The 57,671-nt window shown below is 36.6% G+C and carries 49 protein-coding genes (1 of these 49 running past the window's edge); 16 read left to right on the forward strand and 33 right to left on the reverse strand.

All coding sequences use genetic code 11. The features are described 5' to 3' along the window. The first annotated feature begins 53 nt into the window (after positions 1-53). Entirely contained in the window at positions 54-947 is an 894-nt protein-coding gene (locus H344_RS0106700) for an IS1595 family transposase (RefSeq protein ID WP_026809533.1), read from the forward strand. Between the two features lie 143 nt (positions 948-1,090). On the opposite strand, the gene H344_RS0106705 is transcribed toward H344_RS0106700, so the two are convergent. Next, complete coding sequence (locus H344_RS0106705) at positions 1,091-1,999, reverse strand: SMP-30/gluconolactonase/LRE family protein (protein WP_051254160.1); 909 nt, start codon at positions 1,997-1,999, stop codon at positions 1,091-1,093. 207 nt (positions 2,000-2,206) lie between these two features. On the opposite strand from H344_RS0106705, the gene mazG reads away from it, so the two are divergent. The 4 genes from mazG (at position 2,207) to H344_RS0106725 (ending at position 5,496) form a co-directional block, all read left to right on the forward strand. Beyond that, positions 2,207-2,980 (forward strand): nucleoside triphosphate pyrophosphohydrolase, encoded by a 774-nt coding sequence (mazG, locus tag H344_RS0106710; protein WP_026809610.1) that lies wholly within the window; start codon positions 2,207-2,209, stop codon positions 2,978-2,980. 253 nt (positions 2,981-3,233) lie between these two features. Further along, positions 3,234-4,616 (forward strand): MATE family efflux transporter, encoded by a 1,383-nt coding sequence (locus H344_RS0106715; RefSeq protein WP_034256298.1) that lies wholly within the window; start codon positions 3,234-3,236, stop codon positions 4,614-4,616. A gap of 77 nt (positions 4,617-4,693) precedes the next feature. Then, positions 4,694-4,921: a hypothetical protein gene (locus H344_RS0106720; RefSeq protein WP_026809612.1), complete on the forward strand. Its 228-nt coding sequence runs from the start codon at positions 4,694-4,696 to the stop codon at positions 4,919-4,921. Between the two features lie 5 nt (positions 4,922-4,926). After that, positions 4,927-5,496, forward strand: a complete 570-nt coding sequence (locus H344_RS0106725; RefSeq protein ID WP_026809613.1) for a phosphatase PAP2 family protein — start codon at positions 4,927-4,929, stop codon at positions 5,494-5,496. Between the two features lie 100 nt (positions 5,497-5,596). Here H344_RS0106725 and H344_RS0106730 read toward each other — a convergent pair whose 3' ends face one another. From H344_RS0106730 to msrA, 10 genes are all read right to left on the reverse strand, one after another. Then, the gene (locus H344_RS0106730; protein ID WP_026809614.1) at positions 5,597-6,283 is read right to left on the reverse strand and encodes a hypothetical protein; all 687 of its coding nucleotides are present in this window, start codon (positions 6,281-6,283) and stop codon (positions 5,597-5,599) included. Next, positions 6,283-7,923 carry an ArnT family glycosyltransferase gene (locus tag H344_RS0106735; RefSeq protein ID WP_051254164.1) on the reverse strand — a complete coding sequence of 547 codons (1,641 nt, stop codon included), beginning with the start codon at positions 7,921-7,923 and terminating at the stop codon, positions 6,283-6,285. Before H344_RS0106735 ends, H344_RS0106730 begins: the two co-directional genes overlap by 1 nt. Beyond that, positions 7,904-8,542, reverse strand: coding sequence for a lipid-A-disaccharide synthase N-terminal domain-containing protein (locus tag H344_RS0106740; protein ID WP_026809616.1), 639 nt, complete (start codon positions 8,540-8,542; stop codon positions 7,904-7,906). Before H344_RS0106740 ends, H344_RS0106735 begins: the two co-directional genes overlap by 20 nt. Further along, a complete protein-coding gene (locus H344_RS0106745) occupies positions 8,543-9,256 on the reverse strand; it encodes a glycosyltransferase family 2 protein (RefSeq protein ID WP_026809617.1) in 714 nt (237 codons plus the stop codon). A 110-nt stretch (positions 9,257-9,366) separates the two neighbouring features. Beyond that, complete coding sequence (gene meaB, locus H344_RS0106750) at positions 9,367-10,407, reverse strand: methylmalonyl Co-A mutase-associated GTPase MeaB (RefSeq protein WP_026809618.1); 1,041 nt, start codon at positions 10,405-10,407, stop codon at positions 9,367-9,369. A 1-nt stretch (position 10,408) separates the two neighbouring features. After that, positions 10,409-10,969, reverse strand: coding sequence for a DUF2911 domain-containing protein (locus tag H344_RS0106755; RefSeq protein ID WP_026809619.1), 561 nt, complete (start codon positions 10,967-10,969; stop codon positions 10,409-10,411). A 30-nt stretch (positions 10,970-10,999) separates the two neighbouring features. Further along, on the reverse strand, positions 11,000-11,908 hold the full coding sequence (locus H344_RS0106760; protein WP_026809620.1) for an aldose epimerase family protein: 909 nt from the start codon (positions 11,906-11,908) through the stop codon (positions 11,000-11,002). A 227-nt stretch (positions 11,909-12,135) separates the two neighbouring features. Further along, a complete protein-coding gene (locus tag H344_RS0106765; protein ID WP_026809621.1) occupies positions 12,136-13,464 on the reverse strand; it encodes a Gfo/Idh/MocA family oxidoreductase in 1,329 nt (442 codons plus the stop codon). Beyond that, positions 13,465-14,856: a 3-keto-disaccharide hydrolase gene (locus tag H344_RS0106770; RefSeq protein WP_026809622.1), complete on the reverse strand. Its 1,392-nt coding sequence runs from the start codon at positions 14,854-14,856 to the stop codon at positions 13,465-13,467. Positions 14,857-14,996: 140 nt separating this feature from the next. Further along, positions 14,997-15,680: a peptide-methionine (S)-S-oxide reductase MsrA gene (gene msrA, locus H344_RS0106775; protein ID WP_240484954.1), complete on the reverse strand. Its 684-nt coding sequence runs from the start codon at positions 15,678-15,680 to the stop codon at positions 14,997-14,999. Between the two features lie 412 nt (positions 15,681-16,092). Between msrA and H344_RS0106780 the strand changes: the two genes are divergently transcribed. Next, entirely contained in the window at positions 16,093-16,329 is a 237-nt protein-coding gene (locus H344_RS0106780) for a hypothetical protein (RefSeq protein WP_026809624.1), read from the forward strand. Positions 16,330-16,394: 65 nt separating this feature from the next. On the opposite strand, the gene H344_RS0106785 is transcribed toward H344_RS0106780, so the two are convergent. The 8 genes from H344_RS0106785 to H344_RS0106820 form a co-directional block, all read right to left on the reverse strand. Further along, a complete protein-coding gene (locus tag H344_RS0106785) occupies positions 16,395-17,624 on the reverse strand; it encodes a sensor histidine kinase (protein WP_026809625.1) in 1,230 nt (409 codons plus the stop codon). A gap of 314 nt (positions 17,625-17,938) precedes the next feature. Next, on the reverse strand, positions 17,939-21,298 hold the full coding sequence (gene secA / locus H344_RS0106790; RefSeq protein ID WP_026809626.1) for a preprotein translocase subunit SecA: 3,360 nt from the start codon (positions 21,296-21,298) through the stop codon (positions 17,939-17,941). Between the two features lie 152 nt (positions 21,299-21,450). Continuing rightward, entirely contained in the window at positions 21,451-21,675 is a 225-nt protein-coding gene (locus H344_RS0106795) for a DUF2795 domain-containing protein (protein ID WP_013994285.1), read from the reverse strand. Between the two features lie 131 nt (positions 21,676-21,806). Further along, positions 21,807-22,385 (reverse strand): cob(I)yrinic acid a,c-diamide adenosyltransferase, encoded by a 579-nt coding sequence (locus H344_RS0106800; RefSeq protein ID WP_026809627.1) that lies wholly within the window; start codon positions 22,383-22,385, stop codon positions 21,807-21,809. Between the two features lie 117 nt (positions 22,386-22,502). Next, on the reverse strand, positions 22,503-22,664 hold the full coding sequence (locus H344_RS21650) for a hypothetical protein (RefSeq protein WP_157378179.1): 162 nt from the start codon (positions 22,662-22,664) through the stop codon (positions 22,503-22,505). A gap of 45 nt (positions 22,665-22,709) precedes the next feature. After that, the gene (locus H344_RS0106810) at positions 22,710-23,210 is read right to left on the reverse strand and encodes a hypothetical protein (protein ID WP_026809628.1); all 501 of its coding nucleotides are present in this window, start codon (positions 23,208-23,210) and stop codon (positions 22,710-22,712) included. A gap of 60 nt (positions 23,211-23,270) precedes the next feature. Then, the gene (locus tag H344_RS0106815) at positions 23,271-25,139 is read right to left on the reverse strand and encodes an ABC-F family ATP-binding cassette domain-containing protein (RefSeq protein ID WP_026809629.1); all 1,869 of its coding nucleotides are present in this window, start codon (positions 25,137-25,139) and stop codon (positions 23,271-23,273) included. 8 nt (positions 25,140-25,147) lie between these two features. Next, entirely contained in the window at positions 25,148-26,371 is a 1,224-nt protein-coding gene (locus H344_RS0106820; RefSeq protein ID WP_240484955.1) for a lipoprotein N-acyltransferase Lnb domain-containing protein, read from the reverse strand. A 181-nt stretch (positions 26,372-26,552) separates the two neighbouring features. Between H344_RS0106820 and H344_RS0106825 the strand changes: the two genes are divergently transcribed. Next, positions 26,553-27,317: a CDP-alcohol phosphatidyltransferase family protein gene (locus H344_RS0106825; RefSeq protein ID WP_026809631.1), complete on the forward strand. Its 765-nt coding sequence runs from the start codon at positions 26,553-26,555 to the stop codon at positions 27,315-27,317. A gap of 116 nt (positions 27,318-27,433) precedes the next feature. On the opposite strand, the gene lptB is transcribed toward H344_RS0106825, so the two are convergent. The 4 genes from lptB to H344_RS0106845 all read right to left on the reverse strand — a co-directional run bounded on the left by lptB (position 27,434) and on the right by H344_RS0106845 (position 30,378). Beyond that, entirely contained in the window at positions 27,434-28,174 is a 741-nt protein-coding gene (lptB, locus tag H344_RS0106830) for an LPS export ABC transporter ATP-binding protein (protein WP_026809632.1), read from the reverse strand. Positions 28,175-28,239: 65 nt separating this feature from the next. Further along, positions 28,240-28,590, reverse strand: a complete 351-nt coding sequence (locus tag H344_RS0106835; RefSeq protein ID WP_026809633.1) for a carboxymuconolactone decarboxylase family protein — start codon at positions 28,588-28,590, stop codon at positions 28,240-28,242. Continuing rightward, entirely contained in the window at positions 28,574-29,413 is an 840-nt protein-coding gene (gene tatC / locus H344_RS0106840) for a twin-arginine translocase subunit TatC (protein ID WP_026809634.1), read from the reverse strand. The genes H344_RS0106835 and tatC overlap by 17 nt, the downstream gene beginning before the upstream one ends. Then, positions 29,413-30,378 (reverse strand): KpsF/GutQ family sugar-phosphate isomerase, encoded by a 966-nt coding sequence (locus tag H344_RS0106845; protein WP_026809635.1) that lies wholly within the window; start codon positions 30,376-30,378, stop codon positions 29,413-29,415. Before H344_RS0106845 ends, tatC begins: the two co-directional genes overlap by 1 nt. Positions 30,379-30,565: 187 nt before the next feature. On the opposite strand from H344_RS0106845, the gene recQ reads away from it, so the two are divergent. Next, complete coding sequence (recQ, locus tag H344_RS0106850; RefSeq protein ID WP_394330140.1) at positions 30,566-32,782, forward strand: DNA helicase RecQ; 2,217 nt, start codon at positions 30,566-30,568, stop codon at positions 32,780-32,782. A 78-nt stretch (positions 32,783-32,860) separates the two neighbouring features. Here recQ and H344_RS0106855 read toward each other — a convergent pair whose 3' ends face one another. From H344_RS0106855 to H344_RS0106900, 9 genes are all read right to left on the reverse strand, one after another. Continuing rightward, a complete protein-coding gene (locus tag H344_RS0106855) occupies positions 32,861-33,916 on the reverse strand; it encodes a S66 peptidase family protein (protein ID WP_026809637.1) in 1,056 nt (351 codons plus the stop codon). Positions 33,917-34,014: 98 nt separating this feature from the next. After that, positions 34,015-35,346: a carboxypeptidase-like regulatory domain-containing protein gene (locus H344_RS0106860; RefSeq protein ID WP_026809638.1), complete on the reverse strand. Its 1,332-nt coding sequence runs from the start codon at positions 35,344-35,346 to the stop codon at positions 34,015-34,017. A 460-nt stretch (positions 35,347-35,806) separates the two neighbouring features. Beyond that, positions 35,807-37,351 carry a carbon-nitrogen hydrolase family protein gene (locus H344_RS0106865; RefSeq protein ID WP_026809639.1) on the reverse strand — a complete coding sequence of 515 codons (1,545 nt, stop codon included), beginning with the start codon at positions 37,349-37,351 and terminating at the stop codon, positions 35,807-35,809. A gap of 24 nt (positions 37,352-37,375) precedes the next feature. Next, the gene (gene rluF, locus H344_RS0106870; protein WP_026809640.1) at positions 37,376-38,110 is read right to left on the reverse strand and encodes a 23S rRNA pseudouridine(2604) synthase RluF; all 735 of its coding nucleotides are present in this window, start codon (positions 38,108-38,110) and stop codon (positions 37,376-37,378) included. A 131-nt stretch (positions 38,111-38,241) separates the two neighbouring features. Beyond that, a complete protein-coding gene (locus H344_RS0106875; RefSeq protein ID WP_026809641.1) occupies positions 38,242-40,347 on the reverse strand; it encodes a glycoside hydrolase family 20 zincin-like fold domain-containing protein in 2,106 nt (701 codons plus the stop codon). 166 nt (positions 40,348-40,513) lie between these two features. After that, positions 40,514-40,966 carry a DUF1569 domain-containing protein gene (locus H344_RS0106880; protein ID WP_026809642.1) on the reverse strand — a complete coding sequence of 151 codons (453 nt, stop codon included), beginning with the start codon at positions 40,964-40,966 and terminating at the stop codon, positions 40,514-40,516. A 298-nt stretch (positions 40,967-41,264) separates the two neighbouring features. Continuing rightward, entirely contained in the window at positions 41,265-42,377 is a 1,113-nt protein-coding gene (locus H344_RS0106890) for a Gfo/Idh/MocA family protein (protein ID WP_026809643.1), read from the reverse strand. A gap of 11 nt (positions 42,378-42,388) precedes the next feature. Beyond that, complete coding sequence (locus tag H344_RS0106895; RefSeq protein ID WP_026809644.1) at positions 42,389-43,756, reverse strand: aldehyde dehydrogenase; 1,368 nt, start codon at positions 43,754-43,756, stop codon at positions 42,389-42,391. Between the two features lie 25 nt (positions 43,757-43,781). Further along, on the reverse strand, positions 43,782-46,238 hold the full coding sequence (locus H344_RS0106900; protein WP_026809645.1) for a M14 family metallopeptidase: 2,457 nt from the start codon (positions 46,236-46,238) through the stop codon (positions 43,782-43,784). Positions 46,239-46,448: 210 nt separating this feature from the next. Here H344_RS0106900 and bshC point away from each other — a divergent pair, with 210 nt between their 5' ends. Together bshC and H344_RS0106910 are read left to right on the forward strand one after the other, a co-directional pair. Further along, entirely contained in the window at positions 46,449-48,050 is a 1,602-nt protein-coding gene (bshC, locus tag H344_RS0106905; protein ID WP_026809646.1) for a bacillithiol biosynthesis cysteine-adding enzyme BshC, read from the forward strand. A 79-nt stretch (positions 48,051-48,129) separates the two neighbouring features. Next, positions 48,130-49,500, forward strand: coding sequence for a pyridoxal phosphate-dependent decarboxylase family protein (locus tag H344_RS0106910; RefSeq protein WP_026809647.1), 1,371 nt, complete (start codon positions 48,130-48,132; stop codon positions 49,498-49,500). 23 nt (positions 49,501-49,523) lie between these two features. Here H344_RS0106910 and H344_RS0106915 read toward each other — a convergent pair whose 3' ends face one another. Continuing rightward, the gene (locus H344_RS0106915; protein ID WP_026809648.1) at positions 49,524-50,069 is read right to left on the reverse strand and encodes a pyridoxamine 5'-phosphate oxidase family protein; all 546 of its coding nucleotides are present in this window, start codon (positions 50,067-50,069) and stop codon (positions 49,524-49,526) included. Positions 50,070-50,334: 265 nt separating this feature from the next. Here H344_RS0106915 and guaA point away from each other — a divergent pair, with 265 nt between their 5' ends. The 6 genes from guaA to yidC all read left to right on the forward strand — a co-directional run. Beyond that, a complete protein-coding gene (gene guaA, locus H344_RS0106920) occupies positions 50,335-51,867 on the forward strand; it encodes a glutamine-hydrolyzing GMP synthase (RefSeq protein WP_026809649.1) in 1,533 nt (510 codons plus the stop codon). Between the two features lie 83 nt (positions 51,868-51,950). Continuing rightward, complete coding sequence (locus H344_RS0106925; RefSeq protein WP_240484956.1) at positions 51,951-54,137, forward strand: LysM peptidoglycan-binding domain-containing protein; 2,187 nt, start codon at positions 51,951-51,953, stop codon at positions 54,135-54,137. 2 nt (positions 54,138-54,139) lie between these two features. Then, the gene (locus H344_RS0106930; RefSeq protein ID WP_026809651.1) at positions 54,140-54,544 is read left to right on the forward strand and encodes an OsmC family protein; all 405 of its coding nucleotides are present in this window, start codon (positions 54,140-54,142) and stop codon (positions 54,542-54,544) included. A gap of 544 nt (positions 54,545-55,088) precedes the next feature. Then, positions 55,089-55,325 carry a DUF3820 family protein gene (locus H344_RS0106935; protein WP_026809652.1) on the forward strand — a complete coding sequence of 79 codons (237 nt, stop codon included), beginning with the start codon at positions 55,089-55,091 and terminating at the stop codon, positions 55,323-55,325. Between the two features lie 60 nt (positions 55,326-55,385). Next, the gene (locus tag H344_RS0106940) at positions 55,386-57,020 is read left to right on the forward strand and encodes a CTP synthase (RefSeq protein WP_026809653.1); all 1,635 of its coding nucleotides are present in this window, start codon (positions 55,386-55,388) and stop codon (positions 57,018-57,020) included. 126 nt (positions 57,021-57,146) lie between these two features. After that, a protein-coding gene (yidC, locus tag H344_RS0106945; RefSeq protein WP_026809654.1) for a membrane protein insertase YidC crosses the window boundary here: on the forward strand, positions 57,147-57,671 show its 5' portion. 1,332 nt of this gene lie beyond the right edge of the window; 525 of the gene's 1,857 nt are visible here — the first part of the coding sequence; its start codon is at positions 57,147-57,149; its stop codon lies off the right edge, out of view.

Below are 57,671 nucleotides of genomic sequence, written 5' to 3' on the forward strand. Positions count from 1 at the left end.
ATAGAGGTCAGTATTTAAATACGTATCTTTATTTATAGTAAAGATATAATATTATGGATGTTTTCAAGGGTCAAAATCTTCTAGAGTTCTCTGATCGGTTCAAAACCGATGATGATTGCAAGGAATACTTAGCTTCGATAAAGGCTAAAAGTGCTTATAAATGTACTCGTTGCAACCATACCGCCTGTCAAATCCGCAAGGACTTCGGCAGACAGTGCAATATCTGTGGCCATATCGAATCCGCTACCGCCGATACACTTTTCCATAAGGTCAAGTTCGGTGTCAGAAAAGCGTTTTTCATCTGTTTCGAGATGGCAACCACCACCAAGAGCCTATCGGCAAGTTATATGTCGGTTCGCTACGGTGTTACGGAAAAGACCGCCAGGCTTTTTATGCACAAGGTCAGGGAAGCAATGACCTCCAGCGGCAACGATCCCATGGACGGAGAAGTACACGTTGACGAGTTTGTCCTTGGCGGAAGGGACGAAGGCAAAACGGGAAGGAGCTATGATGGCAAGAAAAAGAAGGCCGTGACAGCCGTACAGCTTACCCAGGATGGCAAGGTAAAGAGAATGTATGCAATGAAGATCGATGATTTCTCCGCACGGTCCCTACAATACATCTTTGTGAACCACATCAGTCGGGAAGCGCAGGTAACAACCGATAAGTGGAGGGGCTACAGGCCCATAGCCAAAGCATATGACATCACCCAGATAGAAAGCAACAAGGGGCTGAACTTTAAAGCACTCCACACAATGATCCACCAAGTGAAATCTTGGATAAGGACAACCTATTCCTGGGTGAGCGATGATAATCTGAACAGGTACTTCAATGAATTCTGTTTTCGGATCAACCGATCACAGAGCAAGGCAACCATATTCAACAACCTTATCACCAAGATGGTGCAGGGAGAGAAAATATATCAATCACAATTAATAAGTAACTAACTACTGACCTCTAAAAGATTAATTTAGAATAATAGTATTTGCTAGCCAACAAATTTCGACCGAGAACGTAGGGGGTACGCTGTTGGTGCTAATCAGGGTAATTTTGGTGAAACTTACTAGTAGTAAATAGTTCTTGACTCATTTTAACGAACTCCTTTAACGTTCATTTCTAGAGTGTAAACAGAATTCATCGCTGTGATAAATAATGTTTTTTGTTCTTTTCCTCCAAATGTAACATTGGCGGTCCAATTTTGATCTATAGGAATATGATGAATTTTCTCACCTTCTTTATTAAAAATAATTACTCCTTTTCCGGTAAGGTAAACGTTCCCCTTGTTATCTAGCGTCATTCCATCTGATCCCAAATTGGTGAATAGGGTTTTATCGCTCAAACTCCCATCAGTATTTACCCTATAAGAATAGGTTTTGTTATCGCCAACATCCGCCACATAAAGTGTCTTACCATCGGCGCTTCCTATTATCCCGTTTGGTTGTTGTAAGTTATCAGCAACTACTGTTATATTCTTCTTGTTAGGAGATAAGTAATACACCTGTTGTTTTTCTAATTCCATTTCGGTTCTCGTCCAATAATCACGTTGATAATAAGGATCGGTAAAATAGATACCTCCCTTTTTATCTACCCAGAGATCATTGGGACCATTTAATTTTTTGCCTTTATAATCATCTATTAAAACGGTAACTTTTTTATTAGGATCTATTTGCCATAGCTGATTCTTATCATCGGCACAGGCTAGGAGATTCCCCTCGTTATCAAAATATAGGCCGTTAGACCTTCCCGACGGCTCCATAAATACGGAAACAGAATTGTCAGTGGCAGACCATTTTAAAATACGGTCGTTTGGCTGATCGGTGAAATAGACATCTCCATTGGGAGCCATTGCAGGCCCTTCTGTAAAAGAATAGGTGTTAGCAACTACTTTTAGTTCCGCGCCATCGGCAATTAGTGGGGTTTCTTGAGTTATACAGGAAAAGCTTATCAATAGGGAAAATCCTATAATGAAATTTAAAACTGAATAGGGTGTAGTGGTCATATTATGATTAATATTTAAGGAGTTTATAAGATGAATTTAGACTCAATTTTTAGTAGGATAATTTAATCCAATTGGTAAGGAAGAGAACTTAGTTACTAACCCATTACCTCTCGCTTTACGGTTATTTGACTAAAGTTAGCTAAAAAACTCGGGATTTGGGACGACACATGCCGTGGGGACTTTGTATTTTTGTGCAAAAGCTATTTTATGAATTCCAGAGAAACCCAATTACAGGCCTTTGATCGATTGTTGACAATTATGGATGAGTTGCGAGAGCAATGCCCATGGGACAAAAAGCAGACTATGCAAAGTCTACGACATCTAACTATTGAGGAAACCTACGAATTAGGAGATGCAATTTTAGAAAACGACTTAGAAGAGGTTAAGAAGGAGTTGGGAGATGTGTTATTACATATTGTTTTTTATTCGAAAATTGGTAGTGAAACCAAGGATTTTGATATAGCTGATGTGGCTAATGAGATCTGTGATAAATTGATTAATAGACATCCACATATATATGGAGATATAGAAGTTCAAGATGAAGAGGAGGTGAAGCGGAATTGGGAAAATATTAAGCTTAAAGAAGGGAAGAAAAGTGTCTTAGAAGGAGTTCCTAGAGGATTGCCCGCTTTAGTTAAAGCCAACCGTATTCAAGATAAAGTAGCTGGAGTTGGATTCGATTGGGAGAAGCCAGAACAAGTTTGGGAGAAGGTGAAAGAGGAGTTGAAAGAATTTGAGGAAGAAGTAAACAATAATGATCACGATGCAATGGAAGCCGAATTTGGAGATGTGCTATTCTCTATGGTTAACTATGCCCGATTTTTAAAAATAAACCCCGAGAATGCCTTGGAACGAACTAATAAAAAATTTATAAAAAGGTTCCAGTACTTAGAAGAAAAGGCTAAAGAGCAAGGAAAAGCTTTAAAGGATATGACTTTGAATGAAATGGATGTGTTTTGGGAAGAAGCTAAATCAGTTTAACCTATAAATTCAAATTTCTAATTGTTTAGGTTAAGTCGTTATCAGCACGCTGCCTTAATGGTCTCCTGAGATTACATTGTAAGCCCGCCTATAAAATTATTTTGATTAATATATTCTGGTGTTACCCCTTCTACTGTAGATGGGAGTAGGTTGTAATAGAAATATATTTAGGTGTTTTCAATGCGCTATTGCGAAATTATACACTTGAAAACCGAGGAGGATGCTTTATCTTTGCACCTTAAAAAAATAAATCTTGCTACAGAAATATACAAAGGAGTTTAAGTATAACCTGATGCTTTCCTTTCCAGTTATTTTGGGAATGCTAGGGCATACTTTTGTTCAGTTTGCCGATAATATTATGGTGGGGCAATTGGGAACAGCAGAATTAGCTGCAGTCTCCTTGGGGAATAGCTTTGTTTTTATAGCTATGTCACTAGGAATTGGATTCTCTACTGCTATTACCCCTTTAGTAGCGGAAGCCGATGGGGCTAACAATACAGCAGATGGAAAAAGCGCATTAAAACATGGATTGGTCCTCTGTACCATTATGGGACTTGGTTTATTTGGGGTAATTCTACTAGCTAAACCACTAATGTTTATGATGAAGCAGCCAGTGGAAGTAGTAGAATTGGCAATGCCTTATTTGGATTTAGTTGCCTTTTCTCTTGTGCCTATGATAATTTTCCAAGCGCTTAAACAATTTTCTGAAGGTCTGTCACAAACAACCTATCCCATGTATGCCACGGTAATTGCAAACGTGGTTAATATTGTACTGAACTACTTGCTTATTTTTGGAAGTTTTGGTTTTCCAAAAATGGGGATTGTAGGTGCTGCAATAGGAACCTTAATTTCCCGAGTGGTCATGGTTGTATTTTTGTGGATGCTTATAAAACGAAAAGAGAAGTTTAAAGAGTACGTAACCGGTATTAATTTTAAGGTGATAGAGAAAAAGGTGATGAAAAAAATCATTTCTCTTGGTTTTCCTTCTGCCCTACAAATGTTTTTTGAGGTGGCTATTTTTACTGCAGCTGTTTGGATTAGTGGTGTTCTTGGTAAAAATGCACAAGCAGCTAATCAGATTGCACTAAACTTAAGTAGTATGACCTTTATGGTGGGAATGGGGCTTGGTGTTGCTGCTATGGTAAGGGTAGGGAACCAAAAAGGGTTGGGCACCTTTAAAGAACTTAGACGAATTGCCCAATCCGTTTTTTTGCTCACCTTTTTATTGGAGGTGGTATTTGCTATTTCTTTTATTCTTCTAAAAGACTGGTTGCCTACTATTTATTTGGACGTTGGTGATACAGCTAATTTACAGGATAATACGGAAGTAATAAAGTTGGCAGCACAACTCCTTCTTGTTGCAGCATTTTTTCAGATATCAGACGGAGTGCAAGTAGTTGTTTTAGGAGCTTTGCGAGGTTTACAAGATGTTAAGGTGCCTACTATCATTACTTTTATAGCATATTGGCTAATTGGTTTTCCAACTAGCCTTTATTTAGGGGTTTATACCTCTCTAGGTAGTATGGGAATATGGATTGGATTATTGGTGGGACTCACCGCATCTGCTATAATGTTGTATATTCGATTTAATCATTTGACCAAAAAATTAATAGAGACCAAGGAAGCTTTGGTCTAAAGAAACATATAAAAAACATTGGTGTATTCTTTCCTTAATGAGGAGAGGTTGCATGTAATTTAAAAATAAAAATGCTTATGGAATTCCCTAAATTTTTACTAGGTGATAATACTGATTATCCTACTGCTATTTTTGTAGTTCATACTGAATACCCAAGATTTATCATCAACTTAGAAAATGATGAGGTAGAATGGTTAGAGGACTTCACCAAAGAAGATGAAAAGGAACTAGAAGAAGAATCTGTGAACTTAATTGAAGCTGCAACAGCCTTTTACGATAGGGAAGTTTCTAGATACGAAGAATAGAAAAGATGTTGGAAGAACTAGTGAAGTATGACAAAGAGTTGTTTCTCTTCCTCAATCATTTGGGAAACGCTCAATGGGATGGTTTTTGGCTATTTATAACAAGTAAGTGGAGCGCTATACCCCTTTATATGTTTTTAGCTTATGTTACTTATAAGACCTTTGGTGTAAAACAATTACTCCTAGTTTTGGTCAGTATTGCAGTCCTTATATTGGCCACCGACCAGTTAGCTAACTTCTTTAAATACGGAGTAGGTCGTTTACGACCTTGTTACGATTTGGAAATAGGGGATGCAGTACGTTTGGTAAAGGCTTCTTGCGGTGGGCAATTTGGATATTTTTCCGCCCATGCTGGGAATTCTTTTGCGGTAGCTACTTTCTTTACCCTTTTGCTAGGATCCAAATACAGAGCTCTAGGGATATTTTTGGTGGTTTGGGCCATGGTAGTCGCCTATAGTAGAATCTATATTGGAGTACATTTTCCTTTGGATATCCTTACGGGAGCAACTATCGGGTTAGGAATGGCTAGCCTCTTCTATTACTTATTTGAAAGAATTAGGGTAAGGTATAAGCTCTAATATAAAAATTTCCTTACTGTTTTAGTTAAGCAACATCGATTCTAAAACCATGCGGTTAAGAGTTATAAGAATTCCAGTACCTATTTTTTTATACTTGGTTCTATTCGTCGCTTTCCTTCTTTTTCTTTTTAAAGATCCACTGATTTAGGGGGCCTAGAAATATTAAGAAAAATATTAGTCCAAAGGCAAACTCGTACACTTCCCAAGTCCTATCTGCCGGATTAAGGGCTACAAAAACGGTAGCCAATAAAAAGGCGATGGTATGGTGCCATTTCACTATAGGTACAGCAAAGTTATCGGCTAAATTTTTAAACCAAGTTTGTTTACGATATAGGATAGGGGATACAATAAGGTAAAGAAACATTACCACAAATAACAATTGGCTAAAAATAAGCTTGTTAATTTTCTTTTCTCCCACTACTAGGTTGTGTAAGTTGGTTTCGCCCTGGGCGTTATTTTGTAGGAAAAACTCACTAGATTCTACCTCGAAAATGCGTTGTCCCCAAGAAATTTCTTCTCCAGCTCCAAAAAGGAAGAGAACTACAAAAGCAAAGGTGCCTATTCTCCAAAGTGATTTTTTATAATTCCATAACGAAATTAGGTGATACAAAGACAGCATAGATATTCCGAAAAGCATTATAGCAGTAGCCCACTCTACGGTTCCATCTTCTTGGGCAAACTTAGTGTTGAAATACGTTTCATCTGTTATGCCTAAATAAAGTCCGAATAAAATAATTAGGAGTAAAATAGTGTAAGCTATTTTTTCAAATTTTGTCAAAAGATTCATCATTGTTTTTTTACTATATATAAATTGTTTACCAATCTGTCTTTATGTCCCTTGCTATCTGGATCTGCATACGAATTTAAATCGAATTTCCTCTTTAACTCATAAACATATCCAGTACCAAAGATACGTTTAAATTCAATTTCATCTACTTGAGCAACAAGTACGCCAAAGGTCTCTTCCTCAGGGATTATAATATTATTTTCTGCTTTTAGGTCTGGTAGACTGCTTCCAAAATCCCATATCATTTCCGGAGATACCTCTCCAAAGCTATATATTGTAATCCCCTTATCCAACATGTTAGTCTTTAAGTTTGCTATGGGATAATACGCTGTGTTTTTTTTGACTCCTCCGGCTAAAGGCATGGCCAATAGCTTTATGGAGGCAATTAACCCGATAGACAATAGGAAGCAATGAAAAACTTTCCGTTTTCCAAGAAAAATAAAAGTAAAGATACCTATAGCCATAAGAACTATGGAAGAGATAATATAGTAAACCCAATATCCATCTATGCTATTTAATACAAAATAGATAGCTATGGGGAATGCTATACCAATTACCCCCACAATCCCAAAATGTAGGTTGATAGGGAACCTTTCTTTGGCGCTTAATTTTGTTTTAAAATGAGTGAAAATGTACGAAAAGTAGATCCCTATATTAAGTGCTAATGGAATTAAAACGGGAACGAGGTAGCGCGACTTTTTTTCCGGAATGATGGAAAGTAACACTACAGCGATAATAGTCCATAAAAAGGTGAGTTTATAAACCTGTTTGTATTTAACACGTTTTATTAGGTAGGGGTAAAATAGACTTACCAAAGCAGGGATAGTCCACAATCCGCTTTGTACAAAAAAGCTCCAATAATAATAGAAGGGCCTTACGTTATAGCTATGCCAGTTGGAGGTCTCTTTTTTTGTGATGGCTAGGAAAGCATCTGGGTCTGCAAACCGTACATAGACAAACCACCATAAGCCTACACCAAGAGCTATTACAATTATTAAGAGCGTTGGAAGAACCTTTTTACCTTGCCTAAAGCCTTTGTACTTATATACTATGCCGTATGCTAAAAGGAATGGTAACAGGAGCCCGTAGAAGGAAATAGGACCTTTACTCATTATAGATAGCCCTATAAAGATACCTGCAAGTATACTATTTCTCCATTGATTGTGCAGTCCATTGAAAAATGGATAAAGAAAATAAATTCCCATTAACATAAAACCATGGGTATAGATATCCCAAGGAGCCTCCACGGTGATTCCAATGATATAAAAAGAGGTTAAGAGTACCAAAGCACTTACTAGTGCGTCTAATTTATTGTTCAGTAGTTTAAGGGATAACTTATAAGCGGTGTAGCCCAATAGAATGGCCATTAACATAGTGGGGAAACGAAGCGCTACAACGTTATTTATTCCAAATATCCATCCGAAAATAGCGGTAATCCAACTGGGTAACGGAGGTTTTTCATATCTTGGAAGTTCATTCATAGTCGTTAACAACCAATTCCCATCAATAACCATTTCCCTCGCAGTAATAAAATTTCTGGCCTCCATAATACTTACAGGGATAACCCCTAAATGAAAAAGGAAAATTGCAGATCCAGTTAAGAGAAGGACTAAAACGGGATTATTTTTTATCCAATTCATTGTTTTCATTTTTTAGGATAAATAAATTTCTTAAATATACGACTAGTCCCAAGCTATGTCCTACAAATAGAACAGGGTCTCTTCTAAATATCGCATAGGTTAAGATTAGGGAAGCCCCTATTAGACTAAGTAGCCAAAATCCAAATGGAAGACTAGACGCCTTCTTTTTTTCGGAGTATAACCATTGATATACAAATCTAAAGGTGAAAATTAGTTGAGCTATACTTCCTAATAACAATAGCCATAGTGGAATATTCTCATTTTTAAAGAGACTATCTATATCGTAGGCGTTATTGTTATACCCATAAACAGTAATAATTACTGGAAAAACATATAGAAAAATTCTGAGAAATTTGGGTAGTTTATACCATTCACCCTGCATTTGAATGTTTCTTATATAAATAAAATAAGTAATTGCTTGGCCCAACATTATGGCAAAATCATCACGTAGCCATCCGTAAACGAATAGTAAAAAAGAGGCTAGGAGGCTAAGTTGCCAAAAAAGCCTTGGCGTAATTACCTTTTTATTTTTTTCAGAAATTATCCATTGGACCAGCATCCTGCTGGAAAAAAGAATTTGGGCTAAAAAACCTATCGCATAAACTATCCAATCTGTCATTTACCCAATTTTCTCCACTTGGTAGTTGATATACTTTTTCTTCATCCATAAATAGGCGAAGCAATCTATTAGCGGGCCAATTAGTCGATTCCATAACCCATATTTTGCTGTTCCTGCCATTCGTGGAAAATGACGTATGGGGACTTGTAATATGGTTCCTTCTTGCAAAAGTATCATGGCCGGTAAAAATCGGTGTAGACCATTAAACATGGGTATTCTTTTAGCGTAATCTGTTTTTATCACCTTTAAGGGGCAGCCAGTATCGTCCATACCATCCTTGGTAAAAGTACGTCTAATGCCATTGGCAATTAAAGAAGAAGCATTCTTCACAAAAGAATCTTTTCTGTTCTCCCTAACTCCTGTGACTAAGTCATAAGGACCTATTTTTTCTAATAGTAGGTTAAAATCTTCAGGGGAGGTTTGTAGATCAGAATCTATATACCCTAACAGAGGAGTATCCACATGATCGAACCCAGCTTTAATTGCTGCACTCAATCCCCTGTTTTGTGCAAATTTTAAATATTGAAAATCCGTATTACGATTGCAGATAGCTTCAATAATTTCCTGACTTCTGTCCTTGGATCCGTCGTTTACGAAAAGTACTTTTGCCTTTTTAGTGCAGATTGTTAAGTAATCTCCTAGTTCTTTTTCTACACGTTCCAAATTGTCTTCTTCGTTGTAGACAGGTACTATTATAGTGAATTCATAAGTCATTATTCCTGGGCTATGTTAATCTGAATCTAACATTTAATGGGTCAAAGATAATAACTTTGCAAAGCTATATGGTATTAATTATATTCCTTATTTATATAATTGTAAGTTGACTAATCTTCTTTGGAAAGTTTAATAAGTTTTTCTGCTGCAGAAAATGGAGATAATTTACCTTCTAAAACTTGGGAAGTCATCTTTTCCATTAGTGGCCCTATTTTTTTGTTCTGATAAAAATCTTGTTTAAGGAGGTCGTCAATCGTTTGTAATAACCAATATTTATTTTGTTCTTTTCGGTTAGAGTTGAAGTGTCCATTATTCTTGGTTTTTTCTGCAAATTCCTTAATCACTTCCCATATTTCCTCAATACCGGTGTATTCTGTGGCAGAACAGCTAAGCACCTTAGTTGTCCACCCATTTCTTTTAGGGGGATATAAGTGTAACGCCTTAGAAAATTCCATTTTTGCTTGTTTAGCTTGTTCTAGGTTTTTTCCGTCTGCCTTATTGATGGTAATTAGGTCTGCCATTTCCATAATTCCGCGCTTAATTCCTTGTAGCTCGTCCCCAGCACCAGCTAGTTTTAGTAATAAGAAAAAGTCGGCCATTCCATGTACTGCGGTCTCGCTTTGTCCTACCCCTACAGTTTCAATCAATATTATATCGTACCCAGCTGCTTCACACAATACAATACTTTCCCTTGTTTTTCTAGCTACTCCTCCCAAAGAACTACCGGCAGGGGAGGGGCGTATAAAGGCATTAGGGTCTCGTACTAATTCTTGCATACGAGTTTTATCGCCCAAAATACTTCCTTTACTGATGGAGCTAGATGGGTCTACTGCTAATACTGCAACTTTTTTCCCTAATTTGGTAAGGCTCCTTCCAAATGCTTCTATAAATGTACTCTTACCAACACCGGGTACCCCAGTGATACCAATGCGAATGCTTTTGCCGCTATGGGGTAAACACCTTTCGATAATTTCTTGAGATGAGTGGCTGTGTTTTTTATTACTGCTTTCTATCAATGTGATGGCTCTTGCCAATGCAGAGATATCTCCTTTTAAAATACCAGTAACTAATTCTGAGGTAGAGGGAATATTCTTTCTAAAGGATTTTATTTTAGAAATATTAGTTGTTCTGAAATGTTTGTCTGTATTCAACTTAATGATGAATTGGTAAGCTTACTTTAGTTTGATCCCATAATAAGCTTAAATATACACTATCGCCTTGATCAAATTGTATGGTGAAGCGCTCAATAGGAGCTTTAAGTTTAGTAACAGGTGCCGTAACTTTTACTACATCCCATAGAGGCTCTCTTGTGGTTTCTTTACCGCCACTTAAAATAGTTACGCCCCAATCCGGGACTTCACTATTAAAAATTATCTCCCAACTAGACTCGTTAGGAATTGTCCATAGGGAATAGGTGCCTGCAGCCAAATCCTTTCCTTCTATAGTTACCTTTGTAGCGGTAGTAAAAGTAGTTGGTTCATTGGCGCCGGTCCTCCATACAATGCCATAAGGGACTAAGTCTCCAAAAATAACACGATCTTTTTTATATGGGCTGGAATAGTTAACAATAATATCCATCCCATTTTCATTATAGGTAGCTGTTCTTTCGGGACTGTGTTTTTTGGTCTGTTTTATTAAATAAGACTTTCCTCCTAAAAAGAATGCTAGGACAAGTACCGCAATAATTAGCAATAACCATTTTAAGAATTTCATAATTAGTAGATTAGGTGCTGTTAGTACTTCCTAAGTTACAAAACCAAATCTATATTCTGTTTCATTATGATAGGATTCTCCTGGATTTAGAATGCTATTTGGGAAGTTTGGTTGATTGGGTGCATCTGGATAATTCTGTGTTTCAAAACAAATTGCCGCAAATTCGGGCGGGGTATAAACTACCATTGAATGTTGATTGGTTATTACCTCCATAGTTATACCAGACTTATTGGTGGCTAATTTAGTGTTGTAGGGTAAATTGGTATCTAATACAAAAGGGGTGTCTAATTGTGTTTCCCCTATTTTTCTTTGGTGTAAGAAGTCATAATCGCTTCCTTTTACCGATACTACTTCTCCTGTAGGCATTAGCTTGTGATCTAGCGCTATAAAATCTGAGCAAGGCATTTGTAAATCGTAATGATTCAGTTGCTCCTCACCATCTAAATTAAAATAGGAGTGATTGGTAAGGTTAATAGGGGTAGACTTGTCCGTAGTTGCTTCATGGATGATATGTAAAGAAGCGCCTATCAATTTATAGGTAAGCGTAACGCTGAGGTTGCCAGGATAACCTTCTTCCATGTCCTTACTAAAATAGGTGAGGGTAATATGGGGGTTTTCTCCTTCGTGAACTTCTTTAATGTTCCATGTTTTTTTTCCAAACCCTTCTTTTCCACCGTGTAGATGCACTCCATTCTCGGAATATAGGGGGTAAGATATCCCATCAATAGTAAAGCTACTATTAGAAATCCTACCTGCATAACGACCAATACATGCACCAAGAGACTTATTGTCTGTTAAATATTTTTCGGGCTCTTCAAAGCCAACCACTACATTGGTGTCTTTTCCATGTTTATCTTTTAGGACTAGTTTCTGAATAATTGCCCCATATTCTAGTACCGTAAGGGTAATATAATTGTTTTGTATAGTTGCCAGTTTCAAGGTTTTTCTTTTTTAATTAACGATAAAAATACTCTTTTTTATGAAAAAGGAAATTACCTCCTATCCATTCAGAAAACGTAGTTTAGTTTCTAAATCTTAGAATGAGATACGCTTAAAGAGTATTTTCCCAATTACTGCTTAAAAAGTAAATTTCAGGAGGTTTACTACTAAATAAAAAGGCGAAGTAATTTCTACTTCGCCTTAATGACTTGAAATATGTAAGTTAATTAAATTTTTGGTTCCCAACCTTTTTCATATTCTCTTGTCCAGTGGGACATGGCTTCAGGATCATTCTTTATTTTTCCTGTTGTTGTGTCTATATTAATAGTTCTTCCCACATCCTGTGCAATATTACCAAGATGGCAAAGCATCGTAGATATACTGGCATCGGTAATAGGGGAGTTCTGAATCTTGTCTTCCCTAATCGCATCAAAAAAGTTATGTACGTGGTTCACGTCTAATCCTCCCATCCCTTGGGTATTGGTAGTGGCACTTTCAACACCTTCTTCCACCTTTTTAATCAGACTTCCGTCTAAATTGTACAATTCATAGGCGTTTCTAGAAAGGGTGATTGTTCCCTTACTTCCATATATTGTGGCGCCTCTTCCCGGCTGATCGGGTTTTATTACTCCACGACTATGGCCTGTCCACGTGATAAATTTCTCGGCCCCATATTTAAAAGTCACTTGTTGGTTGTCTACAAATTCCCAGTCATCTTGATAGGTATACTTTCCACCAAAGGAAGTTACGCTATCTGGCAAATCTACTCCTAGTGCCCATCGGCATACATCTATTTCATGTGTGCCATTGTTATGTAGTTCACCTGTTCCCCAAGTTCGGAACCAGTGCCAATTGTATGGGTGGATATTATCGCGAAAATCTTCTCTTGGTGCTGGTCCTTGCCATAAGTCCCAATCCAATGTTTTGGGAACGTCTACCTTATTTCCGATACCAATAGACCCTCTATTGTTAGAATAATAAGCCTCCCCTTTATAGACTTCCCCAATAATCCCTTCTTTAATTTCTTTTACCGCCAACATGGAGCTTTGTGCTGATCGCTGTTGGTTGCCCATCTGAACTTTTTTACCGTATTTTTTTTGTGCAGCTACTAGTAATTCATTTTCATGTGGATTGTGACTACAGGGTTTTTCTACATAAACGTGTTTTCCTGCTTGTAATGCCATAATAGCCATAGGAGCATGCCAATGTTCTGGAGTAGCAATAAATACCGCATCTACATTTTTGTCGTCTAGTATTTTTCTAAAGTCTTTTTCCACTTTAGGGACGTATCCGATATTCTTTTGACACCATTCATTATGCTCAGCAATTATCACGTCATCTACATCACAATTGTATATTATCTTGGCATTAGGATCTTGGTGTATGGCCACTATATGTGCTTTAGCCCTGCTTCTAACACCTATTACTGCAACATTTAATTGATCGTTAGCACCTAAAATATTTCCGTATCCCATTTGGGGTAGGACTAGACCACCCAAGGTAACAGCGGCACTTCCTGCTGCCGTTTTTTTAATAAAATTTCTTCTAGTATTCATTTACTCTTGGTTTTTTATACGCTTGATTTTGATATTCTTAAAAGATACGTGATCACCGTGATCCTGAAGAAGGATGTGACCCTCATCGCTTTCACCAAAATTTGGCCATTTTACATATTTACTTTCTGCTACCAATTTGCGGTATTCAGGGCTTTTACGTTCATATTCTAACACCTTTGTTCCGTTTAGCCAATGTTCTACATGATTGTTGATTGACTTAATATGTGCAGTGTTCCATTCCCCAATGGGATTAATGGGCTTATTTGGATCTGCTTGGATAAGGTCGTACAAGGAGGCTACTGTTCTGCTTCCTTCATGATTGCCTTGGTTAGCGTCAGGGTGGCGGGCATCATCTAATATTTGGTATTCCAGTCCAATAGAAGATCCAGGTCCTTTGTTGAGGTCCGTATTCACATAATATTTAATGCCACTATTGGCACCTTCGGTAAGTTTAAAATCTACCTTTAACTCAAAATCTCCGAAAAGTTCGGTGGTTACAATATCACCACCTGCTGCCGACTCCTCACCGCCAGAGGCTAATACGTTTAGTACTCCGTCTTTAATTTCCCATCCTTTTTCAGGAAAGTTATCTAGTCTGGCGCCTCGCCATCCATTAGTGGTTTCTCCATCCCATAGCAATTCCCAATTGTCCTTAGCTTCATTTACTGTAAGCTTGTTTTTGGTGATTATAGGAGTCAAGGGCGAATTTGTGGAATAGGTGTCTAGATCTTCCGTAAGGATTCTTATATTTTTCCAAATAATAGGAGTGCCCTCGGTCTTATCTTTTCCAATGCTGTGTACTTGAAGGGCTATAAAGCCACTTGCCGTTTTATCATCTATTAAATAAGCGGCTGGTACTCCGTTGATCCATGTTTTAATAGTATCTCCAATAGCTTCTATTCTATAGTGATTCCAATCATTTTGTTTGAATGCTTTTTGAGCTTCAGGATTATTCTCTAAGGTGTTTAGCCATCCCCGTCGACTTTCGTCATATATGCCTGCGCTCCATGCTCTTTTAGATGGGTCTATTTCTATCTGATACCCGTGTACTCTACCATTTTTATAGGTCGGAATACTATTGCTCCTGATTTGAATACCAGAATTCATGCTAGAATCTACTTTATATTCTAGTTCAAGAATAAAATCGGCATACATTTTATCAGTGGCTAAAAAGGAATTAGGAGTTCCATGGACCGTAGTCCCTATAATAGTCCCATCCTTAACGGTGTAATTGGCCTCACCTCCCTTTTGGTTCCATCCTTTTAAAGTGGATCCGTCAAAAAGAGCTACCCAAGGGGTATTGTCTTTTTTAGACTCTGAGCAAGAAATGATTAATAGGGTAAATAGAGTAATAGTAGTAACGAAAATGTGGTTCTTTAAATTAGATTTCATTGTATTGGAATGAATGGTGGTTGATTAATTTATTTCTTCAACTTAGAAAGATATAAAAAAGTGCGAATTATTCCTTATATGCTTATTATGGTTTTATACCTAAAGCGCTCATTTTTAATAAATGATATGGATGAAGCAGTCTATTTTAACAATTCAGTAAATTTTTGTTGGAATTTTTTTAGTCTGGGAATAGAAACACTTTTAATATAGGGGTTGTCTGGGTGTTTTTTTTCGTAATCCTGATGGTATTCTTCTGCTTTATAAAAAACGGTATGGGGTTTTACCTCTGTAATAATTGGAGAGGAGTATATCTCCTGTTCTGTTAATTTAGAAATATATTCTGTTATGATTTTCTTTTCGGTATCCGTTTTGTAAAAAGCAATAGATCTGTATTGTGGACCTTTGTCCGGGCCTTGCCTATTTGGTGTGGTAGGATCGTGTGATCCAAAGAAAACCTTTACTAGGGTTTTAAAGGAAACCACTTTTGGGTCGTAATACACGGCAACGGTTTCTGCATGGGAAGTTTTACCATAGGCAACTTCTTCATAGGTGGGATTGGTTTTTTTTCCACCTGCATAACCAGAAATGGCTTCTTCTACCCCTTTTACATGTTCAAAAATTGCTTCTACACACCAAAAGCAACCACTCGCAAAATAGGCAGTTTCTAAGTTTTGTAGGTCTTGAGGAGGAGGAACTTTTATGTGGTTTGTATTGCTATTTCCTTTGTTATTAGATAAACACCCCATAGTAAAAAAACTTACTATCAATAATACACATAAGCGTACTATGGGCAACTTCTTGTTGTTGTTTTCAATCTTAATCATATTATTAAATTATTATATAAATAAAGTTGTTTTAGAAATCTTCAGTTAAGTCGTATAGAAATATGCTGTATGTACTATTCTGAATGGTTTTTTTTGGTAGCCATAAGATAACAAATTAAAGCGCTAACTAAGGCTGCCGGTATATGCAAAATGAATTTATCAGCCTTTTATAGAACACCTCTGCCTACTGTTTTCTCTAAGTTAATTAATAATAATTAGTGTTCTGTATTTAGTTATTTAACTGATTATAAATTAATTAGGTCGATAATTTTTAGTGCCTGAGTATTATAACTGATATTTTACACACTTTATCTGACGTTTTGTTGATCACCGAAAAGTTATGCCGATTAACGGATTAGATCTCATAGTGTACACAATAGGGCGTTATCATTGCACTACAATATTCCAAATTATGAAGGCGTTTTTAATTTTTATTTTTATTCTTTTTGTCGGTATTTCTGTTCAAGCTCAAAGTACAAGTGATAAAGTTGTTTTGGTATCTAATTCAATGGAGGTTGAAGTTGGTAGTAAGGTAGAAGCTATAACACAGAATGCTGATGAGGTTGCACGAGTATATAAATTTAAAAATGCTAGGATTATGAAGGCGTTGTCTTTTAAAACGAAATTGGATAAGTCCAGACTAACGTAATCAATATTGCTTTAACCTCTTTCTTGAGTAGTACAACACCTTGGTTTAATATAGTTTTCGCAATGTTATTTGACTATTGTTTTTGGGTCGGGAATAAATTGATGTTTTACTTCAGAGAAGGTTACAATATAATAAGTTCCTTTTTTGGAATGATCCCTATTAATAGTTCCTTGTAGTTGTCTTACTAAATTATGTATTAACTTAAGTCCTAACGTTTCCGAGTTATTGAAATTTACATCTTTAGGAAAACCTGCACCATTATCTCCGATAACCAGTTCATAATCTAGCTTGTTTAGCTTTTTTATTTCAATATAGATTTCCCCATGTCCTTTATCTTCAATTCCGTATTTCAAGGCATTGGTAATTATTTCATTAATTAGGAGCCCCAAGGGAATGGCTGTATCGATTCCTAATTTTACGTCTGGAATAACAATGTTTAGAGTGATATTGTTTTCTGAACCTTTGAAGGACTTTATTAAATAATCTCCCAGTTCACGGACATAGGAGCTATATTCAATTTTTGAGAGGTCTTTTCGCATATAAAGCATTTCGTGAACCATTGCCATAGAAATGACTCGATTTTGGCTGCTTTTAAGAATATTCTTAATTTTTTTGTCCTCCGTGCTTCTAGATTGAAGACTAAGGAGACTAGATACAGTTTGAAGATTGTTCTTAACCCTATGGTGAATCTCTTTAAGTAAGGTGTCCTTTTCCTTGATACTAATTTCATTATCTTTTTTGATCTTATGTAGGTCACTATGTGCTTTAAGAAGGTTTTTGCCAACAACACTTCCAAGCATATAAACAGAAAATATGATACTGAAAAGGCTGAAAAGGTTTCTACTTTCAATAGGGACTACGTTTGGGGTAAAATTAAATTCTGCTACACTTTGAGAATAGATTAAGACAATGATTAAGATATTGAGGTTTAAATAAACCCTTCCGTAAGTTTGAGTGCTTATATATCCTGTAAATACGATAATTGCTAAAACAAAAATAAACGGACTATTTATACCGCCACTGAATAAAGTAATGGCTATGGCAGTAGCAAGCCCCATTATAGAGCTTATATTATAGGTGAGATTTAGAGATCTATGTTTAAAATAAAAGTAGGTGTTCACCAAGTTCAATATTCCAAATGAAATAAATAGATAGGGAATAATTTGGGTTATACTAAGGAACGTAATACAGAGAATCCCAAATATAATGGTAAGTAAAGATGAGATATAGTTAACCCGTATAGTTAGTTGTACCTTATCCTTTAATTGATGTATTTCCTCAAGGGGTCTGAGCATTTTTAGTAATGGTTGTTTTTGGTGGTTATGTTGTGTAATAATACCTTTAGATTAAAGAAGCATATAGCTTATATCTAATTATTTAAACTTATAAATTTTGTCAAATTCATAAATAGGAAATTTGATAATTGATAAGTTTTCATTTTAAGCCTTAGCATGGTGAGGCGTGTAAAATATGGGGCAAAAAACTAGAACACCGATTAACCTTATATAAGACTAAGGATATTCTCGTTATTTATAAATCTATAAAAAAAAGCGCGACAATTCTAAAATTGTCGCGCTTATGTGGTCAAAGCTGTTTATTTGTTGATTGATTACTCTTCAATCAACACCCATTCTCCCTTTATTAATAGGGGTTCGGCCTGCTTATATTTTACCGTTTTGCTTTCGCCAGACATTACATTCTTTATAGTTACTCGTTCATTACGCCCAATCTTAGCCTTTTCCCTAACTATAGTTTCTGTAACTTGTGGTCTACTAGACTGGTTTTGTCCGACAGCCCTGTTCTGAGCTGCCATCTCATCACTATTTGGAATCTCCTCCTTAGAGGTTTTTAAGTTTTCCTTAGGTCTGCTTATGTTTCTAGCCTCTTGGATCTCATTACTTTGATTAGGTAACTCTCCTTTGAATAAAAAGGAAACAATTTCTTTGTTTACTTTTTCAATCATTTGTTTAAAGAGCTCAAATGCTTCAAACTTATAAATAAGCAAAGGGTCTTTTTGTTCGTGTACTGCCAATTGGACTGATTGTTTTAATTCGTCCATTTTTCTAAGGTGAGTCTTCCAAGAATCATCAATGATGGCCAAGGAAATATTCTTCTCAAAATCGGTTATCAATTGTTCTCCATTGGTGTCGTAAGCCTGCTGAAGGTTAGTAACTACATTCAGGGACTTTATACCATCCGTAAAGGGAACAACAATTCTTTCAAAGTTATTGGCATTGTCCTCATACACGTTCTTAATAACAGGAAATGCAATGGCTGCATTACGCTCCATTTTATTTTTATAATGCTCGTAAGTAGCCTTATAAATGATATTTGACAATTCCTGTACTCCCATATTTGTAAACTCTTCTTCGCTGATAGGAGAGGTGATGGAAAAATATTTTATAAGTTCAAACTCAAAGTTCTTGTAGTCGTTAGCCCCTTTGTTGGTTTCTGTGATCACCTCGCAGGTATCATAGATCATGTTGGCAATATCTACTTTTAAGCGCTCACCTTGTAGGGCGTGGCGTCTTCTTTTGTAGATAACTTCCCTTTGGGCATTCATTACGTCATCATACTCCAATAGTCTTTTACGGATACCAAAGTTGTTTTCTTCTACTTTCTTCTGCGCGCGCTCAATAGATTTGGTCATCATGGAATGTTGAATTACTTCTCCTTCTTCCAATCCCATTTTGTCCATCATTTTAGCTACTCTGTCCGAGCCAAATAAACGCATCAGGTTATCTTCCAAGGAAACGTAGAACTGCGAGCTTCCTGGATCTCCTTGTCTTCCAGATCTACCTCTTAACTGTCTATCTACCCTTCGAGAATCATGACGTTCTGTTCCTATAATAGCTAGACCGCCTGCTTTCTTAACTTCGGCGCTTAACTTAATATCTGTACCACGACCCGCCATGTTGGTGGCTATAGTCACTACCCCAGCATTTCCTGCCTCAGCAACAATATCTGCCTCTTTTTTGTGCAATTTAGCGTTAAGGACATTGTGAGGTACCTTTCTTATGTTTAACATTCGAGAAAGTAATTCCGATATTTCTACGGAGGTTGTTCCAATCAAAACTGGCCTTCCAGCCTGGGATAATTTGGTAACCTCTTCAATAATGCCGTTATATTTTTCGCGTTTGGTCTTGTAAATTAAATCCTGTTTATCGTCTCGAGCAATTGGTCTGTTAGTAGGAATCTCTACAACATCTAGCTCATATATTTCCCAGAATTCGCCTGCTTCGGTAATAGCAGTACCCGTCATTCCCGAAAGCTTGTTATACATTCTAAAATAGTTCTGTAAGGTTACAGTTGCAAAGGTTTGGGTCATTGCCTCAATCTTTACATTTTCCTTAGCTTCAATAGCTTGGTGTAATCCATCAGAATACCTACGGCCATCCATAATACGACCGGTCTGTTCGTCTACAATCATCACCTTATTGTCCATGACTACGTATTCTACATCCTTTTCAAAAAGGGTGTATGCTTTTAAAAGCTGGTTCATGGTATGGATTCTTTCGCTTTTAATGGCAAAATCCTTAAACAATTCTTCTTTTAGTTCTGCTTCTTTATTAATCTCAAGATCTTGACCTTCAATTTTAGCAATTTCATTACCAATATCTGGCATCACAAAGAAATCCTTATCTCCTTCACCAGAGAGGTATTCCACTCCTTTTTCCGTAAGTTCTATCTGATTGTTTTTCTCATCAATCACAAACCAAAGCTCCTCATCAATTTGGTGCATTTCTCTGTTGTTGTCTTGCATGTAGTAATTCTCAGTCTTTTGCAGCAACTGTTTAACACCTTCTTCACTTAGGAATTTAATTAGAGCCTTATTTTTTGGTAATCCCCTATATACTCTTAATAGAAGAAATCCTCCTTCTTTGGTATTGCCTTCGTGAATTAACTTTTTTGCTTCGGCCAAGACTCCAGTTAAAAATGCCTTTTGCTTACTTACAATATCCCCAACTTTTGGTTTAAGCTCGTTAAATTCGTGACGATCTCCTTCTGGCACTGGACCAGAGATAATTAAGGGAGTACGAGCATCATCTACAAGAACAGAATCTACCTCATCCACAATGGCAAAGTTATGTGGTCTTTGTACAAGATCGGATGGGGTATGGGCCATGTTATCCCTTAAGTAATCAAACCCAAACTCGTTATTGGTACCGTAGGTTATATCTGCATTATATGCTGCTCTTCTTCCATCAGAATTTGGCTGATACTTATCAATACATTCTACAGATAGTCCGTGGAACTCAAATATAGGAGCCATCCAAGCGCTATCTCTTTTTGCTAAGTAATCGTTCACGGTAACCAAATGAGCACCATTCCCAGTAAGGGCGTTTAGGTATAGGGGTAGGGTAGCCACCAAAGTTTTACCTTCTCCAGTTTGCATTTCTGCGATTTTTCCTTGGTGTAAGGCAATTCCACCAATCAACTGCACGTCGTAGTGGACCATATCCCAAGTAACTTCTTTTCCTGCAGCATCCCAGGAATTTTTCCAAATTGCCTGCTCTTCACTTAAAGTTACATAGTCCTTAATGCCAGATAATAACCTGTCATTCTCGGAAGCCGTAACGGTTAGAGTTTCGTTATTTGCAAACCTTTTGGCTGTTTCCTTTACAACGGCAAAAGCCTCTGGAAGTATTTCATTTAAAGTAGCTTCAGAGGTTTTGTATATTTCTTCTTTTAACTTGTCTACTTCTCCATAAATATCTTCATTCTTATCGATGTCCGTGGAAGCTTTTACCTCTTCTAAAAGTGCGTTTATCTTATCTTGGTTTTCTTTGGTCGCCTCCTTAATCTTATTCTTGAAAAAGATGGTTTTCTCACGAAGCTCATCGTGGGAAAGTTTTTCTAACTGTGATTCAAAGGACTTTATTTGATCTACCAAGGGCTGCATGCTTTTTACGTCTTTCTTGGACTTATCGCCTACAAATGCCTTTATTATGGAGTTTAAAAAATTCATAAAATATATTATTATTAATGAAAAGTCCTATTGCGGACTTTCGTATATGTGCTTGCCTATTTGCTAGGTTTAGTAATAGCATTAAGCAATTTCAAATTTACGTAAAAAAAAAGCCTCTTATGAGACTTTTTTGTTGTAATTCCGTTAATATTCTAATATTCGTCTTCGTTCCAAAGGTAATCTTCTTCGGTAGGATAGTCGGGCCAAATTTCTTCAATTGACTCATAGATTTCCCCTCCTTCTTCTTCCATAGATTGTAGGTTCTCGACAACCTCCAAGGGGGCACCGGTTCTAATTGAATAATCTATCAACTCATCTTTGGTTGCTGGCCAGGGTGCATCACTTAAATAGGATGCTAATTCTAAAGTCCAATACATCGCAATAGTATATTATAATTTTTGCAAAAGTAATTTTTAAAGTGTAATGTGCAAGTTATTTCGCTTGAAATATAACTATTTTATCAACATTATGTCACTTTTTTTGATTTTTTTCAAAAGCTAGTTAAATTTTATTGTTCCTTTTTCTCAGGAATCCATAAAACTTCTTCTGCTTTAAGTTGTTTGGACAAGTTTCGTGCCAACACAAATAAAAAATCAGAAAGTCGGTTAATATATGCCATTAAGGTAGTATCTACTGCTGATGTCTGATGAAGTTGTGCTACTAAGCGCTCCGCTCTACGACAAATTGTTCTAGAAATATGACAATATGACACGGTAGGATGACCCCCAGGAAGTATAAAATGAGTCATAGGAACTAAGCCTTGTTCCATACGATCAATCTCTACTTCTAAAAATTCTAAATCACTCGAATTTATTTTGGGAATGTTTAGGCGGTCTTTTCCATTTTTTAATTTTTCCTTTTTAGGATCAATGGCTAACAAAGCTCCAATGGTAAAAAGCTTTTCCTGGATGGTTTTTAAAATTTCTTTACTTATGGGATCTATTTTTTGATCCCTTATAAGGCCTATCCACGAGTTTAATTCATCTATTGTCCCGTAACTTTCTATCCTAATGTGATGTTTGGGTACTCTGGTTCCGCCAAATAATCCCGTTGTACCATCATCTCCCGTTTTGGTGTATATTTTCATTATAATAAGTTATTGTTGTAGATAGAAATGTAAATATCCTTAAAGGTATAAGTTAAACTGGATTTGGAACGTTAAACCCATTGTAGGTTTGTTGATGTGTAATAAGGGTAGTGTTGCTTAATTTTCTTTTTCTTCCCTTGATTTATTTCGGTTTTCCTCTCTGTAGCTCTCCATGAATTTTCTTGATTTTCTATCCTTATTTTTCTTTCTGGTCATACCTTGAGTCATAAAAAACACGATTGCTAATGCTGCCAGAACGATGTATATTGTATAATCCATTATTCAAATTTAGGAATTTCTTGTCAGAAGTGTGAAGGTAAGGGGTTATACTCTAATTTTAAAATCTTCCTTGGCCTGCTCTTTTCTAAAAAAAAGTAAACCTCCATAAAACATATCTATGCTTACAGACACTTTTTCTAGTTTTTTTAAAGTTTTCCAATAGTCAGTTCTATTCTTATCGCTATAGATGTGTGGAATATAAATAATGCTATTGTTCTTAATCTCTGGGTTGTTTAATACGTATTGGTCTAGGGTTTGTTGGGTAAGGGTTTCCAAGTAAATTAAATCAGGCAAACTGTCAGAAATAGAAATCTCTCTTAACGTAAGTTGCTTATTGATTTCTTTTTCATCCCCTACCAATTGTACTTGTTTTAAAGAAAAATAATCTAATGTTTTTAATAAGATTGCAAGGCTTTTAGATGTTTTGTAATAAGGTGGTTTGTAAAGGCTTTTGGTAATAAAACTATATACAAAAGGGGAGTGAACACCGTGTTGATTAGTGGCGCTTAGCCAAAATTTTATTTTTGAAAATAATCTATAGCGCATTTCAGTATTTTCCGCTTTAACTTAACCTTAAATTATTTATGTAATTTTTTTAACCTGATCTTACAATGAAAGTTCAAACCAACGCTCTGTTTTCTTGTCTATTTCTTCTTCTATTTCACTTAGCTGAATGGAGAGTTCGGTGATTTTATCTCCAGAAAGCGTAGCATCTGTGAACTTATTTTGAATTTCTATTTTTTTAGCTTCTAATTTTTTAATATCCTTTTCTAGTTGCTTAAATTCCTTTTGCTCTAAATAGCTTAGTTTTTTCTCCTTGTCAGGCTGATTTCTGTTGGGTTTAGACTCTTTTGGTTCGCTTTCTTTTTGCTTTGCAGCTCTATTATCCTGTTCTATGCTATCCTCATAGGTTCTGTAGTCAGAATAATTACCTGGGAAATCTTCAATCTCTGCATTGCCTTTAAAAACAAATAAATGATCTACGATTTTATCCATAAAATAACGGTCGTGAGATACTACCATGAGGCAGCCAGGGAAATCTAAGAGAAAACTTTCCAAAACATTTAGGGTAACTACATCCAAATCATTGGTAGGCTCATCTAGGATTAGGAAATTTGGATTTTGGATAAGTACTGTACATAGGTAAAGACGTTTACGTTCTCCTCCACTAAGTTTTTCTACAAAATCGTATTGCTTTTTCCGATCAAATAAAAAGCGCTCCAGCAATTGTTGGGCAGATATCTGTCTCCCTTTTAAGAGTGGAATATAATCTCCATACTCTCTGATGACATCAATTACTTTTTGTCCTTCCTTTATTTTTATACCGCCCTGAGTATAATACCCAAATTTGATGGTTTCCCCAATAATAACTTTACCACTGTCTGGTGTATCTTTTCCTGTTATGATGTTTAGAAAAGTAGATTTTCCCGTTCCATTTTTTCCTATAATTCCAATCCGTTCTCCTTTTATAAAGTTGTAGTTGAAATTATCTAAGATGGGTTTGTCAGGATAGGCTTTAGAGACTTTAATGAGCTCTACAACCTTGCTTCCCATGCGCTCCATGTTAATTTCTAGTTGGATCTCATGCTCACTTCTACGCTTGTTGGCTCTATCTTTTATGTCTTGGAAATCGTCTATTCTAGACTTAGACTTGGTGGTACGTGCTTTAGGTTGTCTACGCATCCAATCTAACTCCTTTTTGTAGAGAAGTTTAGATTTATGCTGTTCTACTGCTTCCTGCTCTATCCTAGCTTCCTTCTTTTCTAAATAATAGGAGTAATTCCCTTTATAGTTGTACAATTGTCCATTGTCTAACTCTATAATTTCATTACACACTCGCTCTAGGAAATACCTATCGTGGGTCACCATAAATAAGGTGAGGTTTTCTTTAGCGAAATACTGCTCCAACCATTCAATCATTTCTAAGTCTAGGTGGTTGGTAGGCTCATCTAAAATAAGAAGGTCTGGCCTATTTATTAATGCATTGGCCAATGCTATTCGTTTCTTTTGCCCTCCAGATAATAGGCTTACCTTTATAGATAGGTCTTCTAATTTTAACTTAGATAAAATTTGCTTGTATTGGGTTTCAAAGTCCCATGCGTCATAGCGTTCCATTGCCTCAAACGCCTTTTGGTATGCATCTGTATCCTCTGGATCTGCTAGGGCATGCTCGTAGTTCTGAATTACCTTTAGTACTTCGTTGTCCGAAGCGAAAATAGTTTCTTCTATAGTTAAATTTGGATCTAGGTTAGGCTCTTGTTCTAAAAAGGAGATTCTTATCCCTTTCCGCATGTTAACTTGGCCAGTATCGGAAGAGTCTCTGCCCGCAATAATATTTAATATGGAGGTTTTACCACTACCGTTTTTTGCGATAAAGGCAATTTTTTGTCCCTTGTTAATCCCAAAAGAGATTTCTGAAAAAAGGGTCAACTCGCCAAAAGATTTGGAAAGGTTTTCTACAGTGAGAAGATTCATTTATAATTTTATTTTAAACGGGTTGATTGCTGAAAATAGTTCCATAAAAAAAGATATCTTATTCCAAGCATAATAAGTAACGGTGCTATTAGTGGGGAAAAGGATTGAATATTAAAAATCCATAAAATCACTGTTAGTACCAGCATCGCCAATAGCAATATTAAATATTTGGGAAGCCATGAAGCCTCCGTATTTTTTTTAAAGAGTATAAAAGCAACTATGGTGTTCAATGGGAAAACCCATAGTATATTAAAGTTATATACTGTTGCTGTATGGTCAGTAAAGAACCATAAAAACAGTAACAATATTCCTGCTAGTCCAGTTATGATAAACAATCCAAAATCTAAGACTCGACTTCTTACTTTGTTTTTATAGTTTAAATAGGTGATGATAATAACTAATAACAATAGTGATAATATCCAAAATAGGGGAGTGGTAATAAAGTTAGTCCCTGCTTTACGTTCTTTAGGATTAATGATTGTTCGCTCTTTACTCACTAGTTTGGAACGGCCTAAAGTGGAATTGCCTAATTGTTTCATCACATAATCGGGCAAAAACATATGTTCCTTGTTAGAGGCTGTTTGGTCTATAACCGAACCTAAGGCCAGATCTATCCCAAAGTTAGACCAAGAATTTAAGGTTAATTTTTGATGTAGCAATTCTCGAAAAGTGTATTTTTCCTCTAATTGGTCTTCAAAATGCAATTTGGTGCCTAGAGTTTCTTCAAGGACATCTCCAATTTTGGTTGCACAGTTATTGTAAAAGAAATCGTATTTATAATCCCTGTTTTCTGGTAGGTGATTAATTTCAAGGAATTTGTATAGTTTGTTTTTTTGAGCAAGATCAAGATCCAGCTGCTGTTCCTTAACCCATCTGTTTTCTAATTCATAGGCATATAAAAAGTAGGGTGTTTCCTGCTTACTGAGGGAATAAAACAAATTGCCCTTGGCAAAATCCACATAAAACATTGGGGGGTTAAAATCAAAGGTACCATAGTTGTAAACTACATCAATTCCTTGCACGGGATCTTGTACTCTAAAAGCGCTATGACCAAAGGTGGTATACAGATCGTCACCAGCCCCACAAGTGAGTACGCTTATTTGTGCATTGGGAGATATCTGGCTCTGTTGAGCACCACAGAATATGGAAATACTGAAAAAAAATAAAAATATTTGATTTTTTAACCACATATTGTAATGGGAGAGGTTATTAGTAGCCGATAATTGTCGCAAATATCGAATAAATAAAAGGATTTAAGAACACCGGGTGGCCGGATTATAAAAAAGTACATATATTTTAACAGCTTTTTTTAATAAGTGGTATTTTTACCCCTATTTACCTATCTTGGTTCTATATGATTTAAAGATCCTTGTTACGGTTAGGTACAATATTTTACAAAAGAAATCTAAATCTATGAAAAGGCATATACCAAACTTTATTACTTTGTTAAACGTACTTTGCGGTTGTATTGCAACTGTATTTGCGGTGAAAAATCAATTGGAGATTGCAGCCCTTTTTGTTTTTTTAGGGATTTTTTTCGATTTCTTTGATGGCTTGGCAGCCCGAGCCTTAGATGTTAAAAGTGAATTGGGATTGCAGTTAGACTCGTTGGCTGATGTAATTACTAGTGGATTAGTTCCTGGAATTGTAATGTATCAATTGTTGAGTATGGCTATCCATGGGGGGTGGAATACCGGAGCAACTTCCGTAGTAACGGAAACATTTACAGAAAGTATTTCTGAGATGTCATGGTTCCCTTTCTTGGGATTTTTAATCACTATGGGGTCCGCTTATCGCTTGGCAAAATTCAATATTGATGAAAATCAAACTTCCTCTTTTGTAGGATTGCCAACGCCCGCAAATGCCATGTTAATATTGTCTTTTCCGCTGATTCTTAGGTATCATAATAATGACCTCTTAAATGATATTATCCTTAACGATGTCTTTTTAATAGTCACAACATTGTTGAGTACCTTTTTATTAAATGCTCCTATTAAGTTGTTTGCCTTAAAGTTTGACAATTGGAGCTTTAAGGAAAACGCGTTGCGATATATCTTTATCGTAGTGAGTTTAGTGCTGATATTAACCATTAAGTTTATGGCTATCCCAGCAATTATATTCCTATATGTATTAAGCTCTATAGTAATTCAGTTAGATAGCAGAAAAAAAGTGGAATAGCTGTTATTCTTTAAAGATTTCTTGCTAAGAGAGATATTTCCTAGGAATAATATTAGCTAAATATGCTAAGGTCTAAGTGAGTATTTTAGTAAAGGGGCGGCAGACTATAAAAACTATTAAAAATCTAATTTCTTTTTACGGAGTTCAAAGTTTTGTCCCAGATATACTTTACGAACCATTTCATCAGCAGCCAAATCTTCGGGTATACCGGATTTTAAAATTCCACCTTCAAACATTAGATAAGAGCGTTCTGTAATAGCTAGTGTTTCTTGAACGTTATGGTCCGTAATTAAAATACCTATATTCTTATTTTTAAGTTGAGCTACGATTCGCTGTATATCTTCAACGGCTACCGGGTCTACCCCAGCAAAGGGTTCGTCCAATAAAATAAATTTAGGATCGGTTGCTAGTGCTCTAGCTATTTCAGTACGTCTTCTTTCTCCCCCAGACAATAGATCGCCCCTGTTTTTACGAATATGACCGAGGCCAAACTCTTCAATAAGGGATTCCATTTTCATCAACTGTTCCTTCTTACTTAATTTGGTTAGCTGTAATACACTCAGAATATTTTCTTCAATACTTAGTTTTCTAAAGACGGAAGCTTCCTGAGCCAAGTAACCAATTCCGTTTTGGGCCCTCTTGTACATGGGGAATTTGGTGATTTCCATTTTGTCTAGAAATATTTTGCCACCATTAGGTTTAATCAAACCTACGATCATGTAAAAAGAGGTTGTTTTTCCGGCTCCATTTGGCCCTAGTAAACCTACAATTTCACCTTGATTGACTTCTAAGGAAATTCCTTTAACTACTTGTCGTCCTCGGTAGGACTTCATTATATTTTCCGCTCTTAGCTTCATATTTTCTGTTGCTATTCCTCAAAACTAACGCTTATCTTATTCAGGGAAAAGAAATTGTAGATTTTTTAACCTTGTAATTCTTCTAGTGCTTCCCAATATTCATAAGCTCTACGTAGGTGTGGTACAACAATTGTACCTCCAACCAATGTAGCAATCCCTAAGGTTTCCATCACTTCTTCCTTAGTGGCTCCCTCATTATGTGCGCTTTCTAAGTGATACTTTACGCAGTCATCACAACGTAATACGGCAGAGGCTACTAAGCCTAAAAGCTCCTTAGTTTTAACGTCTAAGGCTCCAGCAGCGTATGCATTAGTGTCTAAATTGAAGATTCGCTTTATTAATTTGTTATTATCTCCCAAAATCTTTTCATTCATTTTGGAGCGATATTCATTAAACTCTTTAACTTGATTTGGCATTGCGTTTCATTTTTTTAGCTTCGTTTCTTAAGACTACTTTTGAAATATAGATGCTTACCTGATATAGTATCAGTATGGGGATTGCTACAATAATTTGACTCGCCACATCGGGAGGAGTAATAACTGCTGATAGGATTAATACTACTACCAAGGCTATTTTACGGTATTTGCGTAATACCTCTGGTGTAACTAGTCCAATTTTAGTTAAGAAATAGATAATTATAGGAAGTTCAAATATTAATCCACATGCTATTACTGCTGCTCTTACCGTTGAGATATAGGAACTTAGGTCTATTTCTCTTATTACAGTGTCGCTAATAGAGTAACCTCCTAGGAAGTTAATAGATAGCGGTGCTACCACATAATAACCAAACAATACACCCGTGAAAAATAGAGCAGAGGCTATAAAGATGAAGCCTCTTGCATTTTGTCTTTCAGAATCATAGAGTCCAGGAGCTATAAATTTCCAAAGCTCATAGAGCACATAGGGAAACCCTACAATAAAACCTGCCCAAATAGAGGTCCAGATATGTGCAGAAAACTGTTCAGACATCTGTCTACTTTGCACTGTAAACAACGGCTCGGCACTACAAAAAGCCTCGCTAAAACCTAGCATCTTAGATAGGTTACAAAAAACTTCATAAGTTGGGAATTCGGGCATCATTGGCCCAAAAATTACGGTGCCAAATATGAAGTCCTTCATTAAAAAGGCGATACTCCCTATTATTACAATAGCTAAGGTTGCACGTATTAAATGCCATCTTAACTCCTCTAAATGGTCTAGGAAAGACATTTCATCGGGGGTCTTTTTGTTTTTTGCCATTATAGTATTCCTTCTTTTATTAAATTATGTAAATGTACTATTCCTTTGTAATTGTCTCCATCCACAGCCAATAATTGCGAAATGCCTTTAGCCTGCATTAGTTCTAAGGCTTTTATGGCTAAAACATTCACATCTATCGTTTTTGGGGTGCTGCTCATAATATCTTTAGCAGTTAAGCCGTAGATGGTATCAAATTTGTTTAACATGCGTCTGATATCTCCATCGGTCACGATGCCTACAATCTTATTATTCTCCATGACAGCAGTGGCACCAAGCATTTTTTCTGAAATTTCTACAATTACAGACTTTACATCGCTTGTTATATCAACTTTAGGAACTTCGTTAGTAGTGGCTAGATCGCCAACGGTTAGGTAAAGTTTTTTACCCAATGCTCCTCCAGGATGGTATTTTGCAAAATCTTTACTACTAAACCCTTTTAGTTCTAATAAACATATCGCTAGAGCATCTCCCATTACCAATTGTGCTGTTGTACTAGTTGTCGGGGCCAGATTATTGGGACAGGCCTCTTTTTCAACATAAGTATTTAGTACAAAGTCTGATTGCTGTGCTAAAAAGGAATCTGTATTTCCGGTCATCCCTATTAGCTTGTTATTCCCGCGTTTAATTAAAGGAACTAGCATTTTTATTTCCGCGGTATTACCACTTTTAGAAATGCAGATTACCACATCGTTTTCCTGGATGGTTCCTAGGTCGCCATGTATGGCATCTGCAGCATGCATAAAAATAGCAGGGGTGCCAGTTGAATTTAGAGTAGCAACTATTTTTGAGGCTATAAGGGCACTTTTTCCGATACCCGAAATAATAACCCTACCTTTGGAGGTGCGTATGCATTCAACGGCTTTGGAAAAATCATCGTTTAACAGTGAGGAAAGTTGGTTTATTGCCTCTGCTTCGGTTTCAATTGTCTTTTTCGCTATCGCCAGAATAGCATTATGATTGCTCAAAATAATGTTAAATTATGTTGTGAAATTTCTATCGTAAAAGAAAGTATTATATTTAAAACTGTAAAATTACATAAACTAAAGTATATAGGATATATTTAAATATTAAGAATTTATTTCTGGACAATATTTAATTTTAATCTGAAAAATTACTTAACTTTTGGTGTGGTTGCCAAAAAATATGATGAAAATGGTAAAGTACGGAATGAGTATTGAAGATGTTGATTTAGCTGCGTCTCTAAAGAAGTATTTTGGGTTCTCCCAATTTAAAGGTTTACAAAAGGGAGTAGTAGAAAATATAATACAAGGGAATAACACCTTTGTAATTATGCCCACCGGAGGGGGAAAATCCCTGTGTTATCAGCTACCTGCATTAATGCAAGAAGGAACAGCGATTGTGGTCTCTCCATTAATAGCCTTAATGAAAAACCAGGTTGATGCCATCAGGGGGCTTTCAGAAAATGCTGGGGTAGCTCATGTTCTTAACTCCTCTCTTACCAAAACTGAAATTAAACAGGTTAAGAAAGATGTTAGCGAGGGAGTAACTAAGCTATTATACGTAGCTCCAGAGTCTTTAACTAAGGATGAGTATGTTGATTTCTTACAAGGTGAAAAAATTTCTTTTGTCGCCGTGGACGAAGCACATTGTATTTCTGAATGGGGACATGATTTTAGACCAGAATACAGAAATCTGAAATCCATTGTAAAAAGATTAGGGGATGGGATTCCTATTATTGCGCTAACCGCTACTGCTACCCCTAAGGTACAGGAAGATATAATAAAAAACTTAGGTATTGGAGACTCAAAAGTCTTTAAGGCTAGCTTTAATAGGCCTAATTTATTTTATGAGGTGCGCCCAAAAACCCAAAATGTAGATGCAGATATTATTCGTTTTGTAAAACAAAATAAAGGGAAATCGGGAATTATATACTGCTTAAGCCGTAAGCGAGTAGAAGAATTGGCCCAGGTGTTACAGGTAAATGGAGTTAGTGCAGTGCCTTACCATGCCGGATTTGATGCTAAGACCAGATCTAGGCATCAGGACATGTTCTTAATGGAAGATGTAGATGTGGTAGTTGCTACAATTGCCTTTGGAATGGGAATAGATAAACCCGATGTACGCTTTGTTATCCACCACGATATTCCTAAAAGTATAGAGAGCTATTATCAGGAGACAGGTCGCGCTGGTAGAGATGGTGGCGAAGGTCATTGCCTGGCGTATTACTCATATAAGGATATTGAGAAATTAGAGAAGTTTATGTCTGGCAAACCCGTTGCAGAACAAGAAATAGGGAATGCTCTTTTACAAGAAGTTGTTGCCTTTGCAGAGACCTCAATTTCCCGAAGAAAGTTTATCCTTCATTATTTTGGAGAAGAGTTTGACGAAATAAATGGAGAGGGAGCAGATATGGATGATAATTCTCGTAACCCTAAAGAAAAACAAGAAGCCAAGGATAATGTTCTTAAGGTGCTTCAAGTTGTGACTGGCACCAGTGAGAAATTTAAATCTAAGGAGGTAGTAAAGGCCCTAACAGGAAAGAGTAATGCTTTAATCTCCTCCCATAAAACCGATGAAAAAGAATTTTTCGGAATCGGAAAGGAAAAGGATAAAGGGTATTGGATGGCGTTGATTCGTCAGATGCTAGTAGCCGGTTTATTGAAAAAGGAGATAGAGCAATATGGAATTCTTCATGTTACTCCTGCTGGGAAAGAGTTTGCAGAAAATCCTACCTCGTTTATGATGACTATGGATCATGTGTACAATAAAGAATCTGATGATGCTATTGTAAGTGCAGCAAAAGCAGGAGGGGGAGTGGCAGATAGTAAGTTGTATGCAATGTTAAAAGACTTAAGAAAGAAGCAAGCTCATAAGTTAGATGTCCCTCCATTTGTAGTGTTCCAAGATCCATCATTAGAGGATATGGCCTTAAAATACCCAATAACCGTAGAAGAATTGGTTAATATAAACGGAGTAGGGGAAGGGAAGGCTAAGAGATATGGGAAACCATTTTTAGAGTTAATTGCTTCTTACGTTGAGAATAATGATATAATAAGACCCGATGATCTTGTTGTAAAAAGTACGGGTGCTAATTCTGCATTAAAACTATATATTATTCAGAATGTTGACAGGAAACTACCTTTAGATGATATTGCTTCCGCGAAAGGATTGGAGCTAAATGAACTGATAAAGGAAATGGAACAGATTGTATTTAGCGGTACTAAATTAAATTTAAGCTATTGGATTGATGATATTCTAGATGAAGATCAACAAGAAGAAATCCATGATTACTTTTTAGAAGCTGAATCTGATAATTTAGAAGACGCATTAAAAGAGTTTGATGGTGACTATGAGGACGAGGAGCTCAGGTTGTATCGACTTAAATTTATTAGTGAAGTGGCCAATTAGGCTGTGTTCACTATGCTGATATAAAAAATCCCCGCTTATTTAAGTGGGGATTTTTTTATATTTCTTAGTTTCTTCAATTTATTGTACAGAGGTTTCCAATAAAGTAAGTTTCATTTTATCGGCATCTAGTGAAGCCATTGTTCCTATTGGAAATGTAAAGTTATGATCTATATGACCAAAGGTAAGTCCGTATACGGCAGGAACATTTAAAGGGGCTATTCTATCCATTATAACCTCTTTCAGGGTGAAAGTTGTGGGGGCTGGAATGCGATCACACCCTTTAAATACCCCTAAGGCAAATCCAGCTGCTTTATGGAAGGTTTTGCTGTGAATCAATTGAGTAAGCATTCTGTCTATACGGTATGGTGCTTCTTCAATTTCTTCTAAACAAACAATGGCGTCTGTAAAGTCTATTTCATCGGGAGTGCCAACTAGCGCACTTACCAAAGTAAGACTTCCACCAACTAGTTTTCCACTTACTTTTCCAGGGCAGATAATATATTGGTCATATTCGGGTTTCTTAAACTCGGAATTAAGGGGGTATACTTTATTTTTTAGAGCTTGTTTTGCTCTAGTATGCATTACCACTCGCTTTAATTGAGCTATACTATAGTCATCCGTGATTGTGCTTCCCACTGGTCCGTGGAAGGTTATTAAGCCTGTTTTTTGATATATCCCGTTTAAAAGAGCTGTGATATCACTAAAACCGATAAATGTTTTTGGGTTATTTCTAATAATATCATAATCAATCATGTGCATAATGCGGGTACATCCGTACCCTCCCCTTGCACAAAGGATACCATCTATCTTAGGGTTTGCAAACATTTCGTTTAGGTCTGCAGCTCTTTCCTCATCTGTATTGCTAAAGTAACCATGATTGCCTAGAATTCTATCTGTATGATAAGGGATAAAACCCATTTTTATCAGTGTTTCCTTGGCTTTCTCTAATACAAATAATGGGATGGCAAAACCTGGAGCTACTAACCCAATAGTGTCCCCTTTTTTTAGTGCTTTTGCTTTAACTGATGATATGTGAGGTGCTGGTGTAGATGACTGAGATAATAATATAGATGGGGTCATACACGCCATTCCTACCCCAGTGGCTTTTTTTAAGAATTCTCTTCTCTTTTTCATAAAATTGGGAATATGAGCTAAAATAACAAAATTCCATAAAAAAAGGGGGGAGATACAAAGGTATCATCCCTCCCTAATAAGTATTGTGAGCTGTAAGCTTATTTAACTGGTTGATTGTTCTTATCCCCCGACCGTCTTAATTGTCTCTGAATTTTTTTAATTGCCGATTCTATAGATTTTTCTGGCTCTATGATATTATATTCTCCCCAAAATTCTGGATCGGAAAAGCCCGTTGCCTCATCATTTAATATAACCGATGATTTTAATCGATTTTTAAACTTTGGAATATCACCAGTGGTATTCTTTTCCCAATCCGTTACAGCCATTTCAGAGGTCATGCTATAAACAGAGTTAAACAGTTTGTCGTCCCAATTAATCTTAAATACCAATAACACATTACTATATCCATAGTACCATTTCCCATTCTTCTCCCTGTAATCTACTCTATAAGCAATATCTGTGGGCCACACATTTGCTTTTGCTGGCTTTTTACGGACAAATAATCTAGCAGCTTCTTCCTTGTTAGTTATATTTAAGGAAAATACGGCACTGGTTAATACTTTTCTTTCTCCATCTATATATAATTTACCTTGATATAGAGGTGCGGTTATGGTTTCTTTTTGCTTAAAATTTATCACATAGATTAGGCTGTTATTGATACGGGTATAATTTTCAAAACTAAAATTATAATCATCAAAGGTATCATCGCTGAAAATGTATTGGGGGTATTTTACCAAATCAACAAACAAGGTGTTAAATGGACCTCCCTGCAATTTCAAGACCACTGTATCTAATTTACTGTAATCCGTGCTTTTTCTAGATTTGTATAATGTTATGGCATCCCTTCGGTCTGTGTTATAAGGAGTTTTGTAAATATTGACAACCGCTTCAGATAGGGATACGTTCTTTCTTCTTTTTTTAATGGTTTCCCTGTAAAAGGCCGTCATTATAGTAGGTTCATCAAAGTAATTGTCGCCTCTTCTCTTTAAGGTTTCCCATACCAAAGCTTTGGCATCTTTGGGAATAGCAACACTTACTTCCGGCAACTCTATAGCTGAGGCTTCCAAAGCAATCCTATTTTTATTATTCTTTAATTGAGTTAAAGGGATTTTTGTAGTTCGGTATCCTAAAAATGAAATGATTACGTTACCCTGTGTAATGTCTTTTGGGATTTTTAACGAAAAGTCGCCCTCAGCGTTGCTTACGGTGGTAATATTAGAGTTTTCCAAGGAAATATTGGCTAATACCAAAGGTTTGTTGGATTGACTATCAGTTATAGTACCCTGATAGATGGTATAGGAGGTTTCTTGGTCCTGAATGTCTTGAAACATAGTGGTAGCCCATAGTTGATGAGTTGTTCCTAGAAACAACAACACCTGAAGTGTCACCACTATTATTCTTGTTCTTATATTTATGGTTATTTGTTGCATAGAATACTTTTTTTAAAATCAGTATTGTAAAATGTCGAGATTTGCTATCTAGGATTTGAGTCAATCAATTTTGCTTCCCTTCATTGATATTAGTTGATAAGGTCTATTGATTGTATCCGAACACAAGAGTGGAGAGATTGAAGATTAAGTTATCGCCAATGTCCTAATCTGGTTGTTTATTTTAGTATTACTCATTCTTACGTTATAACGAGTATTTTTCCAGATTTTAGTTAAAGTTATATTGCTTAAATGAGGAAGCTTCCTATTTCTAAGATAATGAATTTAAGTGAATTACCCTAAATTTATTTAAACTTAATTATGGAGGGAAATGGTAGCTATAGTACCATAGTTCAATGAGAAGGAGGGGAGCATAGCTTACCTATTCCCATTCTTCTAAATTTATTAATCAACCGAAGATCAAATTCTTAGGACGCAGCGTTTAAGGATCTAAGTTTGTGTTTTAAGGGTTTAATTTTCTTAGATCAAAGATGTCTTTTCTTCTGTCTTTTAAATTTCTGACACTTCCAAACTGATTTAATTCTGTTAATAGATCTAAATCTAGATCAACTATTAAGATCATTTCGGTATTTGGCGTAGCTTCTGCCTTAATTCCATTGGCGGGAAAAGCAAAATCACAAGGGGTGAATACCATGGATTGTGCGTATTGGATATCCATATTGTGTACCTTGGGTAAGTTACCTACACTCCCTGCGATTGCCACATAACATTCGTTTTCTATAGCTCTTGCTTGGGCACAATTCCGCACTCTAGAGTATCCGTTTTGGGTATCTGTTAGAAAGGGAACAAAAAGTATGTCCATCCCTTCATCGGCAAGGAGTCTGCTTAATTCTGGGAATTCTGAGTCGTAACAGATTAGGATACCAATCTTACCACAGTCTGTATCAAATGTTTTTAATTGATTACCACCCTGCATCCCCCAAACCCGTTCTTCATCTGGAGTAACGTGTAATTTTTCGTATCTTTCTTTAGTACCGTCTCGTTTACACAAATAACCTACATTATAAAGCTTGCCATCCTTTACTTCTGGCATGCTTCCCGTAATAATATTGATATTATAGGATATGGCTAATTCGGAGAATTTCTGAACTATGGTAGAGGTGTGTAAGGCTAGATTACGAATAGCTTCTGGCTCTGATAGGTGATTGTCTTCAGCCATCAAAGGGGCATTGAAAAACTCTGGGAACAACGCGAAATCTGAACGATAACTAGAAACAGAATCGATAAAAAATTCCGCTTGTTGAAGTACATCTTCCAAGTTTTTGTATGGCCTCATTTGCCATTGTATTAGACCTAATCTAACTACCCTTTTATTGGTGGAAGGTTTTTTATTTACTTTTTCATAATAAATATTGTCCCATTTTAATAGTACAGCATATTCATTGGATGCGGCATCACCCTCCAAATAATGTTTTAAGATCCTAGTAGGATGAAAGTCATTTGAAATTTGGAAATTAAGTACAGGGTCGTGAATCTCCTTACTCTTCACTTTTTCTATATACGCTTTAGGAGTAAGCGTATCCATATATTTGTGGTAGTTGGGTATTCTTCCGCCAAAGGCAACCCCTTTTAAATTTAGGCGTTCACATAGATCTTTCCTATAATCATAGAGTCGTCTTCCTAATCGCATACCTCTATACTCGGGTTTTATAAAAACGTCTATACCGTATAATATATCCCCATCCGAAGAATGCGTGTTAAAGGTGTAATCTCCGGTAATCTGTTGGTAGGTATGTTGATTGTCAAAATCGTTATAATTAATAATAATGGACAGGGCGCAACCAGCAATTTGGTTATTCACCTTAATAACTACTTGCCCTTCTTGAAACCGCTTAATTAGCGTTTCTATCTGATGCTCTCTCCAATAAGAATGAGGCATAGTAGTATAGGACGCAATCATAGCGGACTTTAATTCCTGATAGTCATCCAAGCTTAAATAGGACAGTTCTATGTTCTCTATATCCTCTATGTTTATTTTATTGTCCATTATTTATTTGTAGTAAGGGGAATGTTAGGGTTTTGGTGTTTTAGTGGAAGTATTAACCATGGTGGTTATTTCCTGTAGTTCCTTATCGGTTAAATCGCGCCAAGTACCTACAGGTATATCTAACTTAATGTTCATAATGCGTATCCGTCTTAAGGAGGTTACGTTGTAGTTGAAATACTCACACATCCGCCGAATTTGTCTGTTTAGTCCTTGGGTTAGGGTTATTTTAAACTCAAATTTACCAAGCTTCACTAGCTTACATTTTTTGGTCATTTGGCCTAAAATAGGAACCCCATTACTCATGTTTTCCAAGAATTCTTCGGTAATAGGACGATCTACGCTAACGATATAATCTTTTTCGTGATTATTGCTAGCACGTAAAATTTTATTTACAATATCCCCGTCATTGGTCAATAGAATTAGCCCTTCACTAGGTTTGTCTAACCTTCCAATTGGAAATATTCTACTTGGGTAATTAATGAAATCTACAATATTGTCCTTTTCTCGTCTTGTATCAGTAGTACAAACAATACCGATAGGCTTGTTAAACGCAATATAGACAGGTTTGGCCTGTGGTTCTGAAATGAGTTTTCCGTCTACACGTACTTCGTCTCCCTCAGAAATTCTAGTGCCCATTTCCGGTACCTTGCCGTTAATAGTAACCTTACCTTGATCTATTAGTTTGTCTGCTGCTCTTCTAGAGCAGTAGCCCATTTCACTTAAATATTTATTTATTCGTGTGCCTTCCTTCTCTTTCATATCCGCTCCTTAAGCCCAATTTGAGTATCGGGTTTTAGTGCCGAAATATACTGAAATAAACTTTTATAAAGGATAAGATCACTGCAATAAATTTATTGACTGCTATCGACTGTTTATAATGTATTTTCCAGTTATTTTTTTAATGGATCTGAAATTTCCATATACATTTCTTTTTCTAGCTCTTCGTCTAATTTTTCAAAAAATAACATCTCGGCATAAAATTGCCAATCGAAGTTCAAAGATTGATTTGCTAGATGTACATGGTGATCCTGATCTAGAATATAATTTTCCGGTTTATTGAGTATTCTAGTTTTTCGATATACATTTTCTAGCTCTTTTCTAAGGGAATTAAATCCTGACTTCAATTCCTTTAGTTTTTCGGAAGAGGCAATAATTTCATCTTGATTTTTTGCACTGTCATACTCCGCTAATGTCAATAATATTTTAGGACTATACTGGGCTAATTTATTTACCTGCTCGTATACTTGTAAATTATAATCGTTTCTAAGGGCCTTAGATCTAGCTGCGGTGATCTTTTTTGCAATACTGTCTGTTAATTCTATATACTGAGCTGCTTTTTCCAGTCGGTCTTCATTAGCAATACTCCATGCTCCTTTATCGTTAATGTTTGGGAAGTCCATAAGACCGTCTTCCATAGGGTTTTGCATGGTTTTTAAATAGTTGCGTTTGTTGCCTTTTAATAAGGCATTTTTCCAAAACGCTACTGGTTCTTCCAAATCGCTTATAAAAGCATTTTCAGTTGCTGCTAGGGGGTAACCATATTCTCTTTGCCTAAAGGCAGATTTTATCTCTTCGTTACTGCGTTTATCTCCCGTCCATGAATATTCGGCAAAGGCTAAAATTCCACGCATATACAATTCAAAGTGAGGGGAGTCATCATCCCAAAGTGTTAATAATAAACCTTTGGAACCACTTTCTATAGAGCTAACAGCAAAGGATCTAATATTGTCCATATTACTGTCGTTTTGTGGCATTAATACCCATCGTGTCTGGCCAGCGGTAGCACCCATAACTTCCATTCCATGATCCGTAAACCATTGCATGGCTTTTATATTGCCTGGAGCTTGGGGAGTTTCGTAATTCCATCGCATATAAATACAGTTCTTTGGAAAATCATCCAAAAAGGCAAGTAGTTTATGTTCGTTCTCTTCCCAAACCTTTTCTACTTCTTCTTCGGTCATTTCTGGCTTAAACATAGGAGCGTACACGTCTGCCTGTAATAAGGGCATGTCGTCCCAGAATATTGGAGTCCTATTATGCTCTTCAGCAAATTTAGATACCTTGTCTAACCAGATTAACTGAAGTTTTAAAGCAGGTTCTTTACTGTCTCTTCCTGTAGTATGTACCTCGTCTCCCCCTACATGAAGGTATTTTCCATGAGGAAAGGCCTCCATAGCGTCTAAATATAAGTCAAACTGAACCTCATAAGTTTTGGGGTCTAAAGGGTTAAAAGCCCAATCACTATTTGGGTTGTCACGTAAGTCGTGATATTCTGGATGCTTTAAAATAAAGGAAGCGTGACCAAGACCTTGTACTAGCGGACTAATCTCTATATTTCGCTCTTTAGCGTAATCACTAATTTTCCTCCATTCTTCAATGCTTAGAGCATCCTCGGAGGCGATAGTAGGTTGTCGTTTAAATTTTAATTTATCTTCTATTTCTAAGATTATTCCGTTTACCTTATAACTAGCAAGTTTGTTCATTAAACCGTAGTAATAATCCGTTTTTTCCAAGTGATGCTTTACATCTATATGTACGGCCCTATAAGATAGTTTTGGGTAATCTGTAATTTCACATAAGGGTAGATTTACTTTTTGATCCTTGGCATCTTCATATAACTGCTCTAGGGTAGCAAAAGCATAAAAAAGTCCGGCTTCATCCTTTGCTTTAATATCTATAGATTCTTTTGCTATAGAAAGGGTATAGCCTTCAGAGGGTATATCCATAGCGGCATCTATTTGGTAGTTGAGATGCGATTTCCCCTTGTTATCGTCTTCTTTTAAAGGTAGAATGCCACGGGTAAGTATGGGTAACGTTTCTTGGTTAAGGCCTGCATGCGCTATCTCCATGGATGGAGAAAAAGTGCTTACTCCAGTGATGTTGAATTCTTGTGGTTGTGGTAGTAATTTAAATTCGCCCATTTTTTGCTCTTGAGAAGAACAGGCGAATAGCAAAATAGTAAAGGATAAAAGAAATAGAAATGAGGTGTTTTTCATGGTTTTAAAATAGGGTGATTATTCGTTGTTTTTTTATCATAATTTCCAATCATGGAACGCGTATGAAAGAAAAACCTTAAATATATAGAATAAAACAAAAGGTAATAGATAAGGGGGCTATAATAGCGTATTATGTTTCAGGTTTAACAAAGTTGCCCCCTAACGTTTAAACGCCAAATTGCTCTAGATGATGGTTAAGGTGTTTGTAAAAGAGATTGTTCCATTCTGACTTAGATAATTTTCCAAAAGAATGTGATTCTTTTTGATGAAAATATTCTTCTCCTAGTTTCTGGGTTTTTATAAGGTATTCCGTTAATCGGCTTTTTTCTTTTTCAAAATCTCTTTCATCAGCTATTATAAACGCTGGAGCCGTCCTGCTATTTTTCTTGTATGGCTTTTCATTGACTACGGTTTGCTTTACAAATAGCTTTAGCATTAACTTCATCAATCCGTTGGGCTGAGGATGTTTGTCTGTGTACACCATTTCATAAGGTACGTTGCAATGGGCTAGCATTTGTGCTACGTTCATCTTACCCCATTTTGGAGCTGTGGTTGGGGTTAGCCTATTTACTCTACTTATGATTTCTTCTGTAACTTTAGAATCAAATATATTCTTCATGATACTTTGGTATTGACGTCCTTATCTGGATAGGATGATCCATAAATGAATTGGATGTAAATATAGTTTAATTTGAATTGAGCCGATTTAGGTGAAAATAACTATTGCTAGAATATTCTATCTATTGAATGTTCATTTCCCCCACTTTATATACGAGGAGCTTATAATTTTCTTGAAAGATTTACTCGATAATCGAGATTTAAATGCTCCGAGGCTGTCTTGCCCGAATCTTCCAGGCAGGCCTCGAAATCAATCCGTTTTTTTCTTTTAATTCCTTGTGGGCTTGCCCCGAGGTAGTTTACTTTAAATTTATCCATTTTCCTGTCCGGGCACTTTCTTTAGCAGCTTCCAAAATTTCTACTACCAACATATTATTCTCTAGCGCTGGGAGATCGTGGTCCTGTAGAATAATCTCGTTATTTATAACCGCTACTAATAAGCTGAAGGGATCTTTATACGGATTGCTAAGTGGTTTTAGTCGCTCCTTTTGTTCAGACTTGTCGTTTTTATATCTAAATCTCATGTCAGTGCTATTGTCACTAATAAGGTACCCTGTATTACCATACACCTCCATGTCTTTTCTAGAAAAAGGCCAATTCCAGGAAGCTTGAATTATACCTTGCATTTTTGGATATCGCAAAATAATAGTAGCCTCATCATCTACCTTCGGATATATTTCGGGTTTCATGGTTTGGGTCAATGCCATTACTGCTTCCGGTTTTTCGCCTTTTGTGAGCCAAGTAATTAAATTGGCTCCGTAACAACCGAAGTCTGTTAAGGCCCCTGCACCGTTTAATTTTGGATCGGTAAGCCATTTTAAAAACTCTTTGCTTACCCCAATCTCTTTAGGGCCTTCATGGCCGTCATGAACCACAATTTTACGCAAATCCCCAATTTTATTGGATTGAACCATCTCATTCACCTTATGGTTAGAAGCATACCAAGTTGTTTCATAGTTGGTGAGGAGATGAATATTATGTTTTTCGGCTAGCGACTTCATTTTTAAAGCGTGATCCATACTAACTGCCAAAGGCTTCTCTACCATTACATGGATTCCTTTAGGAGCACAGGCTTCTACCACGGAGAGGTGATCATAAATACTGCCAAATGCGGCAACAGCTTGTGGCTTTACTTGGGTGATCATCTCCTCCAAAGTGTTAAATACTAGGTCCATAGAAAATCCATAGTGTTTTGCATGTCTTGCCACTAGCTCTTTATTGGGTTCTACAATCCCAACAATCTCTATATCCCCTAAATCAGGCCTGCTCAGGATCCAATGAACATGGTCATGGGAGAGTCCGGCTACTCCAAGCTTAAGTGGTTCCCTTGAGGACTGACCAATTATGGACATTGGGTTTAGATAAAGTAGTATTACAAGAATATTAAAGCTAAAAAGCTTAGAAATTTTCATAGTACAATGCATTATCCTATCAGTCGTTTTATCCATTTTAGTTTGCTTTTGGTATGGGGGTGATATTTTAGATTCGGTTCTATCCATGTAGCTTTGTCTAATATTCCTTTATAATGTGAGAATGCCCTAAACCCATGCTCTCCATGGTAAGCTCCTATACCACTATCTCCAACCCCACCAAAGCCTAAATTACTGTTGGCAATATGCATCACGGCATCGTTAACAGCACCTCCGCCAAAGGAAATCTGATCTAATACTTTTTGTTTTGCCTCACTATCTTTCGTAAACACATAGCAGGCCAAGGGTTTTGGTCGCTCTTTTATTTTGGCAATAATAGCATCAAGTTCATCATATTCGATAACCGGAAGTATTGGTCCAAAAATTTCGTCCTCCATCACCTCGTGGTCAAAAGTTATATCGGTTAAAATGGTAGGTTCTATAATTCGGGTATCAGTGTTGTATTTCCCTCCAGTGTATATCTTATCGGCATCTATCAAAGAAATTAGTCGCGTTACGTTGGCATCATTTATAATTTGCACATAGTTATCCTCCTCCACTAAGAACTTGGATTCTTCTATTTCCTGTTTTGCCATTTCTAAAAATTGATCTTTTATAGATCGATGAACTACAACATAGTCTGGGGCGATACAGGTCTGACCAGCATTTAGGAATTTCCCCCAAATTAACCGCTTTACCGTGATCTTAAGATCGCAATTTTCAGTGATTATAGCAGGACTCTTACCTCCTAGTTCTAGGGTTACGGGAGTAAGATTTTTTGCAGCGGCCTGATACACAATTTTACCTACGGGAATGCTTCCAGTAAAGAATATCTTATCAAATTTTTGATTTAAAAGTGCTGTTGTTTCTGGAACACCACCTTCCACAACCTTAAAGAAATTTGGGTTAAAATTCTCGTTAATCAGCTTGGCCATGGCATTACTGGTATTTATGGGAAGCTCGCTTGGTTTTAACACAACCGTATTTCCGGCGGCAATGGCAGCTATTGCAGGGGCAAGGGATAGTTGATACGGATAATTCCATGCGCCAATAATTAAACTTACTCCCAAGGGTTCAGGAATAATATACGATCTTGCGGGAAGATTGGCTAAATTGGTCCTAACCCGCTTTTTCTTAGACCATTTTGAAACGTTCTTTATAGCTTCTTTAATATCGTGATAAAGCAGGCTGATTTCTGTCGTATAGTTTTCAAAGACCGATTTTTTAAAGTCCTTGTAAATAGCCTCATGAAGAGCATCTTCATTTTCTCTAAGTACAGACTCTAACTTTCTTAATTGAGTAATCCTAAATGCTACCTCTTTGGTAGTATTAGATTGGAAGAACTCCCTTTGAAGGTTTACTGCTTCTTGTATATTATCCATAATAATTGGTCTGGTTGTTTTATATCTATTGCACCATGAAAAGGGCGTTCACAAAAAAAAGCTTCCCATTCTCCCAAAAGCCTCGGAATAAAGGATTGTCTACCATATAGATAACCTGTCCCTTTCCGTGGTTTTCTACTCCAAAAACTAGTGTTTCCTGTATTTCTTTTAATGCCTCACTTCCCGCAAAACCAGAAACAGGAGAACTATCTTTTTCTAAATAGGCCACACTACCTGTATCTAACTTTTCATAGGCTGCTTTCCCAAGCTTAAGTGAAAAATAATGATCGGGATACCCATATGCTAAAGGGTGTGTTGGGTCTACCTTGGTTTTAAAAATAGCCCCAGTGATAGTGTTTTTTATGTATTCTCTTTCAGAATCGTCATGTAGAGGATAATTTTCTAAGCTATCCTTCTCAATTTTCTTTTCCTTTATTGCAAAACCTTTTTTACCACTTATACCTTTTATGGCCCCTTGCATAGCTATTATTTTTCCGCCTTTTAGGACAAACTGCTTTAAACTAGCCAGTTTTGAGTCATTAAAAAAGTTGCCATACCATCCATTAGGTAGAATTAGTACATCGTATTCGGATAGGTTAACACTACTGTAGTATTTAGAATCTAAAATTGTTACCGGGTAATTCAATTGTTGCTCAAAGAAATGCCAGATTTCACCAAATTGCAATGTGCTTGTAGGATCTCCAGATAAAATGGCAATCTTGGAGTCGGTGATCATAGGTACAGAGCTAGAACCAAAATCTTTTCCTTTTTCTACAAAACCAGATTCGGTAGCGGTAAGCTTAATTTGATGCTTTTTTGAAACAGCTTCTAATGAAGTTACAAAAGTCTTGTGGTTCTTATTATCGGCTGTAGTGATGATTAAACTCCCTCGATTAAACGCCTTTCCATTCACGGTAAACGGATGGTTGGCATAACGGATTCGTATATTTTGTTTTATAAGTTCCGATAAAAATCGAGCGTCCTTCATACTGGTCCAATCTGCAATATAGGCGTAAGCATTTTTAGGCAAGTCATTAGAGGTGTTCCAAGAGTCTGAAGAGTGATCCTTAGAGCCTATCTTTATCAATGTTTTTGAGGCTATCGCATCTAAACCGTAAGCATAGGGTAAAGACCAAGCAGTAATGTCATAGGTAAGAGAATCGCTTAATTTGGTTTTAGGTTCCATAAGTACTTTTGCCATGGTTCCTTTAGGTTGGTCTGTAGAGACTACCATATTTTTGGATGAGGTTTTTTTAGAGGTTGTTTTTCCTGAACCGTAATCATATCCTTTAACAGAACTATTTTCTGCCCAACCATAATTAATTTCGTGTAATTGTAATAAGTTGCCCAAGGCTTCTAATTTGTCAGGATCTCCGCTTAGTACGTAGCTCTTATATTCGAAATCATTATTTTGAAAGAATTTTTTAAACTCCTTATTTAATAGGGCTGTATTTTGGGAAGCTATCTCTACAGTAGAGAGGCCAGTTGTTAAATGATGTGATATACGGTCCTTTAAGGTAAGGGTGTCGCCAATACTAGTTTTTATTGCCAATCCGGCGCGGCCACTACCGCCTTGCTCATAGGTCATTCCAATGCTACCGTTGTAAGTAGGGTAGGTGTCACCATAACTAGGATAGAGTAGGTCAAAAATCTCTTTGGTGAAATAAAACCAACCCTTAGCGTCGAAATATTTTGCGTTATTTTTCCCGATAACCTTTTGGAAATTGCGTTGAAAATCGGTGACTACCTCATGATAGGGTTCGGCAGCAGGAGCAAAGAAATAGGGGTTGTCTACACCCTGTTCATGAAAATCTACATGAATATGTGGGAGCCATTGGTTGTATATTTTGATACGTTGCTGACTTTCTACTTGGGTTAACCATGCCCAATCTCTATTTAAATCGAACATGTAGTGATTAGGTCTCCCGTTTAACCATTCTTCGTGATGCTCTTTGCTGTTTGGATCTACGTTGTGGGGAGTGTTTTTGTTTTGGTAATACCAATTAACATATCTATCGCGTCCATCCGGATTAATACAAGGATCTATAATTACTACAGTGTCTTCCAAAAAATCAGACTTTTCGGTTAATAATTCATAAATGGTTTGCATGGAGGTCTCTGTACTAACACTTTCGTTGCCGTGTACATTATAACTAAGCCACACAATGGCTTTTGTTGGTAACTCTCTGCCTTTAGTGTTGTTTATATGTGCTTCTCTAATAGACTCCAGATTGCTAATATTTTCTGAACTAGAAACATAAGCTAATATTAATGGCCTTTGCTCATTAGTTACTCCATATTCTATTAATTGCACACGGTCTGGAGCATTGGAAGCAAGGTGGTTGTAGTAATCTACTACTCTGTGATGCCTTGTAAAGGCCGTGCCTAATTCATATCCCAGAAATTGAGAGGGCGATTTAATTTCTTGGGCAATTGCTACTGCAGTAATCAAAAACAGTATAGAGAATAGTAATCTTTTCATTTAGAATTAAATTTATTGCTAGTAATCAAATCTAAGGAATAATGCTGATATTATTATCTTGGTATAAGGATATAGCTAGATATGTGAATTTCATGGCAGTGGCAAACTCAAATTCCTACATTAAAATGGGAAATTAAACTTCTTAACGTATTTTTAGGACGTGAAAAAAGGGGTAACCCCTATCTTTACCTAAGAAATTACCAATATTTTATGGACATCAAAGGCATACCCTTTAAAAAAACCGGTTATTTTTCTGACTTAATATGTGATTATTTGGAGGGGATTCCAGCGTTGGATCCCTTTTATAATAGAAAGCCTCAGCTGGCCGAATTTAAGGAGCAAATTAAGGAGAAATCTAGTTTTTCCTCTGCAAACAGACAGGTATTGTCTGCCGTGCTAAAAGAGCAATATCAAAACATCAAAACCTCCAGTACAACAGAAACCAATATTTTACTGTTAAAGGAAAAGTCGACTTATACCGTTGTTACGGGGCATCAATTAAATTTATATACAGGTCCTCTGTACTTTTTATATAAGATTATTACCACTATTAATCTTACAAAAAAACTAAAGCGTGAATTTCCAGAAAATGATTTTGTCCCTATTTATTGGATGGCGACCGAAGATCACGATTTTGAAGAAATTAATTTCTTTAATTTCAGAGGGAAAAAACTTCAATGGAACAAACAAGCTTCGGGAGCAGTTGGCTCTTTAGATACAGATGGCTTACAAGCAATATGTGATGCTTTTTCTAATGAAATAGGGAAAAGTATAAACGCCAACAAGCTTAAACAATGGTTTGAAAAAGCCTATTTAGAGCATAACTCTTTGGGTGAAGCCACCCGATATCTTGCTAATGAGCTTTTTGGTGAATATGGACTGGTGATTTTAGATGGGAATGATCCGCAACTAAAAAGCCTCCTAATTCCGTATGTAGAAAAGGATCTTTTGGAACAAACCTCCCATAAAATGGTAGATAAGACCATTGTTGGATTAGAGGAATTAAAAGGAAATTATGGAATTCAGGTTAACCCTAGAGAAATTAATTACTTTTATTTGATAGATGGGGTGCGCGAGAGAATTTTAGAGCAAGACGGGAAGTATTTTGTTAACGACACTAAAATCCGATTTACAAAAGAGGAGATTCTAAAGGAATTGATGGATCATCCGGAAAGATTTTCACCTAATGTTCTCACTAGACCCTTATATCAAGAAGTTATACTTCCTAATCTATGTTATATTGGAGGAGGAGGTGAACTGGCTTATTGGTTACAGCTAAAAGCCATGTTTAACGAAATGGAGGTGCCTTTTCCAATGCTTTTACTTCGTAATTCTGCCTTGGTGATTACGCAAAAGCAATATGAGAAATTGGATAAAATGAATATCTCCATTGCAGACTTATTTTTAGATCAAAGCAGTTTTATCAATAAGAAAATTCGGGAAATTTCTAATATAGATATCGATTTTACCCCTCAAAAAGAGCATTTAATAGAACAATTTAAAGGTCTTTATGAATTGGCAAAAATTACAGATGCATCATTCTTAGGAGCAGTAAAAGCTCAGGAAGTGAAGCAGCTTAATGGGTTAGATCATCTAGAGAAACGACTATTACGTGCACAAAAAAGAAAATTAGAGGATCAGGTGTTGCGAATGACCGAAATTCAAAATCAGCTTTTCCCTAATAGGTCCCTGCAAGAGCGCAACCTTAATTTCTCAGAACTCTATTTGGAATATGGTGAGCGGTTGATTCCTTCTTTAATAGAAGCGCTCGATCCTTTGGCGGGAGACTTTACTATTATAATGATGGATTAGTTAAAGACTACTTCACAACTCATTTAAGACTAACAATTAATTAGGATTTTATTCTTTTAAAATATTGCAGATTATGTCCATGCACAAAGTAGATTTTGAAATGGTAGAAATGACTTTAGATGTCATGAAATATGCCATAGGTCGACTAACACACCCTTCCCCGGAATTGGGAAAACCAAAAAACGAAGCAGAACTAAAGGCTTTGGTAGGGGAAACAATTACGCCCTTAGGAATTGGAGGGGAAAAGGCATTTAATTTGTTTAAAGATGTATTAATAAAGGCTACTGTGCCAATAGATCACCCTCGGCATTTGGCATTTGTGCCAGCATCTCCTACCAAGGCTGCGGTGATGTTTGACCTTGTTACTTCGGCTTCCAGTATTCACGGTGCCTATTGGATGGAAGGGGCTGGCGGAATTTTCTGTGAGAATGAGGCTATGAAGTGGTTGGTGTCATTAACTGGCTTACCAGAAGGAGCGTTCGGAGTTTTTACTAGTGGAGGAACAGCTGCCAATCTTTCGGCTATGGTAACAGCAAGAGAATTTTGGAGGAAGGATCCTAGTAATAGAGGCAAAAAAGGAATAGTAATTACGTCTAGTGGAGCTCATTCTTCGGTAAAAGCAATGGCTAAGGTTATAGATTGCGATGTGCTATTGGTAGAAACAGAAGAGGAAATGACCTCTAAGGCGCTTAAAGAAAAAATAACAAGTTTAGATCCGCAAGAGCGTCAACGTTTATTTGCTGTGGTGGCAACAGGCGGTACTACCAATGCGGGGATTATAGATGATCTTTTTGGAATTGGAGACCTTTGCCAGGAGGAAAATCTTTGGTTTCATGTAGATGCAGCCTATGGAGGAGGAGCATTGGCCTCTAAAACGGCTAGGTCACTTTTTAAGGGGTTGGAGAAAGCTGATAGTATTACTATTGATCCTCATAAATGGCTTTTTTCACCTTATGATTGTGGCGCAATTCTATATAGAGAACCAGAGCTAGCCAAGGAAGCGCATTCCCAAGAAGGTTCTTACTTGGAGATTTTTAATGATGACGGTGCTCGCGGTTTTAATCCTTCTGACTATCAGATTCAGCTTACTCGTAGGGTTAGAGGTTTACCATTGTGGTTCTCCTTGGCAATGCACGGTACAGATAAATATTCTTGGGCAGTGGATAGGGGAATAGAATTGGCGAATTTAGCTGGAGAACTAATCACCAAGAATCCATTAGTTGAATTGGTGAGGGAGCCTAGTCTTTCCTGTGTGGTTTTTAGGAGGTTAGGGTGGTCTTCGGAGGACTATACTAAATGGACCTATAAAAATCAACGCGAAGGTTTTGCTTTGGTGACTCCTACTAAATTTAAAGTTCAAGGAGAGTATGAAACGGTAGCTCGTTTTTGTTTTATTAATCCCGCGACTACTGAAGAGGATATAAGTATGATCTTAGCTTCTATGGAGTAAAACTGCAATTAGAAGATTAGTAATTAAGGGACCAGAAATTCGCTCTCCCATTCGCTCTCCACCTTGGAAAATCGGACTCGGGTATGGTTAGGGCGACCCAATTTTAGGTACTCCATTTTATGAGGGAAGATCTCTACAATGCAGAAGTGATTGTCTTCGGAAAGGTATTCTAGCTTGTCGGGGTCGTTTATAATGGTCCCTGGGGATTTACTAGTGGTATATTCTTTTTTGGAAAAATCTGGAATTGAACTCCAATGCACTTCCTTGGTAGTTGTATCGGAATTATAAGTGGCTATTCCTTCTATTCTTAATTGGAGTAGTTTTTCTGGGTGATAAAAGATAAGGCTTACCTTTTTGTTTTCTTTTATGTGGGTTATCTTTTTAGAGCGTTTGTCAGTGTAGAAAGTAATCTTTAAATCCTTATCTACATCGCGCATTACCACGGTTCGCAATCGGGCTACATGATCTAATCCAACCGTTGCAAAAGTAAAGAATCTAAAAGGATGGCCTTTTTCTTTGGGACCCCGTTGTAATTCCTGTCTAATCTCTTCTAAATAAACCTTACCCATGATGCATAATTATTAGATAAATAAAGGTAAAAAGAAATATTGAAGTGAGGTGGTTTTGGAACGTTATAACTATAAATAACCATTGTCTCTAAAGGTCTTCTTAGGAAGCTGTATTAACAAGCCTCAATATTTTCCTAGTTATATTGTTATAATTAATCTATAGAGATGTAAATTAAATGGGTATTTTTGGGCCGGATTTATGAAGTAATTCATAAATATCCTTTAAACATGTTTTTCAAAAATTTTCAATTTACTATTTTTGCCCATGCAAAATAACGTCCTCATTTTAGATTTTGGTTCCCAGTATACGCAACTCATTGCCAGAAGGGTTAGGGAACTTAATATTTTCTGCGAAATTAAACCATATAATAAGTTACCTGAAGATTTATCGGTCTACAAAGCGGTAATCCTTTCTGGGTCACCATTTTCTATTCGCGCCGAAGATGCTCCGCATCCAGATCTTTCGCAAATAAAAGGTAAGAAGCCACTCTTAGCAATTTGTTATGGTGCTCAATACTTGGCACATTTCAATGGCGGGAATGTTTCTCCTTCTAGTACTAGGGAGTATGGTAGAGCTAAGCTTTCATTTATTGAAAATAATGAACCTTTCTTTAATGGAATTGCTGAAGGGAGTCAGGTATGGATGAGCCATAGTGATACTATAAAAGAATTGCCTACAGGCGCTACTAGATTGGCGAGCACACCAGATGTAGAGAATGCTGCATATAAAATAAATGGCGAAGATACCTATGCAATTCAATTCCACCCAGAAGTGTATCACACTACAGACGGGAAGCAATTATTGGAGAACTTTCTTGTGCATATTGCCGGATTAGCGCAAACTTGGACGCCCGACTCTTTTGTAGATTCAACAGTAGCTGAGCTTAAGAATAAAATAGGGAACGAAAAAGTAATCCTTGGACTTTCTGGGGGAGTAGATTCTACGGTAGCAGCTGTGCTCTTGCATAAGGCTATTGGGAAAAACCTTCACTGTATTTTCGTAAATAACGGATTACTTCGTAAAAACGAATTCCAAGCTGTGCTAGATCAGTATCATGGGATGGGGTTAAATGTAAAAGGAGTTGACGCTTCGGCACGCTTTTTGGATAATCTGGAAGGGGAGAGCGACCCAGAAACTAAAAGGAAAACCATAGGAAGGGTATTTATTGAGGTTTTTGATGACGAATCCCATAAGGTGGAAGATGCTAAATGGTTAGGACAGGGTACAATTTATCCCGATGTGATAGAATCAGTTTCCGCTACAGGAGGACCTTCTGCAACTATTAAAAGCCACCATAATGTTGGTGGATTGCCAGACTATATGAAGTTGAAAGTAGTTGAGCCCTTGAGGATGTTATTTAAGGATGAGGTGAGAAGAGTAGGTGCTAGTTTAGGAATAGATAAAGAACTGTTGGGAAGACATCCTTTCCCAGGTCCAGGACTAGCTATTCGTATCCTAGGTGATATTACTCGTGAGAAAGTAGAAATTCTTCAAGAGGTTGATGCAATCTTTATTAACGGTCTTAAAGAATGGGGACTTTATGATAAGGTATGGCAGGCAGGAGCAATACTCTTACCAGTAAATAGTGTTGGAGTAATGGGTGATGAACGTACTTATGAAAAGTGTGTAGCTCTTAGAGCTGTTGAAAGTACAGACGGAATGACAGCAGATTGGGTGAATTTGCCTTATGAGTTTTTACAAAAAACTTCTAACGATATTATCAATAAGGTGCGTGGAGTGAATAGAGTGGTGTACGATATCAGTTCTAAACCACCAGCAACTATTGAGTGGGAATAGAAGGTTGTACAGAAGAATAAATTTGTGTTAATCACGTTTAGAAAATAGTCTTGAGTTGAGTTTAATCTATAAAATCCAGGATAGTGAAATTAAATAAAAAAGCAATATTATCAACATTTCTCATGCTATTCATTGGGGTGTGTGCAGTTGCCCAAAAATTCACCACCCATTCTGTAAAGGAAGGGGAGACCTTGGAAAGCATTGCAAAACAATACAAGGTTTCTGAACTTGGAATTTTAAATTATAACAAGGAAGTAAAAAAAGGTCAGGCTATTAAAGCTAACACTATCCTGGTAATTCCCCTTGTTAGTGACATCAATGAGAAAAAAGCTGTAGAACAGAAAACAGAGGTTGGTGTAAGTGACCTATTGGAGAAGCTAGATGGAGAAGGAGAGAATGTAGGTAAGCAAGAGCCTGTTGGATTTATTTCTCATAGGGCAAGAAGGAGGGAAACCTTATATGGAATTGCCAGAAAATACAATGTTACCGAAGATGATATAAAGCGGTACAATAGGGAATTGTATTCAGTGCAATTGAAAAGAGGTATGACTCTGAAGGTTCCTAAATACCGAAAGGCAAAGGAGCCAGAAAATGTTCATGTGGAAGAGAATTATGAGGTGTACACAGTTCAGCCTAAAGAGACCAGATGGAGTATTGCACATAAATATGGAATTACTCAAGACAGTCTTTTAGTCTTAAATCCCGACTTATCTAAAACTACGGATCACTTGGCAAATGGACAGGAATTGTTGGTACCTAAACTAGTAAAAGGAAAGATTAAAGATCAACAAACCCAATTGTATACTTCCTATACTGTTCCTCCAAAACAAACTTTATATAGTTTGCAGAAGAAGTTTGATCTTAGCTCCGAAGAGCTTATGAAGTTAAACCCAGAAATTAAAGAGCGTGGTGGTTTAAAAGAAGGTATGGTTCTTCAAATCCCTGTTAAAACAGCTAATTCTGGTGTGGTTAATACCGAGAACTTTAATTTTTATGAGGTAAAACCAAAGCAAACCGAATTTTCCCTTACTAGGAAATTTGGAGTTACATACAGAGAATTGTTAGATCTGAATCCAGATTTGAAAGATGGTTTGAAAGCTGGGATGGTATTAAAGCTACCAAAAGGTCAGACTGGTAATTTTGATGTGAAAAACGCACTTATTTTAGATAAGATTAATCTGGTAGATAGTATAAATCCTCTTAATAAACCTAAGGTTATGTTCTTACTACCGTTTAGGTTTGATAGATTGGATTTAAATGATACCGAAGGGGTGTCTAATGCTATAAGAAAAAGAAAGGACGTAAAATACAGTCTTGGTTTGTATTCCGGAGCGCTGATGGCAATAGACTCGGTAGCCAAATTAGGAATATCCGTAGACGTAAAAACTTTTGATACAGAACTTAGTTTGAATCGTGCAAGAAGTATAATGCAACAGGAAAATCTAAATGGAGTTTCAGCTATTTTTGGTCCATTAGATCCTGTTTCTCTTAAAGAAGTAGCATTAATAGCAGCGAATTACAACGTTCCTGTAATTGCACCTATGACTGAGGGTAGTGATTTAAGTTTGAGTAATGTATATTTTACTCTTCCTTCTAAGAAGGTGATGAGAGAGCAGTTATTAGATTATATCTCGGATATTAGGACAGATCAAAAAATAATAGTCATTGCCGACTCTAAGAGTAAATCCACTGAAGCATTGTTATTAAGACGATTTCCAGGGGCTAGTACGGTGACTTTAAAAGAAGACAGAACCTTGGATATTAATAGGCTTTCTGCTTTACTATCCGAAACATCTGATAACTATGTGTTTTTGGAGACGGAGCAAGCCACGGTGGTGCATCATGCAGCCTCCTTGCTAAACTCTTTGGTTAGCGGCAAGAAAAAAATTAAGCTGTTAACAACGGATAAAAACTCCGCTTTTGATAATGAAGTGGTCTCTTATTCTCATTTGTCTAATCTAAGATTTACCTACCCTTCTCCTGCGCGTAGATTCGATGGTAAATCCAACTCCTTTACCAAAGCTTATAGTGCTAGGTTTGGATCAGAACCAGATGAGTATGCAATAAGAGGTTTTGATATCACTTATGACTTGCTATTAAAACTTGCCTATAAAAATAACTTGGCAGATGCTTCCAAATTAATTGGTGGTACAGAATATACTGGCAACAAATTTAATTACGCTAAAAATTTTACTTCTGGATATTTTAATACTGCCGCCTATATATTAGAGTATAAAAATATGGAAGTCGTAGAATTAAAAGAAGAATAAAAATGACTTCAAAAGTTACCTATTTAGGAGACCTTAGAACTAGTTGTGAGCATTTGCTATCGGGAAATAGTTTTGTAACAGATGCACCTCTAGATAACCACGGGCTAGGACAGGCTTTTTCACCTACAGATACCATTGCTACAGGATTGGCAAGTTGTATGTTCTCTGTTATGGGAATTAAAGCTAGAAGTCTAGAAGTAGATCTTGTAGACTCTACAGCTGAGGTGACAAAGTTTATGGAGGCAGATCCTAGAAGGATAGTAAGAATTGATGTGAAATTTAAACTGCCTAAAAATATTTCTGAAAAGAACAGGAAAATTTTAGAAAATACCGCAAGGACTTGCCCCGTACACTATAGTCTTCATCCAGATATCGTTAGAAATATATCGTTTCACTGGGAATTTTAAAAGTTATTCTAGTTTTCATCCTTTTGCTGTGTAAACCTTACTTCCACTATTAGCAAATGGATGAAAACTAATCCATAAGAATTATGGTTGTCATGGTTCTTAATTAAAGAATAACTTTCTCTTGGCTTTGATGCTTAGAGTATTTTTTCCTGTTTATTTCCATTAAATTATTCGCTTTTAGAAATAAAAATACGGTAGATGCCGGTTTTTAAGAAACTCCTTCTTTCATTTCTTAAATTTGAAAGGCTATAAATGCAACTCCTAATATACTGCTGCTTACCTATTAAATGCAGCATTTTTATTAAAACGAAATATCTTTTTACTTTGGGACATAAGAATGCTCTTGAACTTGTTTGCTGAGACCTTCAGGTGATTATCGATTTGTAATCGCATTTTTTTATTTTGTTTTTCAAAGGTTTTTTTTATTGTGGGGATTTATAAAATAAAGAAGGTGGTAGATTAAGAAAGGATAAATTCCCTGTAAAATTTATTTCACAATTGGTTGGCTAATCTGAAGGTGGTATATTTGGATATATTATAAATTATGAATGTAGCTCCAGATAAAAGAAAGTTAATCGAATTGGCCCATTACAAGATGCCATTTGGAAAATTTAAAGGGAGGTATCTAGTAGATCTTCCAGAGCCCTATTTAGTGTGGTTTCAGCAGAGTGGATTTCCTACAGGAAAGCTTGGCGATTTGCTTAAATCCATGCTAGAGATTAAAATAAATGGATTGGAAGGGTTAATTCGTAAAATTCAAAAAGATTTTCCAAGGTATTAACTATAAATTGTGATTGCAATTTGTATTTTTGCTCGCGTTAAGAATTCAACCTAACGCTTCATGTCACAAACTAAATATATTTTTGTAACCGGTGGGGTTACCTCATCCCTTGGAAAGGGGATTATTGCGGCCTCTCTTGCCAAATTATTACAAGCAAGAGGTTATAGAACTACGATTCAAAAATTAGATCCATATATCAATGTGGACCCAGGTACCTTAAATCCCTATGAGCATGGGGAATGTTATGTGACCGATGATGGAGCCGAAACCGATTTGGATTTGGGCCATTATGAAAGATTCCTAAATGTTCGTACTTCGCAAGCAAATAACGTTACTACAGGAAGAATCTATCAAAGTGTGATAGAGAAAGAGAGGAGAGGCGAGTTTTTAGGTAAAACCGTCCAGGTGGTGCCTCATATTACTAATGAAATTAAGGAGCGAATTCAGCATTTGGGTAAAACGGGAGATTATGACATCGTTATTACCGAAATTGGCGGTACTGTAGGTGATATAGAATCTTTACCCTATATAGAATCTGTGCGTCAATTGTTATGGGAGTTGGGAGATAACAATGCTATTGTTATTCATCTAACCCTAGTGCCATATCTATCTGCTGCAGGTGAGCTTAAAACGAAACCGACACAGCATTCCGTAAAGACACTGATGGAAAGTGGGATTAAGGCCGACATCCTAGTGTGTAGAACAGAGCATGATCTTTCTGATGATATAAAGGCAAAATTAGCCTTATTCTGTAACGTAAAGCGAGAAGCTGTTATCCAATCGATAGACGCGTCTACTATATATGATGTTCCGATTCTTATGCAAGAAGAGGGCTTGGATACAGTAACCTTGAAAAAATTAAACCTTCCCGATGATGTAGTTCCAGATCTTACTCATTGGAACCAGTTCTTAGAATGGCATAAAAATCCTAAGAACGAAGTTACGGTTGGACTGATAGGAAAATACGTGGAATTACAAGATTCTTATAAATCCATTTTAGAGGCTTTTATACATGCAGGATCTGTAAATCACGTAAAAGTAAAAGTAAAGTTCATTCACTCCGAACATTTAAAAGGGAAAGCATTAGAGAAAAAACTAACAGGACTAGATGGTATTTTGGTAGCACCTGGTTTTGGAGAACGTGGTATAGATGGAAAGATAAAGGCAGTTCAATTTGCACGAGAAAATAAGATTCCATTTTTAGGAATTTGTCTTGGGATGCAAATGGCTGTGATAGAATATGCCAGGAATATATTGAAGTTGGAGGAAGCGAATTCTACTGAGATGGATGAGAATACGCCAGATCCAGTTATCAACATTATGGAAGAGCAAAAAAATATTGAGAATAAAGGCGGTACTATGCGTCTAGGTTCTTGGGATTGTGAATTAACCAAGGATAGCTTAGTCCATAGTATCTATAATGAGGAAAAAGTAATCTCTGAACGCCACAGACATAGATATGAGTTTAACAACAAATATAAGGAGCAGTTAGAAGCTGCAGGAATGGTAGCTACAGGAATAAATAAGGAAACTGGATTGGTTGAGGTAATTGAGATTCCATCTCATCCTTGGTTTCTTGGGGTGCAATATCATCCAGAGTATAAGAGTACCGTAGCTAATCCTCATCCTTTATTTGTTGGATTCATAAAGGCAGCATTAAAGCATCAAGAAGAAGGAAGCACAATAATAGAATAATAATAAGATTATGTTCCAATAGTATATCGATTGCTGTTGGATATATATTTGCAAATTAAAATACTTGTTTCTAGCTGGACAAAAAATTTCTAAATAGTCAAAGGATCAAGTAAAATAATACGATAGATGGAAGAAAAAAAAATGGATATTAATACCATAATTGGCTTTGTGCTGATTTTTGGTATCCTTGTTTTTATGTTTTGGCAAAATCAACCAACTCCAGAAGAGTTGGCTGCGAAAAAAGCTGAACAAGAGCAGGTAGAGGCTGCTAAAGCGGTCCAATCCGAAGCAAGTGAACCTCTTGCTACTGCACCAATTCCTGTAGATGCTAATGACTCTATAGCTGTTGCAAAATATAAAAGCGCAATGGGTGCGTTTGGTTATACTTCGCCTAACGAAGGAACAACGGTCTTAGAAAACGACCTTCTTTATCTGGAAATCAGTAATAAAGGAGGGCAGATCGTAGAGGCCACTATGAAGGATTACGTTACGTACGACTCTATTCCTGTTTATCTTGTAAAAGATAACAATGCTAGTTTTGGTATTTCTTTCTCTACTTCAGATAATAGGGTGTTGCATTCCAAAGATTTATTTTTTGAGCCTTCCCTTACTACCTCTGGAGATACTCAAATATTATCTATGAAAGCCAAG

Origin of the sequence: Arenibacter latericius DSM 15913 (assembly GCF_000424985.1) — a bacterium.
Classification (GTDB): Bacteria; Bacteroidota; Bacteroidia; order Flavobacteriales; family Flavobacteriaceae; genus Arenibacter; species Arenibacter latericius.

Coding starts and splice junctions, on each gene's coding strand:
- H344_RS0106720 (WP_026809612.1), top strand. CDS start 4,694: ATGGAATTCCCTAAATTTTTACTAGGTGATAATACTGATTATCCTACT.
- H344_RS0106910 (WP_026809647.1), top strand. CDS start 48,130: ATGCACAAAGTAGATTTTGAAATGGTAGAAATGACTTTAGATGTCATG.
- bshC (WP_026809646.1), top strand. CDS start 46,449: ATGGACATCAAAGGCATACCCTTTAAAAAAACCGGTTATTTTTCTGAC.
- H344_RS0106875 (WP_026809641.1), bottom strand. CDS start 40,347: ATGAAAAACACCTCATTTCTATTTCTTTTATCCTTTACTATTTTGCTA.
- H344_RS21650 (WP_157378179.1), bottom strand. CDS start 22,664: ATGGATTATACAATATACATCGTTCTGGCAGCATTAGCAATCGTGTTT.
- guaA (WP_026809649.1), top strand. CDS start 50,335: ATGCAAAATAACGTCCTCATTTTAGATTTTGGTTCCCAGTATACGCAA.
- H344_RS0106705 (WP_051254160.1), bottom strand. CDS start 1,999: ATGACCACTACACCCTATTCAGTTTTAAATTTCATTATAGGATTTTCC.
- H344_RS0106815 (WP_026809629.1), bottom strand. CDS start 25,139: ATGAATCTTCTCACTGTAGAAAACCTTTCCAAATCTTTTGGCGAGTTG.
- mazG (WP_026809610.1), top strand. CDS start 2,207: ATGAATTCCAGAGAAACCCAATTACAGGCCTTTGATCGATTGTTGACA.
- rluF (WP_026809640.1), bottom strand. CDS start 38,110: ATGAAAGAGAAGGAAGGCACACGAATAAATAAATATTTAAGTGAAATG.
- H344_RS0106745 (WP_026809617.1), bottom strand. CDS start 9,256: ATGACTTATGAATTCACTATAATAGTACCTGTCTACAACGAAGAAGAC.
- H344_RS0106765 (WP_026809621.1), bottom strand. CDS start 13,464: ATGAATACTAGAAGAAATTTTATTAAAAAAACGGCAGCAGGAAGTGCC.
- H344_RS0106940 (WP_026809653.1), top strand. CDS start 55,386: ATGTCACAAACTAAATATATTTTTGTAACCGGTGGGGTTACCTCATCC.
- H344_RS0106855 (WP_026809637.1), bottom strand. CDS start 33,916: ATGAAAAAGAGAAGAGAATTCTTAAAAAAAGCCACTGGGGTAGGAATG.
- H344_RS0106785 (WP_026809625.1), bottom strand. CDS start 17,624: ATGCTCAGACCCCTTGAGGAAATACATCAATTAAAGGATAAGGTACAA.
- H344_RS0106725 (WP_026809613.1), top strand. CDS start 4,927: ATGTTGGAAGAACTAGTGAAGTATGACAAAGAGTTGTTTCTCTTCCTC.
- H344_RS0106800 (WP_026809627.1), bottom strand. CDS start 22,385: ATGAAAATATACACCAAAACGGGAGATGATGGTACAACGGGATTATTT.
- H344_RS0106865 (WP_026809639.1), bottom strand. CDS start 37,351: ATGGACAATAAAATAAACATAGAGGATATAGAGAACATAGAACTGTCC.
- H344_RS0106700 (WP_026809533.1), top strand. CDS start 54: ATGGATGTTTTCAAGGGTCAAAATCTTCTAGAGTTCTCTGATCGGTTC.
- H344_RS0106780 (WP_026809624.1), top strand. CDS start 16,093: ATGAAGGCGTTTTTAATTTTTATTTTTATTCTTTTTGTCGGTATTTCT.
- H344_RS0106915 (WP_026809648.1), bottom strand. CDS start 50,069: ATGGGTAAGGTTTATTTAGAAGAGATTAGACAGGAATTACAACGGGGT.
- recQ (WP_394330140.1), top strand. CDS start 30,566: ATGGTAAAGTACGGAATGAGTATTGAAGATGTTGATTTAGCTGCGTCT.
- H344_RS0106900 (WP_026809645.1), bottom strand. CDS start 46,238: ATGAAAAGATTACTATTCTCTATACTGTTTTTGATTACTGCAGTAGCA.
- lptB (WP_026809632.1), bottom strand. CDS start 28,174: ATGAAGCTAAGAGCGGAAAATATAATGAAGTCCTACCGAGGACGACAA.
- H344_RS0106810 (WP_026809628.1), bottom strand. CDS start 23,210: ATGCGCTATAGATTATTTTCAAAAATAAAATTTTGGCTAAGCGCCACT.
- H344_RS0106825 (WP_026809631.1), top strand. CDS start 26,553: ATGAAAAGGCATATACCAAACTTTATTACTTTGTTAAACGTACTTTGC.
- H344_RS0106895 (WP_026809644.1), bottom strand. CDS start 43,756: ATGGATAATATACAAGAAGCAGTAAACCTTCAAAGGGAGTTCTTCCAA.
- H344_RS0106735 (WP_051254164.1), bottom strand. CDS start 7,923: ATGAATTGGATAAAAAATAATCCCGTTTTAGTCCTTCTCTTAACTGGA.
- H344_RS0106755 (WP_026809619.1), bottom strand. CDS start 10,969: ATGAAATTCTTAAAATGGTTATTGCTAATTATTGCGGTACTTGTCCTA.
- H344_RS0106860 (WP_026809638.1), bottom strand. CDS start 35,346: ATGCAACAAATAACCATAAATATAAGAACAAGAATAATAGTGGTGACA.
- H344_RS0106740 (WP_026809616.1), bottom strand. CDS start 8,542: ATGACAGATTGGATAGTTTATGCGATAGGTTTTTTAGCCCAAATTCTT.
- secA (WP_026809626.1), bottom strand. CDS start 21,298: ATGAATTTTTTAAACTCCATAATAAAGGCATTTGTAGGCGATAAGTCC.
- msrA (WP_240484954.1), bottom strand. CDS start 15,680: ATGATTAAGATTGAAAACAACAACAAGAAGTTGCCCATAGTACGCTTA.
- H344_RS0106795 (WP_013994285.1), bottom strand. CDS start 21,675: ATGTATTGGACTTTAGAATTAGCATCCTATTTAAGTGATGCACCCTGG.
- H344_RS0106930 (WP_026809651.1), top strand. CDS start 54,140: ATGACTTCAAAAGTTACCTATTTAGGAGACCTTAGAACTAGTTGTGAG.
- H344_RS0106935 (WP_026809652.1), top strand. CDS start 55,089: ATGAATGTAGCTCCAGATAAAAGAAAGTTAATCGAATTGGCCCATTAC.
- H344_RS0106880 (WP_026809642.1), bottom strand. CDS start 40,966: ATGAAGAATATATTTGATTCTAAAGTTACAGAAGAAATCATAAGTAGA.
- H344_RS0106835 (WP_026809633.1), bottom strand. CDS start 28,590: ATGCCAAATCAAGTTAAAGAGTTTAATGAATATCGCTCCAAAATGAAT.
- H344_RS0106890 (WP_026809643.1), bottom strand. CDS start 42,377: ATGAAAATTTCTAAGCTTTTTAGCTTTAATATTCTTGTAATACTACTT.
- tatC (WP_026809634.1), bottom strand. CDS start 29,413: ATGGCAAAAAACAAAAAGACCCCCGATGAAATGTCTTTCCTAGACCAT.
- H344_RS0106770 (WP_026809622.1), bottom strand. CDS start 14,856: ATGAAATCTAATTTAAAGAACCACATTTTCGTTACTACTATTACTCTA.
- H344_RS0106730 (WP_026809614.1), bottom strand. CDS start 6,283: ATGAATCTTTTGACAAAATTTGAAAAAATAGCTTACACTATTTTACTC.